Annotated in this window: 52 protein-coding genes (1 of these 52 only partly in view); 29 read left to right on the top strand and 23 right to left on the bottom strand. The window is 62.9% G+C overall.

From position 1 onward, the window contains the following. Positions 1–60: 60 nt before the first annotated feature. The 5 genes from ACO6VD_RS20130 to ACO6VD_RS20150 are packed head-to-tail and all read right to left on the bottom strand — an operon-like array spanning position 61 to position 4,653. Positions 61–1,173 (bottom strand): AI-2E family transporter, encoded by a 1,113-nt coding sequence (locus tag ACO6VD_RS20130; RefSeq protein ID WP_422421562.1) that lies wholly within the window; start codon positions 1,171–1,173, stop codon positions 61–63. A gap of 25 nt (positions 1,174–1,198) precedes the next feature. Beyond that, the gene (locus ACO6VD_RS20135; RefSeq protein WP_422421564.1) at positions 1,199–1,759 is read right to left on the bottom strand and encodes a PqiC family protein; all 561 of its coding nucleotides are present in this window, start codon (positions 1,757–1,759) and stop codon (positions 1,199–1,201) included. A 17-nt stretch (positions 1,760–1,776) separates the two neighbouring features. Continuing rightward, positions 1,777–3,432 (bottom strand): intermembrane transport protein PqiB, encoded by a 1,656-nt coding sequence (locus ACO6VD_RS20140; protein WP_422421565.1) that lies wholly within the window; start codon positions 3,430–3,432, stop codon positions 1,777–1,779. After that, a complete protein-coding gene (locus tag ACO6VD_RS20145; protein ID WP_422421566.1) occupies positions 3,413–4,057 on the bottom strand; it encodes a paraquat-inducible protein A in 645 nt (214 codons plus the stop codon). Before ACO6VD_RS20145 ends, ACO6VD_RS20140 begins: the two co-directional genes overlap by 20 nt. Beyond that, positions 4,054–4,653 (bottom strand): paraquat-inducible protein A, encoded by a 600-nt coding sequence (locus tag ACO6VD_RS20150; RefSeq protein ID WP_422421568.1) that lies wholly within the window; start codon positions 4,651–4,653, stop codon positions 4,054–4,056. The genes ACO6VD_RS20145 and ACO6VD_RS20150 overlap by 4 nt, the downstream gene beginning before the upstream one ends. Positions 4,654–4,881: 228 nt before the next feature. Between ACO6VD_RS20150 and ACO6VD_RS20155 the strand changes: the two genes are divergently transcribed. Then, positions 4,882–5,802 (top strand): aldo/keto reductase, encoded by a 921-nt coding sequence (locus ACO6VD_RS20155; protein WP_422421570.1) that lies wholly within the window; start codon positions 4,882–4,884, stop codon positions 5,800–5,802. A 6-nt stretch (positions 5,803–5,808) separates the two neighbouring features. Beyond that, positions 5,809–7,074: an NTP/NDP exchange transporter gene (locus tag ACO6VD_RS20160; protein ID WP_422421571.1), complete on the top strand. Its 1,266-nt coding sequence runs from the start codon at positions 5,809–5,811 to the stop codon at positions 7,072–7,074. A 3-nt stretch (positions 7,075–7,077) separates the two neighbouring features. Here the strand turns inward: ACO6VD_RS20160 and ACO6VD_RS20165 are convergent, their stop codons facing one another. From ACO6VD_RS20165 to ACO6VD_RS20175, 3 genes are all read right to left on the bottom strand, one after another. Beyond that, positions 7,078–7,971: an amino acid ABC transporter substrate-binding protein gene (locus tag ACO6VD_RS20165; RefSeq protein ID WP_422421572.1), complete on the bottom strand. Its 894-nt coding sequence runs from the start codon at positions 7,969–7,971 to the stop codon at positions 7,078–7,080. Further along, complete coding sequence (gene potE, locus ACO6VD_RS20170) at positions 7,961–9,301, bottom strand: putrescine-ornithine antiporter (protein ID WP_422421574.1); 1,341 nt, start codon at positions 9,299–9,301, stop codon at positions 7,961–7,963. The genes ACO6VD_RS20165 and potE overlap by 11 nt, the downstream gene beginning before the upstream one ends. Positions 9,302–9,404: 103 nt before the next feature. Continuing rightward, on the bottom strand, positions 9,405–10,739 hold the full coding sequence (locus ACO6VD_RS20175) for a cation:proton antiporter (RefSeq protein WP_422421575.1): 1,335 nt from the start codon (positions 10,737–10,739) through the stop codon (positions 9,405–9,407). A gap of 254 nt (positions 10,740–10,993) precedes the next feature. Here ACO6VD_RS20175 and ACO6VD_RS20180 point away from each other — a divergent pair, with 254 nt between their 5' ends. The 3 genes from ACO6VD_RS20180 (at position 10,994) to ACO6VD_RS20190 (ending at position 12,586) form a co-directional block, all read left to right on the top strand. Then, entirely contained in the window at positions 10,994–11,692 is a 699-nt protein-coding gene (locus tag ACO6VD_RS20180) for a hypothetical protein (protein WP_422421577.1), read from the top strand. 66 nt (positions 11,693–11,758) lie between these two features. After that, the gene (locus ACO6VD_RS20185; RefSeq protein WP_422421579.1) at positions 11,759–12,076 is read left to right on the top strand and encodes a DUF2388 domain-containing protein; all 318 of its coding nucleotides are present in this window, start codon (positions 11,759–11,761) and stop codon (positions 12,074–12,076) included. A 60-nt stretch (positions 12,077–12,136) separates the two neighbouring features. Beyond that, a complete protein-coding gene (locus tag ACO6VD_RS20190; RefSeq protein WP_422421581.1) occupies positions 12,137–12,586 on the top strand; it encodes a hypothetical protein in 450 nt (149 codons plus the stop codon). A gap of 6 nt (positions 12,587–12,592) precedes the next feature. Here ACO6VD_RS20190 and ACO6VD_RS20195 read toward each other — a convergent pair whose 3' ends face one another. The 8 genes from ACO6VD_RS20195 to ACO6VD_RS20230 all read right to left on the bottom strand — a co-directional run bounded on the left by ACO6VD_RS20195 (position 12,593) and on the right by ACO6VD_RS20230 (position 22,489). Then, positions 12,593–13,189, bottom strand: a complete 597-nt coding sequence (locus ACO6VD_RS20195) for a cytochrome c3 family protein (RefSeq protein ID WP_045186022.1) — start codon at positions 13,187–13,189, stop codon at positions 12,593–12,595. Between the two features lie 9 nt (positions 13,190–13,198). After that, positions 13,199–13,684 carry a nitrate reductase cytochrome c-type subunit gene (locus tag ACO6VD_RS20200; protein ID WP_422421583.1) on the bottom strand — a complete coding sequence of 162 codons (486 nt, stop codon included), beginning with the start codon at positions 13,682–13,684 and terminating at the stop codon, positions 13,199–13,201. 11 nt (positions 13,685–13,695) lie between these two features. Continuing rightward, positions 13,696–16,200 carry a nitrate reductase catalytic subunit NapA gene (gene napA / locus ACO6VD_RS20205; protein WP_422421585.1) on the bottom strand — a complete coding sequence of 835 codons (2,505 nt, stop codon included), beginning with the start codon at positions 16,198–16,200 and terminating at the stop codon, positions 13,696–13,698. Further along, positions 16,197–16,457 carry a chaperone NapD gene (locus ACO6VD_RS20210; protein WP_422421587.1) on the bottom strand — a complete coding sequence of 87 codons (261 nt, stop codon included), beginning with the start codon at positions 16,455–16,457 and terminating at the stop codon, positions 16,197–16,199. Before ACO6VD_RS20210 ends, napA begins: the two co-directional genes overlap by 4 nt. Before the next feature lie 33 nt (positions 16,458–16,490). Beyond that, positions 16,491–16,658 (bottom strand): periplasmic nitrate reductase, NapE protein, encoded by a 168-nt coding sequence (gene napE, locus ACO6VD_RS20215; RefSeq protein WP_422421589.1) that lies wholly within the window; start codon positions 16,656–16,658, stop codon positions 16,491–16,493. 123 nt (positions 16,659–16,781) lie between these two features. Then, positions 16,782–17,975, bottom strand: a complete 1,194-nt coding sequence (locus ACO6VD_RS20220; protein WP_422421591.1) for a glycosyltransferase family 4 protein — start codon at positions 17,973–17,975, stop codon at positions 16,782–16,784. Positions 17,976–18,358: 383 nt separating this feature from the next. Further along, entirely contained in the window at positions 18,359–20,194 is a 1,836-nt protein-coding gene (locus tag ACO6VD_RS20225) for an autotransporter outer membrane beta-barrel domain-containing protein (protein WP_422421593.1), read from the bottom strand. A 42-nt stretch (positions 20,195–20,236) separates the two neighbouring features. Further along, complete coding sequence (locus ACO6VD_RS20230) at positions 20,237–22,489, bottom strand: beta strand repeat-containing protein (RefSeq protein ID WP_422421595.1); 2,253 nt, start codon at positions 22,487–22,489, stop codon at positions 20,237–20,239. A 151-nt stretch (positions 22,490–22,640) separates the two neighbouring features. On the opposite strand from ACO6VD_RS20230, the gene ACO6VD_RS20235 reads away from it, so the two are divergent. Beyond that, positions 22,641–24,323 (top strand): LuxR C-terminal-related transcriptional regulator, encoded by a 1,683-nt coding sequence (locus ACO6VD_RS20235; RefSeq protein WP_422421597.1) that lies wholly within the window; start codon positions 22,641–22,643, stop codon positions 24,321–24,323. 55 nt (positions 24,324–24,378) lie between these two features. Here the strand turns inward: ACO6VD_RS20235 and dmpG are convergent, their stop codons facing one another. The 4 genes from dmpG to ACO6VD_RS20255 form a co-directional block, all read right to left on the bottom strand. Then, on the bottom strand, positions 24,379–25,401 hold the full coding sequence (dmpG, locus tag ACO6VD_RS20240) for a 4-hydroxy-2-oxovalerate aldolase (protein ID WP_422421598.1): 1,023 nt from the start codon (positions 25,399–25,401) through the stop codon (positions 24,379–24,381). Between the two features lie 10 nt (positions 25,402–25,411). Further along, positions 25,412–26,338 carry an acetaldehyde dehydrogenase (acetylating) gene (locus ACO6VD_RS20245; protein ID WP_422421600.1) on the bottom strand — a complete coding sequence of 309 codons (927 nt, stop codon included), beginning with the start codon at positions 26,336–26,338 and terminating at the stop codon, positions 25,412–25,414. 37 nt (positions 26,339–26,375) lie between these two features. Beyond that, positions 26,376–27,167, bottom strand: coding sequence for a fumarylacetoacetate hydrolase family protein (locus ACO6VD_RS20250; protein WP_422421602.1), 792 nt, complete (start codon positions 27,165–27,167; stop codon positions 26,376–26,378). Between the two features lie 71 nt (positions 27,168–27,238). Next, entirely contained in the window at positions 27,239–28,012 is a 774-nt protein-coding gene (locus ACO6VD_RS20255; RefSeq protein ID WP_422421603.1) for a glucose 1-dehydrogenase, read from the bottom strand. 281 nt (positions 28,013–28,293) lie between these two features. Between ACO6VD_RS20255 and ACO6VD_RS20260 the strand changes: the two genes are divergently transcribed. From ACO6VD_RS20260 to ACO6VD_RS20280, 5 genes are all read left to right on the top strand, one after another. Continuing rightward, the gene (locus ACO6VD_RS20260) at positions 28,294–29,481 is read left to right on the top strand and encodes an acyl-CoA dehydrogenase family protein (protein WP_422421605.1); all 1,188 of its coding nucleotides are present in this window, start codon (positions 28,294–28,296) and stop codon (positions 29,479–29,481) included. Positions 29,482–29,537: 56 nt separating this feature from the next. Beyond that, complete coding sequence (locus tag ACO6VD_RS20265; protein ID WP_422421606.1) at positions 29,538–30,560, top strand: 2Fe-2S iron-sulfur cluster-binding protein; 1,023 nt, start codon at positions 29,538–29,540, stop codon at positions 30,558–30,560. A gap of 5 nt (positions 30,561–30,565) precedes the next feature. Beyond that, a complete protein-coding gene (locus ACO6VD_RS20270; protein ID WP_422421607.1) occupies positions 30,566–32,146 on the top strand; it encodes a FadD3 family acyl-CoA ligase in 1,581 nt (526 codons plus the stop codon). A 190-nt stretch (positions 32,147–32,336) separates the two neighbouring features. Next, entirely contained in the window at positions 32,337–33,968 is a 1,632-nt protein-coding gene (locus ACO6VD_RS20275; RefSeq protein WP_422421609.1) for a DUF1302 domain-containing protein, read from the top strand. A 15-nt stretch (positions 33,969–33,983) separates the two neighbouring features. Then, positions 33,984–35,204 carry an NADH:flavin oxidoreductase gene (locus tag ACO6VD_RS20280; protein ID WP_422421611.1) on the top strand — a complete coding sequence of 407 codons (1,221 nt, stop codon included), beginning with the start codon at positions 33,984–33,986 and terminating at the stop codon, positions 35,202–35,204. 76 nt (positions 35,205–35,280) lie between these two features. Here ACO6VD_RS20280 and ACO6VD_RS20285 read toward each other — a convergent pair whose 3' ends face one another. Then, the gene (locus ACO6VD_RS20285; protein ID WP_422421613.1) at positions 35,281–36,114 is read right to left on the bottom strand and encodes an alpha/beta fold hydrolase; all 834 of its coding nucleotides are present in this window, start codon (positions 36,112–36,114) and stop codon (positions 35,281–35,283) included. A gap of 267 nt (positions 36,115–36,381) precedes the next feature. On the opposite strand from ACO6VD_RS20285, the gene ACO6VD_RS20290 reads away from it, so the two are divergent. Genes ACO6VD_RS20290 through ACO6VD_RS20300 form a run of 3 tightly spaced genes read left to right on the top strand, consistent with a single transcriptional unit; the run spans position 36,382 to position 38,544 of the window. After that, positions 36,382–37,125, top strand: a complete 744-nt coding sequence (locus ACO6VD_RS20290; RefSeq protein WP_422421615.1) for an SDR family NAD(P)-dependent oxidoreductase — start codon at positions 36,382–36,384, stop codon at positions 37,123–37,125. A 10-nt stretch (positions 37,126–37,135) separates the two neighbouring features. After that, positions 37,136–37,909, top strand: coding sequence for an SDR family NAD(P)-dependent oxidoreductase (locus ACO6VD_RS20295; protein WP_422421617.1), 774 nt, complete (start codon positions 37,136–37,138; stop codon positions 37,907–37,909). Further along, entirely contained in the window at positions 37,909–38,544 is a 636-nt protein-coding gene (locus ACO6VD_RS20300; protein WP_422421619.1) for a nuclear transport factor 2 family protein, read from the top strand. Before ACO6VD_RS20295 ends, ACO6VD_RS20300 begins: the two co-directional genes overlap by 1 nt. Positions 38,545–38,615: 71 nt before the next feature. Here ACO6VD_RS20300 and ACO6VD_RS20305 read toward each other — a convergent pair whose 3' ends face one another. Together ACO6VD_RS20305 and ACO6VD_RS20310 are read right to left on the bottom strand one after the other, a co-directional pair. After that, positions 38,616–39,803: an acyl-CoA dehydrogenase family protein gene (locus ACO6VD_RS20305; RefSeq protein WP_422421621.1), complete on the bottom strand. Its 1,188-nt coding sequence runs from the start codon at positions 39,801–39,803 to the stop codon at positions 38,616–38,618. Then, positions 39,800–40,969: an acyl-CoA dehydrogenase family protein gene (locus ACO6VD_RS20310; protein WP_422421622.1), complete on the bottom strand. Its 1,170-nt coding sequence runs from the start codon at positions 40,967–40,969 to the stop codon at positions 39,800–39,802. The genes ACO6VD_RS20305 and ACO6VD_RS20310 overlap by 4 nt, the downstream gene beginning before the upstream one ends. Before the next feature lie 192 nt (positions 40,970–41,161). Between ACO6VD_RS20310 and ACO6VD_RS20315 the strand changes: the two genes are divergently transcribed. The 15 genes from ACO6VD_RS20315 to ACO6VD_RS20385 form a co-directional block, all read left to right on the top strand. Beyond that, positions 41,162–42,052 carry a VOC family protein gene (locus tag ACO6VD_RS20315; RefSeq protein ID WP_422421623.1) on the top strand — a complete coding sequence of 297 codons (891 nt, stop codon included), beginning with the start codon at positions 41,162–41,164 and terminating at the stop codon, positions 42,050–42,052. 11 nt (positions 42,053–42,063) lie between these two features. Continuing rightward, positions 42,064–42,939, top strand: a complete 876-nt coding sequence (locus ACO6VD_RS20320) for a CoA transferase subunit A (RefSeq protein ID WP_422421625.1) — start codon at positions 42,064–42,066, stop codon at positions 42,937–42,939. Between the two features lie 12 nt (positions 42,940–42,951). Continuing rightward, a complete protein-coding gene (locus tag ACO6VD_RS20325) occupies positions 42,952–43,749 on the top strand; it encodes a CoA-transferase subunit beta (protein WP_422421627.1) in 798 nt (265 codons plus the stop codon). 16 nt (positions 43,750–43,765) lie between these two features. Beyond that, positions 43,766–44,668 (top strand): enoyl-CoA hydratase, encoded by a 903-nt coding sequence (locus ACO6VD_RS20330; protein WP_400170808.1) that lies wholly within the window; start codon positions 43,766–43,768, stop codon positions 44,666–44,668. Continuing rightward, complete coding sequence (locus tag ACO6VD_RS20335; RefSeq protein WP_422421629.1) at positions 44,665–45,789, top strand: NAD(P)H-dependent flavin oxidoreductase; 1,125 nt, start codon at positions 44,665–44,667, stop codon at positions 45,787–45,789. Before ACO6VD_RS20330 ends, ACO6VD_RS20335 begins: the two co-directional genes overlap by 4 nt. Further along, positions 45,786–46,538 carry an enoyl-CoA hydratase family protein gene (locus tag ACO6VD_RS20340; RefSeq protein WP_400170810.1) on the top strand — a complete coding sequence of 251 codons (753 nt, stop codon included), beginning with the start codon at positions 45,786–45,788 and terminating at the stop codon, positions 46,536–46,538. Before ACO6VD_RS20335 ends, ACO6VD_RS20340 begins: the two co-directional genes overlap by 4 nt. 9 nt (positions 46,539–46,547) lie before the next feature. Further along, a complete protein-coding gene (locus ACO6VD_RS20345; protein WP_422421631.1) occupies positions 46,548–47,711 on the top strand; it encodes an acyl-CoA dehydrogenase family protein in 1,164 nt (387 codons plus the stop codon). A 9-nt stretch (positions 47,712–47,720) separates the two neighbouring features. Continuing rightward, positions 47,721–48,779 (top strand): acyl-CoA dehydrogenase family protein, encoded by a 1,059-nt coding sequence (locus ACO6VD_RS20350; RefSeq protein WP_422421633.1) that lies wholly within the window; start codon positions 47,721–47,723, stop codon positions 48,777–48,779. Positions 48,780–48,782: 3 nt separating this feature from the next. After that, positions 48,783–49,934: an acetyl-CoA C-acetyltransferase gene (locus ACO6VD_RS20355; RefSeq protein ID WP_422421635.1), complete on the top strand. Its 1,152-nt coding sequence runs from the start codon at positions 48,783–48,785 to the stop codon at positions 49,932–49,934. 17 nt (positions 49,935–49,951) lie between these two features. After that, positions 49,952–50,830, top strand: coding sequence for an SDR family oxidoreductase (locus ACO6VD_RS20360; RefSeq protein WP_422421636.1), 879 nt, complete (start codon positions 49,952–49,954; stop codon positions 50,828–50,830). Between the two features lie 156 nt (positions 50,831–50,986). Continuing rightward, the gene (locus ACO6VD_RS20365) at positions 50,987–51,772 is read left to right on the top strand and encodes an SDR family oxidoreductase (protein ID WP_422421638.1); all 786 of its coding nucleotides are present in this window, start codon (positions 50,987–50,989) and stop codon (positions 51,770–51,772) included. Between the two features lie 10 nt (positions 51,773–51,782). Continuing rightward, a complete protein-coding gene (locus ACO6VD_RS20370; protein ID WP_422421640.1) occupies positions 51,783–52,253 on the top strand; it encodes a MaoC family dehydratase in 471 nt (156 codons plus the stop codon). Between the two features lie 8 nt (positions 52,254–52,261). Next, on the top strand, positions 52,262–53,470 hold the full coding sequence (locus ACO6VD_RS20375) for an acetyl-CoA C-acyltransferase (protein ID WP_422421642.1): 1,209 nt from the start codon (positions 52,262–52,264) through the stop codon (positions 53,468–53,470). Between the two features lie 115 nt (positions 53,471–53,585). Then, a complete protein-coding gene (locus ACO6VD_RS20380) occupies positions 53,586–54,560 on the top strand; it encodes a WD40/YVTN/BNR-like repeat-containing protein (protein WP_422421644.1) in 975 nt (324 codons plus the stop codon). 7 nt (positions 54,561–54,567) lie between these two features. Continuing rightward, positions 54,568–56,514, top strand: the 5' portion of a protein-coding gene (locus ACO6VD_RS20385) for an efflux RND transporter permease subunit (protein ID WP_422421646.1). Its footprint extends 420 nt past the window's final position; only the first 1,947 of its 2,367 coding nucleotides appear in the window; its start codon is at positions 54,568–54,570; its stop codon lies beyond the right edge, outside the window.

Consider the following 56,514-nt stretch of genomic DNA (forward strand, 5'->3'; position numbering starts at 1 on the left):
GGTATTTCCGGGGGAAAAGCCCCCCCCCCACCTTGGGGGGGGATGGGTCTCCCCCCGCGATCAGCGATCGTCCTGCGCAGGCGTTGGCTGAGGGTTGTCCTCCACCAGTGGCTGGGCAACCCAGGACATGAACAGCTCATAACCCACCGCCAGCAACACCGGGCCAATGAACAGGCCGATGATGCCGTTGGTCAGCATGCCGCCCAAAGCGCCAATCAGCACCACCGGCATCGGTACGGCAACGCCACGCCCCAGCAACAAGGGTTTGAGGACGTTGTCGGAGAGACCGGCGAGGAGGGTCCAGATCGCGAAGATGACCGTGCTGACGCCGACGCCATCATGGGCAAAGACGTAGATGACCACCGGCAGGGTGATCAGCAGGGTCGGCAACTGGGTAATGCCCAGCAACAGTACCAGCAGGGCCAGTACACCTGCAGCAGGTACGCCCATGACCACCAGACCGATACCCACCAGCAGCATCTGGATGAAGGCGATACCGACCACGCCCTGGGCCACGGCGCGGATGGTCGCGGTGCACAGGGCGGCCAGTTGCGGGCCGCGCTGCGGGCCGGAGATGCGGGTGGCGATGGCGACGCCGGTGCGATGGCCGTTCTCACCTTTGGCCATGATCACGCCGCCGACAATCAGGGCCAGAACGAACACCAGGATGCCCGATCCGATACCGGCCAGTTGGGTCAACAAGGTCTTGCTCACGCCTTTGAGGTGCGGGGCGACCTGTGACAGTGCCCAGCTCAGGTCCTCGCTGGCATGCGACCAGATCCCGTACAGCGGGGCGCCAATCAGCGGCCAGTCGCGAACGCCCAAGGGCGGCGCGGGGATTTCGATGACTTGATCTTCAAAGCCATGGATCCCCATCCTGACCGACTCGGCCACCGAGGTGCCCAGCAGGCTCAACGGACCGATCAGGCAGGCCAGGCCGATGATCACCAGGATCACCGCCGCCAAGCCGGGGCGGTCACCGAGCAAACCTGCCAGGCGCTGGTTCAAGGGATACAGGGTGATCGCCAGGATCATTGCCCACAGCATCAGGCTCAGGAAGGGCTTGAAAATGTCGAAGCAGAAAATCACCAGCGTGGCGATCAATCCCGCGCGGATCAGCACATCCAGCAGTTCTCTGCCGTTTCCAAACTGTATCGGTCGAGGGTCGGCCATGACAGATTCCTTGTTCGTGGATGAGTTAGCGCACTGCCGGACAGCGACTGGCGCCGCTGCGGGCCGTCTGGCTGACCAGTTCGGTGAAACGCTTGAGGTTCTGTTGATGGGCCAGCACCAACTCATCGATGCTGCCCCCGGCCGCGGTCTGGATCACGCTGCGGCAAGTGAGTGCGGCAGCCTCTTTCCCGCCATTTCCATTGGCCGGACGCAGGCGCCAACTGGCATCGAACAAGGCGTACTGGCCCGGTACCGAGTCAAAGCGTTGCACATCCACGCGCAAGCTCAGGTGCGAGGGGGTAGTGCCGGTGGCGAACTGGTTGACCAGGGCATTCTGCAACTCGTCCGCGAGGCTAGCACCCCACCATTCGGTTTCCAGGATCGCCAGGCCGCTGTTGCTCTCGCGGATCACCACCTGCGGTCGGTCGACCTGAGGCGGCACGGTGATGCGCTCCAGTTGCACATCGACGCTGCTGGCCGCTGCCGGTTGCTGCGGGGTCAGGGTGTGATAGTGGATCGGGTCGCTGCGACAGGCTGCCAGCAGCAGCGCCAGGCCCAGCAGTGCGAGTTTTGCGGCGTGCGCCATGGTCGATGCTCCTGCGGTCAATTGCGCGACGAGGGTTTGAGGTTGTCCGCCGGGGCGTCCTTGGGTCTGCCACGCAGCAAGGATTCGGGGTTGCGGCCCAGGTAATCGGCCAGCTCACGCAGTGAGCGCGACATGCGCCCCAGCTCGTCCAGGGTCTGGGTCAGCTGTTCACGCTGCGGCGAGTCGTCGGCCAGGGTCGAGTTGGCCGACTGCAGGGTCTTGCTGACCTCTTGCAAGGTGCCCTGGACGCCCGGCAAGGTGCGGCTGTTGAACTGCGCAAGGCCTTTGCGCAACTCCACCAGATTGGCGTCCAGATTGTTGGCGATGCGTTCGATCGGCAGGCGGTTGATGCGCTCGACCATGGCCTGGAACTGTTCCTGCAACTGTTCCAGGCTGCCTGGAACGGTCGGGATGGTGATCGGCCGCGCCGTCGGATCGAACACCACTTTCGGCGCTTTCGGGTCGAAATCCAGCGCAATGTACAGTTGTCCGGTCAGCAGGTTGCCGCTGCGGGCCTGGGCGCGCAGGCCGTTATCGATGAAAATTCCGAGTACCTGGGCTGCGGCCAATTCATCGTCGGGATTGTGCCTGAGCGCCTTGACCAGTTTGGTGTGCGCCCGGCCCAAACGCTGCGGATAAATAACGATACCAACGTTGACCGGGAAGGACCGCGACTCGACGTCGAAATCCAGGTTCACCGAGACCACCCGGCCGATTTCCACGCCGAGGAACTCCACCGGCGCGCCGACTTTCAGGCCACGCAGGGACTGGTCAAAACGCAGCGCGAGGTATTGGGGCTTGCCATTGGGCGGAGCGAGGGCTGTCTTCTCGTCTTCGAACAGTTCGAACACCTTGTCTTCGGCCGCCACCTGGTCATCGGGGTTGTACTGCGGCGCACGAAAGGCGATGCCGCCGACCAGCAGGGACGACAGCGACTCGGTGCGCACAGCAAAGCCGTTGGCACCGGCTTCGACATCGATGCCGCTGGCGTTCCAGAACCGGGTGTTATCGCTGATATACGTGTCGTTGGGCGAGTGCACGAAGATTTCAATGTCGACGCCTTTGCCGTCCTTGGACAGCTCATAGGCCACCACCTGTCCCACCGGTATCTTGCGGTAGTACACCGGTGAGCCGACGCCCAGCGAGCCGAGGTCGTCGGTGTGCAGGGTATAGCGCTTGCCGGGCTCGCCGTAGGTGATCGGCGGTGGCATCTCCAGGCCTTTGAAGACCTTGGCGCGATTGTTCGACTGCCCGGAGTCGGCACCGATGAAGTCGCCGGACAGCAGCGTGTCGATACCGGAAATACCGCCGGCACCAATGCGTGGGCGCACCACCCAGAAGGTCGAGTCTTCGCGGGTGAAGTTATCGGCCTGTTTGACCAGGTTCACCGTGGCCGTCACGCTTTTCTGGTCATGGCTCAATTCCACCGTGCTCACGTGGCCGATCACCACGTTGCGGTACTTGACCTCGGTTTTGTTGGCGGTCAGGCCTTCGCCGGTCTTGAAGGTGATCTGGATGGTCGGTCCCTGTTGCAACCAGTTGTGTACCACCAGCGAAATACCCACCAGCACCGCGACAATCGGCACGATCCACACCAGCGACACATTGAAGCGTCGGGTCTTGACCGTCGATGGGCCTGGCACTGGCGGCTCTTCAGTGGCTGCTGACTTCATCCGTGTGCTCCTCGGGTTGACGGCTTTCCCAGATCATCCGGGGGTCGAAACTCATGGCGGCGAGCATGGTGAACACCACCACCAGGCCGAAAAACAGAATGCCCGGGCGCGGCTCGATGTCGCCCAGGGCCTGGAACTTGACCAGTGCGGCGACCAGCGCCACGACAATCACATCGAGCATTGACCAGTAACCGATCAGCTCGACAAAACGATAGAGTTTCGAGCGCTCCCGCTGCGCCCAGTCGCTGCCGCGCTGCACGGTAATCAGCAGCAGGCCGAGGGCAACGAACTTGGTCGCCGGCACGGCGATACTGGCGATGAAGATGATCAGGGCAATGTCCCAGGCACCGTGCGACCAGAACTCGATGACGCCGCTCATGATCGTGCTGTCGTCGCCGCTGCCGAGCATTTTCGTGTTCATCACCGGTAGCAGGTTAGCGGGCACATAGAACACCAGCGAGGCGATCAGGTAGGCCCAGGTGCGGGTCAGCGAATTGGGCTTGCGTGCATGCAGCGGGGCGCCGCAGCGGTCGCAGTAGTGCCCGGCCACACTGATCTTGCAGGCTTTGCCGCAGGCGTGGCAGAGCATCAGGTTGAGCTCCGAGGCCAGCGGTGGACGGCTCATGGCAGGCTGTCCCAGAGTTCGCGGATGTCTCGGCCGGCCACGCGGATCATCAGCAGACTCAGCGCCGCCAGCGCCAACAGGCCAATGCCCGGCAGCACGTCGAGCAGGCCGGCTAGTTTGAATACCGCGACCATGGCGCCCAGCAGGCAGACCTCGAGCATGCTCCACGGGCGCAGGGTTTCCAGCCAGCGCATGCACAGGCTGAAGGCCGGCGAACGCTGGCCGTTCAAGGCAAAGCACAGCACCCAGATCAGCAACAACAGCTGGAACAGTGGCGCGATGATGATCGAGATCGCCGCCACCAGGGCAATAAAGGTAATCGGCCCGGTGGCCAGGGCGAGCACCGAATCCCACAGCGTGGCGCTGTTGGAGAAACCCTGCAGGCTGATGCTCATCACCGGGTAGAAATTGGCCAATAGCCATAGCACCCCGGCAGTGAGGCTCAAGGCCAGGCGCTGCTGCAAGGTAAGGCCGTTGTAACGTTGCAGCACGGCGCCGCAGCGCAGGCACAAGGCCTTCTGGTGTTTGCCGAGGGGGACCTTGTGGTACACGCAGTCGCAATGTTCGCAAATGATCAACTGATCGGTATCCAGCATGGGGCGCTCTGGCTGCGGGCGGTGACTAGCTCAATATAGTCGGCGTGTGAGCAAGGCCACGGATTTTTCCGTCATCCAGGGGGCTGGTTGATGCGCCTTGAACTGGCGGGAGTACAAATGTACTCCACCCGATTCAACCTACACATACGGTAACGATTGCCGGGGCGGTGTGGTGTCCTCAGGGCTAAGCTTTTCCTTTGCTTCAGACATTCGCCGAGGAGAGCTGCCATGCCCAGCCGTCGCGACTTTCTCGCCGCCAGTGCCTCGCTTGTCGTGGGCTTGGGCTGCCTGGGGCTGTCGAGCCCAGGCTTCGCCCAAAGCAACAGCGCCATGCTCACCCGTAAAGTTCCCTCCAGTGGCGAGGCGCTGGCGGTGATTGGCGCCGGGACCTCGGGCAGCTTCGAGGTTGAAACCGACTCGCCGCAGTTTCAGCAGCTCAAGCAGGTGCTCAAGGTGTTCTTCGATGGCGGCGGCCAGGTTATCGATACCTCACCCAATTACGGCGGTGCCGATGCCGTGCTTGGCCAGTTGCTGGAGGAGGGCGGTTGGCGCAGCAAGACCTTCCTGGCCACCAAGATTGCCGCCGACAGTCGCGCCGCTGCCGAAGCACAATGGGCGGGCACGCTGCGCAGCCTGCGCACCGACAAGGTCGAGCTGCTGCAAATCCACAACCTGCGCGACTGGCAGCGCCAGCTGCCTTACGCCCGCGAACTCAAGGCGCAAGGCCTGACGCGCTACGTTGGTGTAACTCACTATATAGACAGCGGCCTCGACGAACTGGAGCGGATCCTGCGTAAGGAGCCGCTGGACTTCATCCAGATCCACTATTCGGTCAATTCGCCCGACGCGGCCCGCAGCGTCCTGCCACTAGCCGAGGACAAGGGCGTGGCCGTGCTGATCAACCGTGCCTTCGACGATGGCCGGCTGTTTTCCAGGGTCAAGGACCAGGCATTGCCCGCCTGGGCAACGGAGATGGGTATTGGCAGCTGGGCGCAGTTGTTCCTCAAGTTCGCTATCAGCCACCCGGCGGTAACTGCAGTGATCCCGGCCACCAGTCGCCCGGACCGGCAACTCGACCAGCTCAAGGCCGGCAGCGGTCCCTTGCTCACTGACGCTCAGCGCAAACAGCTGATCGAGCAGTTCGCCTGATCGCCCATGGCTATTTCGGCAACAGGTTTGTTCAATGTTCGCCAAGGCGAAATGCCCATTGTTGTGGCGGGGCTGACGCTGTTTTTCCTGTTGTTTACTGGTTACTTCATGCTCCGCCCGGTGCGCGAGACCATGGGCGTGGCGGGTGGCGTCGAGAATCTGCAGTGGTTGTTCACCGGCACCTTCGTACTGACCCTGATCGCCTTTCCGCTGTTCGGCTGGGTGGCCTCGAAAGTACAACGCCGACGCATCCTGCCCTGGACCTACGGTTTTCTGGCCAGCAACCTGCTGGTGTTCGCGGCGCTGTTTGCCGTGGAGCCCGACAACCTGTGGAGCGCCCGGGCGTTCTACATCTGGTTGTCGATGTTCAATCTGTTGAGCATCTCCCTGGCCTGGAGCGTGCTGGCCGACCTGCTGTCCAGCGAACAGGCCAAACGCCTGTTCGGCCTGCTGGCTGGTGGCGCGAGCCTGGGCGGGTTGGTTGGGCCGTTGCTGGGCACCCTGCTGGTCGGAGTGATTGGCCATGCCGGGCTGGTGCTGCTGGCCACCGCCTGCCTGTTGGGCAGCGTGGCTGCCGCGGTGTTCCTGCAGCGCTTCAGGGACCGCCATCCGTTACCGGCAGACACTGAGCGGCCGCGTTCGCGTCCTCTGGGCGGAAATCCGTTCGCCGGTGCCAGCGAGGTGTTTCGCTCGCCCTACCTGCTGGCGATTGCGTTGTTTGTAGTGCTGTTGGCCAGTGTCAGCACCTTCCTGTACTTCGAACAGGCGCGCCTGGTGGCTGAGCACTTCAGCAGCCGTACCGAACAGACACAAGTATTCGGCCTGATCGACAGCGTCGTGCAGTTTTTGTCGATTCTTACCCAGGTGTTCATCACCGGCCATCTGGCGCGCAAGCTGGGAGTCGGTATTTTGCTGGTGGCGGTGCCGTTGGTGATGGTGGCCGGCTTTCTCTGGTTGGCGCTGGCGCCGTTGTTTGCGGTGTTTGTCGTGGTGATGGTGGTGCGTCGGGTCGGGGAGTATGCGCTGGTGCGGCCGGGGCGGGAGATGCTCTATACCGTGGTGGAACCGGAACATAAGTACAAGGCCAAGAACTTTACCGATACGGTGGTATATCGCGGCGGGGATGCGCTCAGTGGCTGGGTCAAGCGCGGACTGGATCTGATGGCGGATCATCCGGCGTTGGCGATGTTTATCGGCGCCGGGATTGCGCTGGCCTGGGCCTTGACGGGGGCGTGGTTGGGACGTGAGCAGCGGCGGCGGGAGGGTGATTGATCCCTACAACGGCAGCGCATACAACTTGAACAAACGCCTGACAGCCTCGGTCGCTCCGCCCAGATACAGCCCATAAGCCTGCTCGATTTCCCCGGACCGATACATCCCGCTGATCACCGTATCCACCAGCAAACGAAAATCCTCATCTTCGCGGGGCAGCACCATCGATACCGGCGCGTACTCGTAGATCCGCTCGACCAGCATCAACGCATCGTCATCTGCATGCCGCGTCAACAGATTCTTCAACAGCATGCGCTCGGAGAAGAAGGCATCGGCACTACCTGTGGCAACCGCTTGCATCCCCGCTTCATTGTTCGGCACTGTGATCACCGTGGCAATCACTCCAAGTGCCTGCAGCTTCCGACGGATCCACCCCTCAGTCACTCCACCGGCGACCACCGCAAAGGTCTGGTTGGCCAGCCCCCGATTCACCGTTGCCCGCCAGGTCGGCCCTTTGTGCGCCTGTTTGCCATTGAGCACATTGAGCAACGCCGGCGAAGCATCTTTGCGCACCAGCGCCGTTACCCCGGCGGTATACACCGGCACGGAAAAACTCACCTGCTTGCGCCGCTCAAGGGTCGCTACCGTGGGCGTGCAGAGCAGATTCACCTGTGCGGAACTGACTGCCGTGATCTCATCAGCCAGCGCTACCGGCTGAAAACGCACGTGAAGGTCGGCCAGCGCCAACGTCAGCTTGACCTGCTCGGCCACCTTCAGGCACAGGTCGATGGCGTAGCCGCTGGCCTTGTCGCCGTCCTGCACACTGAAGGGGGCAAAGTCCGGCAGATAGCCGAGGGTCAGGGTGTTGCTGGCGCGCACCTGCTCCAGAGTTGCCGCCTGAGCAAGGGCCGGCAGCAGGATCAGCAGGCAGGCAAGACGGCGCAGGTCAGCTTTCATAACCGGTCCCTCGTTCGCTCCTGGCCTGTTCGATAATGAAGCGCTTGGCCAGAAAGCCATACAGCAGATAACCGAAGGCCAGTACCAGCGCGCCTCCGAGTACCGCTTCCATGCCGCAGGCATACAGGGCATACAGCGAATAGCCCACCGCCACCAGCAGCACCAGAGTATTGCGGCTGTACACTGCGGGACTCACCCGGGCCTTGTGCATGATCGCCAGGAGCCCGGTCAGGGCCGTCACGTAGGGGATCAGGTTGGTCACCGCAGCAAGACTCACCAGCTTGCTGAACTGCGCGCTGGCATTGGGCGAGATGGTCGACAGCGCCATTGCCGTTTGCAGCACGCCACATACCAGCATGCCGAGAATCGGCGCATTCATGGCGCTGACCCGGGAGAACAATTTGGGAAACATGCCTTGATCAGCGGTCATTTTCGCTGTTTGCGCCAGGGTGAACTGCCAACCCAACAGCGAGCCGACACAGGCCATTACCGCCAGCACCATGATGATGTTGCCCACCACCGGGTTGAACATCTTCGCGTAGACCAGGGCAAACGGCGCCGAGGCATTGGCCAACTCCAGATTGGGCACGATGCCCTGGATAACCGTGGTCGACAGCACATAGACCACGGCTGCGCCCAGGGTGCCGAACAGGCAGGCGAGGGGCACGTTGCGCTTGGGGTTTTCCACCGCATCGAAAGCCTGAGCCGCCGATTCCATGCCCAGAAACGCCCACAGGGTCAGGGGAATGGTCTTGCCGATAGCCTCCCAGATGGGTAGCTGGTTCGGATTCCAGGCCTGGGTGAATACCTCGCGGTCGAACCAGAACCAGCCGATGACACTTAAACCGGCGACCGGAATAATCACGCCCCAGACCGTGATCGCCCCGATCCTGCCGGTAATCGCCGGGCCGCCGAAGTTGGCGACGATGGTCAACCAGATGAGCCCGACAGTGCCAATGCACAGCGCCGTCGCACCGCTGCCCAACCAGGGCAGGAACGCGGTCATATAACCCACGGCGGAAATGGCCACGGCGACATTGGCGATCGCCAGCGACAGAAAGTACAGGTAAGAGCAAAGAAAGAATCCCGACTTGGCATGGGCCTCTTCGGTATAGGCCGACAAGCCGCCGGAGCGCGAACAAAACACCCCGCATTGGGTGAAGCTATAGGCGATGGCCATGGAGCCGATGGCGGTTACCACCCAGGACAGCAGCGATACCGCGCCCAGTTGCGCCATACTGGTGGGCAGCATGATGATCCCCGAGCCCATCATGTTGACGGTCACCAGGGTGGTCAGGCCAATCAGGCCCATTTTCTTCGACTCGGCCATAGACGTCCCAATACGTGCTGTTCGGCCTATTGGGTATAGGTCATTTAGGCGCGCACCGAGACCCGGCAGTAATCTTTCTTGAGTATGAACAGCGCCTGCGCCCTCAGGACTTCTGGTGATAGCGGGCAAGCACTGGCTGAGTACTTAGCCCATGAATGAGGATGCTCAACGCCACCACGGACAGGATCAGATCGATACAGTCGCCAGCAAGGGCGGGGGCCATGCCCTGATTGAGGCTGTAGAACAGGTAGTAGAGGCTGCCAATCCCGCGAATACCGAACCAGCCCACCAATAACCGTTGCTGGTAGTCGAGCAACGTACCCCAAGGGATTATCATCGCCCCCGCAGGCCGCAGCAGCATGAACAGGGCCAGGCCGACCCCCAGCGCACGCCAATCCCAATGACCGACCAGGACAATGCCCAGCAAGGTCACCAGAAACACTTCCATCACCCGTTCTACCAAACTGCCAAATGCCAGCATATCGCCCATCATGACCCCTGCTGCCACCTGCCTGTCTTCCAGTTGGGATATATCACCGTGTAACACCCGTCCGGGTTCCGCTTGCGAGTGACCGACCACAGGCTGCACCAGATGCTCGGCGGGTACCGCAGTATGGGGGGCAGACGTCATCTCGGCACGGCGCAGGCCAAGACCGGCAGCGAACACCGCGAGAAAGCCGTAGGCATGGATCAACTCAGCGCCGACATACGCCAGGGCGATCAACGCCAGTGCCAGGTAGTCGTTAGGTGACAGCGTGCTGTCGGCGTTGCGGCTACGTAACGTGAGGGTCAGGCGGCCAACGCCATGGCCCATTACGTAGCCCACCAGCAGTCCGGCCAGGACTGCCCAGGCCAGGTCTTGCATGCTCCATAGCAGCAGCGCGTGGCTGGAGGGGGAGGGGTCGCTGATCAGCAGCAAACCGAGCAACACGAACGGAAAGGCGACGCCATCGTTCAACCCGGCTTCGCCGGAGAGGCCGAAACGTACGGCATCTTGATCCTGAGCGTCGTTGACCTGTACCAGCGACGCCAACACCGGATCAGTCGGCGCAAGTATCGCCGCCACCAGCAACGACTGCCCCCAGGACCACTGCAGCCACAGATGCAGAACGAGGCACAGGCCGATGATACTGATCAGCATCAGGGGCCCGGCCAACCCCAGCACCACTCGCCACATGCGCCGACTGAACGCCAGGCGGAGTTTGAGACCGCAGACAAACAGCGAGAATAGCAGCGCAATCTCGGTGAGGTGCTCCATCCAGGGCGCTGTTTGCGCCACATTCAGCTGCAACAGGCCAAGCCCCGCAGGGCCGATCGCCATACCCAGGATCAAGCACACCGCAGAGGTGGTAGCGGGCATCCAACCCAACCAGGAGGTGGTCAGTGCCAGCACCAGTAGCACAGCGCCCAGCACCGCAAACCAGAGTATGAAACTCATTGCACCACCCCGCGTGGCCGGGTACAGGTATTTATCCATTCGAGGTGCCTGGCGTGCGCGGGGTTCAACGTACTGCGCACCGGTTGCGAAAAAAGAGCTGAACCTTGGCCACAGTGCAGTAAGGCACTTTTTCGCCAATCACGGTTCTACTCATGGGCAGGCGGCACTGATTCCCGATGCCGCCAGTGAGTCCGAGCCAATTGCCGATGCGTGATAATTGTCCTGTTCGCCCCCCGCCAAGGCGCCGGCAGTCGATGCTGGTCGCTGTGTTGATCTTCTGCGTCAGTGGCTGCAGCCAGCAACAGGGCAGTGATATCGCCACCCAGTTCAGTCAGGGCAAACCGCAGGAACTGTTCCAGACCAGCGTTGATCGCATGGCCACCCTGACCATGCGCGACAACCTGCGCAGCCTGTACCTGCTGATGAACAAGCTGTATCAACGCAACCCCGAGCAATGGCGGCAATCGGGCTTCGTAGACGCCAGCACCGCCGAGCGCCAGATCCGCCAGGCCATCGAGCAACGCCAGGCATTGCCACAATTGGGCGAGCGTCGCGACCTGGCGGCGCTGAGCTATGCCTTGAGCCCGGAGTTTCGCGGCGACCGGGTCGGGGCGTTCATCTATGCCATTGGCAGCATGCTGGTGACCGCCCATGGTGGTCGAACAGAGTTCTTCATGACCGATATCATCGACCCGCAGTTTGTCAGCAACGCGGCGCGCAACATCGAAAAAGCCACCTGGATGCTCAGCCAACGCCAGGATGCCAATGGCGTGCTGTTATTGTTTTCCAACGAAATATCGCAGGAAGGCAGCAACCTGAGTTTCGCCGTCGAATTCGGCAAGATCGTTGCGCGTTTGGATCTGTTGGCGCAGATGCTCGATGAGCGTTACCGGCGCATTGGCCTGAACTACGCGCAAAGCCTGCTGCTGATGAATTTCCTGCCGGTGCAGTAGCAGGGAACTTGGATGCTACTGCGAAGATCTATGTGACGTAGGTACTCTTTTTCCGGAGGCACCACCATGCGTCGTTTACTGATCGCTTCTTCGCTTGTTCTGTGCTTGCCCGTGGGTTCTGTGCTGGCTGATGTGGACGCCGGCGATGTGGCCACCTCGGCGGGGGTTTCCGCTTCGCTGTACTCCACCTTCAAGGACGACAAACGCATCATCCCGGCCCGTGACGATGCCTCTTCGTTCATTGCCAGTGGCGGCGCGATTCGTGGCGTTTACCTGGAGTCGATGATGCAGCGTATTCGTCAGGAGCACCCTGGCCTGCAAGCCAGCGATGAAGACATTGCCCGGGCGATTCTGACTGAAGATGAGCTGGGTATTGATCGCTGAGGTATTTCTGCTGAGCTATTCTTATAGGATTCCGTGCTTCAACAAGCATTGGAGCTCATCATGCGCAGTTTATCGTCACTTGGTTTTTGCTTGGTCCTGTCCTTGTCCGGCGCCACTGCGTGGGCTGAAACCGTGGTGCCCCTCAAGGGTCAGAGCTCACAGCAGGTCCAGCTGGACATCAACGATTGTCACAATGTCGCCAATAGCACCACAACCGCGCCGCCCGTGGCGGGCGGCCGGGTCAGGGGCGCGGCGGTCGGTGCTGCCGCCGGTGCGGTCGGGGCAGAGGTGCGTGGCCGTCAGCACGACGAAGTCTATGACCGCGTCGACGACGATGTGAAGCAGGACTACCGGCAGAATCGGGCCAAGGAAACCGCAGCGGCGGGTGCCGTGGTCGGTGGCGCCCATCAACGCCAGGAGCGACGCCAACAGCGCCGCACTAATGAGACCAACAGCGCCTCCGCGTACACCAGTTGCTTGCAGGGCAAGGGCTATCAGGTAACGCCCTGAAAAGGCTTACCAGCCCTTGACACCGTGCATGTCCGGCAGCCGGTGGGCAATGCCTTTGTGACAGTCGATACAGGTGGCTTCGCCCTTGGCCAATGAGGTGGAGTGCATGGCGGCAGCGCGCTTGCTCTGACGGGTGAAGTCCATGAACTCGAAGTTGTGACAGTTGCGGCACTCGCGCGAGTCGTTGGCCTTGAGCCTGGCCCATTCATGCTCGGCCAGCTCCCGGCGCAGGGCGACGAACTTGTCGCGGGTGTCGATGGTGCCGAAAATCTTGCCCCAGACCTCTTTGGACGCCTGCATCTTGCGTGCGATCTTGTGCGTCCATTCGTGCGGTACATGGCAGTCAGGGCAACTGGCGCGCACCCCTGAGCGGTTGGTGTAGTGGATGGTTTCCTTGAGCTCGACGAACACGTTGTCACGCATTTCATGGCATGACACGCAGAACTTCTCGGTGTTGGTCAGCTCCAGCGCGGTGTTGAATCCACCCCAGAAAATGATCCCGGCAATAAAACCGCCAAGGGTCAGAAAGCCCAGACTGAAATAGACGCTCGGCCGACAGAGGATGCCCCAGTACTCCTTAAGCAGGGCGAACAGTGCTTTCATGGCGCCTCCTCAGGGTTTCTTCGCGGCGTTGGCGTCGTCTTGCAGGATCTTGTCGATGGTTTCGAAGCTGTTGCCCACCAGCGGCTGCACTTCTTTCTGCGGCACATGGCACTGGTTGCAGAAGTAGCGGCGCGGCGATACCGCCGCCAGGGCCTGACCATCGCGGTCCATGTAGTGGGTGATGCTGATCATGGTCGCCTGGCTGCGGGCACTGTTGGCGCGGCTGTGGCACGACAGGCACTTGTTGCCGTTCTTGTCGATCTGATAGCCGCGAATGCTGTGGGGAATGGTCGGCGGCTGGTCCGGGTAATTGCGCTCGCGCTTGAGGTCCTTGTTTTCATCGTTGGCAATCGGCGGCGCCGGCATGTTCTGGGTCAGGGTGCCGCCCGGTCGCCGGCCATCCGGCCCCGGGGCATCGAGCGGATAGTTGACTTCAGCTGCAATCACTACGCCAATCGCAGCGAAGAGAAACAACGGCAGGATTCTTGACGTCATGACGGTGCTCCTCAGGCCACGCTGATCAACTCGATTCGTATGGCGCATTTCTTGTAGTCGGTCTGCTTGGAGATCGGGTCAGTGGCATCGAGCGTGACCTTGTTGATCAGCTTGTTGGCATCGAAGAACGGCACGAACACCAAGCCTTGCGGTGGCTTGTTGCGCCCTCGGGTCTCGATACGTGCGCGGATTTCGCCGCGGCGGCTTATCAGTTTCACTTCACTGCCGCGCCGTGCATTCAAAGCCTTGGCATCGTCGGGGTGCATATAGACCAAGGCATCGGGCACTGCTTTGTACAGCTCCTCGACCCGTTGCGTCATGCTGCCGGTGTGCCAGTGCTCAAGCACCCGGCCGGTGCTCAGCCAGAACGGGTAGTCGGCATCCGGGGCTTCTGCAGGCGGCTCGTAGGGCAGGGCGAAGATGATCGCCTTCTTGTCCGGATAGCCATAGAACTGCACGCCGCTGCCGGCCTCGACGTAAGGGTCGAGGCCTTCGCGGTAGCGCCAGCGCGTTTCCTTGCCATCGACCACCGGCCAGCGCAGTCCGCGCTCGTTGTGGTACTGATCGAACGGAGCCAGGTCATGGCCATGGCCACGGCCGAACTGGGCATATTCCTCAAACAGGCCTTTTTGCAGATAGAAACCGAATGCCTTGGCCTCATCGTTCTTGTAACCGGCCTGCAGTTGCTCGACCGGGAACTGGTCGACCTGACCGTTCTTGAACAGCACCTCGAAGAGGGTCTTGCCCTTGTGTTCCGGCGACTTGGCCAACAGTTCGGCAGGCCAGGTTTCATCAGTGGTAAAGCGTTTGGAAAACTCCACCAGCTGCCACAGGTCCGATTTGGCATCACCGGGTGCGCTGACCAACTGGTGCCAGAACTGGGTACGGCGCTCGGCGTTGCCAAAGGCACCTTCCTTTTCCACCCACATGGCGCTGGGCAGGATCAGGTCGGCGGCCTGGGCCGAGACGGTAGGGTAGACATCGGAGACGATCACGAAATTCTCCGGTTTACGCCAGCCGGGCAGCACCTCCTGCATGATGTTGGGCCCTGCATGCATGTTGTTGCTGGCCTGGGTCCAATAGACGTTGAGCACGCCATCCTTGAGCATGCGACTCTGTTGCACAGCATGAAAACCGACCTTTTCCTCGATGGTGCCGGCCGGCAGCTTCCAGATCTTTTCCGCCGTGGCGCGGTGCTTGGGATTGGTCACCACCAGGTCGGCGGGCAAACGGTGCGAGAAGGTCCCGACTTCGCGGGCAGTGCCGCAGGCAGAGGGTTGGCCGGTGAGCGAGAAGGGGCTGTTGCCCGGTTCGCTGATCTTGCCGGTGAGCAAGTGGATGTTGTAGATCAGGTTGTTGGCCCAGACCCCACGGGTGTGCTGGTTGAAGCCCATGGTCCAGAACGACACGACCTTGCGTTTCGGGTCGGCATAAAGTTCGGCCAAGGCCTTGAGGCGTTCCGCGGGCACGCCGGATTCCTTGGCGGTGCGCTCCAGGGTGTAGGGGCGGACAAAGGCGGCGAACTGCTCGAAATCGATGTCGCTCCAGGTGTTGGCCTTGTCGGCGTTCTTGGCCTTGGTCTCCAGTGGGTTGTCCGGGCGCAGGCCGTAGCCGATGTCGTCGGCGCCCTGGGCGAAGCGCGTGTGCTTGCTGATGAAGTCTTTGTTGACCGCGCCGCTTTCAATGATGTGATTGGCGATGTAATTGAGGATCAACAGGTCGGTCTGTGGCTTGAACACCATGGGAATGTCGGCCAGTTCGAAGCTGCGGTGCTCAAAGGTAGACAGCACCGCGACCTTGACCTGCGGCTGGCTCAGGCGCCGGTCGGTGACCCGGCTCCAGAGAATCGGGTGCATCTCGGCCATGTTCGAGCCCCAGAGCACGAACGCGTCAGTGGCTTCGATGTCGTCGTAGCAGCCCATCGGCTCGTCCATGCCGAAGGTGCGCATAAAGCCCATGACCGCCGAAGCCATGCAATGGCGGGCGTTGGGATCGATGTTGTTGCTGCGAAAACCGGCCTTCATCAGCTTGTTGGCGGCATAACCTTCCCACACCGTCCATTGCCCGGAGCCAAACATGCCAACCGATCCTGGCCCCTTGTTCTTCAAGGCTTCCTTGAACTTGGTCTCCATGATGTCGAAGGCTTTTTCCCAACTGATCGGCTGGAACTCGCCCTGTTTGTCGTACTGACCGTTTTTCATGCGCAGCAGCGGCTGGGTCAGGCGGTCGTTGCCATACATGATTTTCGACAGGAAGTAGCCTTTGACACAGTTCAGGCCCCGATTGACTTCGGCTTTGACGTCTCCGTGGGTAGCCACCACTCGATTGTCCCGTGTGGCGACCATCACGCTGCAACCGGTGCCACAGAAACGGCAGGGCGCCTTGTTCCAGTCCAGAGTGACCATGTCCGCCTCAGTAATCAGGTTACTGGCGGTGGTATAGATCGGCAGCCCGGCCGCAGCAGCGGCTATGGCGGCAGCCTGGGCTTTGGCGAATTCACGGCGGGTCATGCTCATTCGGTCTCTCCTGCGCGGTCGAGGAGTTCGTGGTAGATCAACGCCGCGTTGAGTACACCCGGCAGATTGTTGATCTGGTCGATGCGTTGCAGTATCTGGTTTTCATCCTCGGCCTCAAGCACCACCACCAACTTTCCGGCGCTACTTTCTTGATGCAGCTCGAGGCTATCGAGCAGGCGCAAGTTGGCTTTTACTGCTTCAAGCAGTTCTGGGCGGGCAAGTACTACAAGGCTGGCAATATGCAGAGTTTGGTCCATGCGCTGGCTCCACTAGACACAAGGGAATGTCTGTCAGCTCGGCGGCCCGGGCGGGCCGTAGAGCATTTGCAAAAACCAGATGATGAAACCGTAGCCACCGACGATTGCCACCGATAGCAGGGGGAACAGGCAGGCGACGAGGAAGATGAACAGCAGGGCTTCCTTGCGCCGCACAGGTTTTTGTTCTTCAACCGATGGCATTGGAGGCGCTCCAAGCAGACTTGGATTGAGCGTAGATCACCGCTTTGAAGTAGTTAAATCATTGCACCTCAATTAGACCGGTGGCAGTACTGCACTGTTAATGCTATTGAGAACAATAATTGATTATCGATTCAGGCTGCTTTTCAGAAATGTTGCTCTGTCTTGATGCATCTGCAAGTGCGTCTTGCCAGCCGCATAGTGCAAACCGGCGAGCCCCATTGTCAGCGCAAGATCAGGATGCCGCGCTACATGAAGAATGGTTTCTGCCAGGCTGGATGATTTTCCTGTTTCGAAGGTAAAGGCGGTGTCCTTGTTGGTAATGTCGAGGATGCCATGAGTGTCTGAAGCGATGACAGGCGTGCCTTGGCTAAACGCGTCAAAGATGATCCTGGGTTGTTCCTGCTTGAGGGTGGGAACCAGGACCCAGTCATGTTCGGCGATGATTCTGAAGAAATCTTCTCCGTAATTGATATTCTCCTGGAACCGGACGCTAACACCGCCATGTTGCCCATTGGTAAAGCGCAGGCAGTTTTCTTTCAGGTCGCCTGAGCCCATGATGGTTATATTTACGTTCACGTCATGGAGCTTTAATTGCTCTATGGCGTCGAGCACAACAAGGACACCCTTGTCTATCACCAAACGTGAAGGGAATAAAATATTCAGTTTGTCATCGCGCTTGTCTTTGAAGCGGCGCTCAACCGCTTCCGGGGTTGAGAAATTACTTTGGTCTACCCAGGTTGCTGGGTTGATAAGTGTTCGTCTCTTTTCGTTGCCGAGAAAGTATTCGCGGTAGAATGATTGAGTGAATATTCTTGCATTGGCGGCTTTCAAACAGCACTTCAATAGCCTTTTATGCGCGTAGTGTTCAATTACTTTACGGGTGGTTTTAGCCTCGCGTTCACCTAGCATCCAGAAGGAAGACTCTATGACGACAATCCATTTAAAGGGCATGAATGGCTTGAGCAGCAACAAATAAAAAGACAAGGGGAATGCCCAGCCTGCGCCATCAGAATGAACAATCCTGGCTTGTTTACAGGCCTTGATCACGGTCATGAAATTCGGTAGCAGGTTTTTTAAAACGGACAGGACGCCACGGTCGTTTTTCAGCTCAAACAGCCACTTTATATCCAGATTGGAAATGTCCTGCAGCCCTGCCACGTTTTTGCTTTTTTCAACCGGGCAGCAGATTCCGAAGTTTTCGATATAGTCCAGGTGCAGCTTGAGGTCTTTTGCCCACAAGGGATCGGTAAACAGGTGCCCTTGGTTGTCTTTTTTTATCACTATCCTGGTAAACAGGATGTAGGGCTCTTTGATCATATGTTCCTCACATGGAGCTGTTGGCTGCTACGAGTGATACGTTCTGCGGTATCAACCACTTCATGTGATGAGCAGGCTGTCGATAAGTACAGCGCTGGCGTCGTAAAAACCGAGTTACTTGAATTTCGCGTTTGCCGGTTAATTGTGTGTTTGCCCATAAACCTGAAAACCTTGCCACCTGTTTGGCCAAATGAGTTCATCCCGGCAGTGGGCGGCTGGAGCCGCGATCCAGTGTCGTGTGCGGGCCCGCACAATGATGTCCAATTGTCATCGTGACACAGGGAAGGATAGCCATGCCCTACAGAATAGGGAGGGATCGTCAGGTTTTTTTTAAACAGCCCAGCGGGAGCGGCGGTGCGCCGCTCCCGCTGGGGGCCAGGAGGCTAGAACTTGACCTTGACGCCGAGAATCCCTTCGTAGCCGTGGCTGTCGTTATCCAGGCCTTTCTCATACCCGGCAGATACATGGATCGTGGTTTTCTCGCTGACCTGATAGTCCACGCCCAGGTTTACTTCAGTCCAGGTGCCGCCCATGTCAGTAGTGAAGGGGATGTAGCCGTCGCTGGAGGAGAACTCGGTTTTCGGTTGGCTCTTGAACTCATGCCAGATGCTTGGGCGAATCCACAGGTTAGTGCGGTGCAGCTTGCCCTTGTCGTCCTCGCGGAACATGTCTTTGTCGATGCGTACCCCCAGGCGGCCGGTCAGCGAGTCGACATCCTCGAAGCGCACGTCGGCGGCAGCGTCGTGGCTGTCATTGATCTTGATCTTGGTGACAATCACCTGGGCTTGCGGCTCGATCTTGAACGATTCGTCCTTGTTCAGCTTGAACGGGTAACCGGCTTCCAGCGACGCGGTGATGCCTTTGCCCTTGGTCTTGAACCGCGGCAGATCTTCAGGGTGCGCCTGGATATCGAAGTGGTTGAATTGCAGTACACCATCCAGGTACCAGCCTTCTGGGCCGAAGTGAGTCCAGTAGCCGCCCAGGCCAACGGCACGCACCTTGGCGTCGCCGGCGGCGCTGCCATCGGTGTGTTCAACGTCGCCGGCAATTTTACCGGCAGACAGCGAGATCCCGGCCTGATCGGTACTGCCGTCGGTATCTTCGCCGTGGTACAGGTCGATACCAACCTGAAACGCTTGCTGGCTGTAGTCGTAGCTGCTGCCGTTACCCAGGTCCTGATCGCCCTGGCCATAGATCAAGCGGCCCCAACCCAGGGACGGACCATAGTCGCTTTGCGCTTCACCAGGGAGCGGATCGACCGCGCTACGGACTTCTTCGCCCATCCGCTCATGCAGGGTATCGACCAGCATGCGGCTGTAGCGCAGGGTCATGTCGGGAATGGCGCTGTACAACGAAGTTTCCGGACGGTAGTTGGGCACCTGAGGTGAAGGTTGAGGGGTGTTGTCAACGGGGCTCGGCGCTGGGTCGACAGGGATTGGATCAACGGGAGCCGGGTCGACCGGGGCAGGGTCAACAGGCGTTGGGTCGACGGGAGTCGGATCGACTGGGGTTGGGTCAACCGGAGTCGGGTCAACTGGGGTTGGATCAACTGGGGTTGGATCAACCGGAGTGGCATCCTTGGTCGAGCGCAGGTACCAGGCCTGGGCGTTGCTGTTGTCCAGGCTGGCGCGGTGCAAGGTGTACTCGTAAGGGCCGGCCTTGACCTGGCTGAGCAAGCGGAAGGCCTGCGCCTCTGTGGTGCCGCCGTTGATCGCATCGACCACCTGGATGCCGTTGCCTTTGGTCAAGGCGCCGGGGCCGCCGGCATTCTTGATCTGCAGGTTGCTGCTGCCGCTGGCCTGGCCACCATCGATTACCAGTTTGTCGGAGGGCGACTGATCGTCGTACAGGTAAGTGTTCAGCGCGATGGTGCCGTTGTTGCCCTGATACTGGTTGACCGTAAGCGTCTTGAAACTACCGCCGGAAGGCGCGCTGAAGTCGATCAGGCTGCTGTCGTTGCTCAGGCTGCTGAGGTTCGAGTTGCCGGTGAGTTTCCACAAACTGGTGTCATTCATGCTCAGGTTCGAGGTGCTGCCCGATGCAGTGGTGGCAGCGCCATTGACCTGCGAGCTCGCCAGGTTGATGGTCGCCAGGCCTGCCACGCTGGCGTTGGCATCGACATGCAGCCATTGACCGCTGCCGCCAGCGATTACATCGTCGAAATCAACGTTGCCAACGCCGTCTACTGCAACGGTCGCGCCGTGCAGGTTGTGCAGCACGGTGCTGCTCAGGTCGGCCTGGCTTACGCCAAGGCTGGTGCCTTACACGTACAGGGCTGCGGCATTGTCGCCAGCGGCACTGACAGTCGACTGTGCGGCGCTGAGCTGGCCGCCGTCCTTGACCAGCATGCCATGGGCATCGGCGCCCTGGGTGATGACGCTGGCCTGTTTGAGGGTCGCCGAGCTTGGGATGCTGCTGACCAGCACGCCATGGGCGCCAATGCCGCTGGTGCTGGCAACACTGTTGTCGGCCTGCAACTGGCCGCCGCGTTCAGCCTGCAGGGCGGCGGAGTTATCGCCGTGGGTGCGGATGCTGGAATCCTTGAGGATAAGCGTGGCGGTCTGGGCGTCTTTGAAGTTGCGGCTGACCCGTGCACCGGCGGCGTTGGCACCGAGTGTTTCGACAGTCACGCTGTTGGCCTCAAGCACGACACTACCGGGTTTGGGGCCGCCGATGCCGGCGTACAGGCCAATCGAGCGGTCTCCTTCGGTTTTTACCGACACACCATTGAGCTGCATGCTGCCGCCGTCATCCACGGCGGCACCGTAAGCCTGCTGGCCTGTGGTCAGAAGATGCGTGCCGTTGGCGATCAGCAGGGCGCCTTCGTTGCGCGAGGCCAGGGCATGCGGGAAGGTCAGGTTGGATTGCACAGGAGAGCCGTCGCCGCTGGTGGTCACGGTGCCGCCATTAAGGATCACAGTGGCGTTCAGGTTGGCGACCACGCCCATGGCATTGTCGTTGCCGGAGGTATAGACGTTGACATTATCGGCGGTGATCGTGGCGTTACCGGCACTGATCCCGGCCGAGTAGTTGCCTGCAGTGCTGACACTGCCGTTGCTGATCTTGATGTCGGCGCCGTCGCCAGCGCTGATGCCGTAACTGGTTTTCTGCGAGGTGCGAACCTGGCTGTCGCTAAGCACCAGACTCGAGCCCGCGCCGTCGACCAGCACACCAGGGGACCATGGGCCGGTGCCGTTGAGAGCGTCGACGGCGATCTGGCTTTTGCTCACCTGGGCCTGGGCGCCGCCGGTAATATTGAGGCCGATCGAGCGGGCACCGAGCACCGAGATTTCGCTGTTGGAGACCTGGGCCTGGCTGCCTGCGCCTTCCACCGAGATGCCGTGGCCGTAGGTGCCCTGGGCCGCCAGAATGCTCTTGTCGATGACCAGGCTGCCGCCGGCCATGGCCCGGGCGGCTGCGGCAGGGTTGCTGACAACACCGCTGCCAGTGACATTGATGTGACTGTCTTTGAGTGAAATGCTGCTCGCTTCGGCACGGGCACCGCCGACATAGTTGCCGCTGGCATTCACACTCAGGCCGCTACCGCTGATCTGTGAACCACCCAGGGCGTGCAGCACGGCGGTGGTTGTGGTGGTGGTTGCGGCATTGGTGGAGTTGAAGGTGCTATCGGTCAGGGTGATTTCACTAGCGCCTTCGGCACGGGCACCGCTGGCCGCCGCGCCGCTGGTGTTGACGGTGATGTCGCTGGCGCTGATGCGGCTGGCGCCTTCGGCTTTCAAACCATGGCTGATGGTGCTGCCACTGACCGTGCCGCTGGTGGAGACCGTGGTGCCTTTGCTCAGGGCGATGCTGCCGCCGTCTTTGGCGAGGACGCCAACGGAGCCTTTGGCCAGGGTGCTGACGGCACCACCGCTGAAGTTGATGAGGCTGTCTGCGCCGCTTGCCAGCAGCCCGACGTTGTTGCTGCCGGCGGGGCTACCCATGCTGACCTGGCTGTTGTCGAGGTTGACCACAGCACCGTTCTGGGCGGTGACACCGGTCATGTTGTTGGCGGTGATGTTCACCCCGGCGGCGGTTTGCGGGAGCATCTCGACGCGCACGCCACTGCCGCTGATCTTGCCGCCGTCCTCGGCCAGCAGGGCTTTCTGGCCATTGGCGGTGGCGGGGGTCACGGCGCCGTTGACCACCGAGCCTTGTTCAAAGCTGATCTGAGCTGCAGTACCGCTCGCCTTGACCCCGGTTGCATTGGCCGCACGCAGGATGACGCTGGAGCTGTCCAGCGCGCCGCTGGTGATGCCCACACCATTGGTCACGGTGACGTAGATGGGGGCAGGGGCGCCGAGCATGCTCATCAGCGAGAAAGCGCCGATGTTGAAGCTGGCGGCCGAAGGGCGTGGCTCTTCCTGGCGTTCGGCGACTACCACCGAGTCTTCTGCTTCGACGTCCTTGATGGTCAGGTAGCAGACGCTGCCCAGTATCAGGCTGATCGCCAGGGCGAGACGGTTATGCGCCAAGTGGTCCAGAGGCAGTGCGCTTTCGCTGAAGTGTTTCATGGCAACCTCCAAAAATGTATGCCTGGAGTGTCTGCTTAGGCAGCGAAGTGTTCTGTAGGAGTCGCCTTAGCCGCGTGTAGGAGCTTCACTGAAGGCCACGCTGGTCTAGGCTTGTCTTTCCGGGCCATGAAGGCCTTGAGGGAGTTGTCTGATGAGTCGCGTAATGATCGTCGAGCCGCTACCGCTGCTGCGTCTGGCCATGGCGCAGGTGATCGAGCGCCTGGGGCACCAGGTGGTGGCGCAGGTGGACAATGGCCAGGACGCGCTGGTGCATGCCCGCAGTGACTCGCCGCAGTTGGTCGTGCTTGAACTGGCGATTGCCAGATTCGGCGGCCTCGACCTGATTCGGCGCCTGAAACTGCGCGACCCGGCGCTGCAGCTATTGGTGTACACCGGGCAAGGCAGCAGTCACTTCGCGCGCCTGTGTGTACAAGCCGGGGCCGATGGGTTTGTCAGCAAGCAGGATGAGTTGGGCGAGTTTGAACGGGCACTGAGTGCTGTGGCGCACGGACGGCGCTACTTTCCCCGGGAAGCGGCCAAAGCGCCGGTCCCGGTGGGGGGCAAAGAGCTGGATGCGCTATCGGCACGGGAGCTGACGGTGCTGGAGCTGATCAGCGAAGGACGTTCCAATCAGGCCATCGCCGAGCAGCTGTCGATCAGTTACAAAACCGTCAGTACCTACAAAACCCGGTTACAGGAAAAGCTCCAGGTCGATTCCCGCCTGGCGCTGGCGGCCATCGCTCAACGCAATGGCATCGGCCTGCGGGGCATGACGACAATGCCCGAGCCCGCGCAAGAGGCCGAAACGGTCATTGAACCGGAGCAGCAGGCCTTGTTGCGGGCCATGCTTGATGCTTCTGCAAACCCGATGTTCGTACGTGATCGAGAGGGCCGCTTGCTACTGTGCAACCAGCCCTTTCTGGCACTGCACCATACCTCGCTGGATCGGGTACTGGGTGACCGGCTGGTGGATGCGTTCTGGTTTACCCCCGAGCAAGGGCGCAGGGTTCAGGCCCTTCACGACGACTGTATCGAAAAAGGTGAAGCGTTCAACGCCCAGGGCAATATCGAATTCCTTGGTGAGTCGCACTACCTGCGGTACTGGGCCGAACCCTGGCGGGATGCGAGTGGCAGTGTCCAGGGCCTGGTCGGTAGCTTCGAAGACCTTACCGATCGGCACATTCTGCTTGGCCAGTTGCGCGATGCTCACGAACAAGCCGAGGCCAGGTACCGTGAAGTCACTCGCTTTGCCCGGGTGGTCCACAACGATCTGTTCGAACCACTGCAACGTCTCCAATCCAGCCTCGGCAAACTGAGCTTACCGGTCAGCGGCCAGATCGCCGTGCACAGGTTGGCCCAGCGTTTGGAACAGCTGGAGCGCCTGCTCAACCTGGATCAGTTGCGCCCGCCGCTGGTTGCGCAGCAACTGGGCATCGTGCAATGGGTAGGGGAGCGCGTTGCCGCGTTCACGGCGCAATTAGCTAAAGGCGTCGCCGTACCAACGCTGGACACGCACGAAGTGGCTGCCCCGCAGTTGTGGATCGACGGCGAGCGCCTGGGCGCATTGTTCGACACCCTGTTGCAGTACCTGAGTGAGGAGGCGCCCAAGGCCCCCTTGAACATCAAGCTTGCCACGTGCATGCAACTGAACGGCGTAGCCACCCTGAACCTGGCCATTACCCTCTGCCAGCCCTTTGCCCACCGCCAAGGCATTGCTTTGCAGCTGTGCCGGAACCTGGCCCGGTCGATGGATGGCAGCTTTCGCCAGGTGCATGAGAACGGTGAGACGGCGTTTCTGATCGAGCTTGAGTGCCCTGCAGCGGTTCCCGGCTGAGTCGGACGGGCTTTATCACTGCAGGGCTCAGGCTGGAGACCTCAAGCGTCAAGCGTCAAGCGCGCAACCGTGCCAGGGTCATCGCCGTATCCTCAATCATGTCTTCCTGGCCGCCGACCATCCCACGGCGGCCCATCTCCACCAGGATCTCCCGCGCCGGTACGCCGTATTTCTGCTCGGCACGCTTGGCGAACAGCAGGAAAGAGCCGTAGACCCCGGCGTAGCCCATGGTCAAGGCATCGCGATCGCTGCGAATCGGGAAGTCCATAATCGGCACCACCAGATCTTCTGCCACATCCTGAATGCCGAACACGCTGACACCGGTTTCGATGCCCATGCGCTCACACACCGCCACCAGCACTTCCATCGGCGTGTTGCCAGCACCGGCACCCAGCCCGGCGCAGGCGGCGTCAATGCGCTGGGCACCGGCGGCAATGGCGGCGATGGAGTTGGCCACGCCCATGGACAGGTTATGGTGGCCATGAAAACCGATTTCGGTCTCCGGCTTGAGCGCCGCGCGCATGGCCGCCACTCGTGCGCTGACGTCGTGGGGCAGCAGGTAACCGGCCGAATCAGTCAGGTAGATGCAGTTGGCGCCGTAGCTCTCCATCAAAAGGCCCTGCTTGACCAGGCCTTGCGGGCTGTTCATGTGCGCCATCATCAGAAAACCGACGGTGTCCATACCCAGGCTGCGGGCATGGGCGATGTGCTGTTCGCTGACATCGGCCTCGGTGCAGTGGGTGGCCACACGAATGGTGTTGACCCCAAGCTCATAGGCCATTTTCAGGTGATCGACGGTGCCGATCCCCGGCAACAGCAGGGCCGAGACCTTGGCGTTTTTCATCAGCGGAATCACCGCCGACAGGTATTCCTCATCGCTGTGCGCCGGAAACCCGTAGTTCACCGAACTGCCACCCAGGCCATCGCCATGGGTGACTTCGATCAAGGGTACGCCGGCCTGGTCGAGGCCGCAGGCGATGTCCTTCATCTGCTGCAGGCTGATGCGGTGACGCTTGGGGTGCATGCCGTCGCGCAGGCACATGTCGTGAACGGTGATTTGCTTGCCGCTAAGTTCCATGGGCATTTCCTCAGGCAATGGCAGGTTCGGAGGTGGCGCGCAGCAGCAGTTCGCCCTTGAGGATTTCCTCGGCGAACATCTCTGCGGTGCGTGCGGCGGCGGCGGTCATGATGTCGAGGTTGCCGGCGTACTTGGGCAGGTAGTCACCGAGACCTTCGACTTCCATGAAGATCGACACCCGATTGCCGTCGAACACCGGACCATTGACCAACTTGTAGCCGGGCACGTAGCGCTGCACCTGAAGGATCATGGCGTCGATGGCGGCGCGGATGGCGGTCTCGTCCGGGGTGTCGGCGGTCAGGCAGTGCACGGTGTCACGCATGATCAGCGGCGGCTCGGCGGGATTGACGATGATGATCGCTTTGCCCTGTTTCGCCCCGCCTACCTGTTCGACGGCGCGCGCGGTGGTGCGGGTGAATTCGTCGATGTTCTTGCGGGTGCCCGGACCCACCGATTTCGACGCGGCCGTAGCGATGATTTCGGCGTAGTCCACCGCCTGCACGCTGGACACTGCCGCCACCAGCGGAATGGTCGCCTGGCCACCGCAGGTGACCATGTTGACGTTCATCACGCCGGCGGCGAGGTTGGCCTTGAGATTGACCGGGGGCACGCAATACGGGCCGATGGCGCAGGGGGTGAGGTCGATCATCAGCACGCCCAGGGCATTGAGTTTGCGTGAGTTCTCGGCATGGACGTAGGCGGAGGTGGCATCGAAGACGATTTGCACCTGATCCTCCAGCACATGCGGCAACAGCCCGTCCACGCCCTCGGCGGAGGTTTTCAGGCCCAGCTCGCGGGCACGCTGCAAACCTTCGGAGCCGGCTTCGATGCCGACCATCCACACCGGCTCCAGCACTTCACTGCGCATCAGTTTGTAGAGCAGATCGGTGCCGATGTTGCCCGGCCCGATCAGCGCACATTTGATCTTCTTGCTCATGGTTCTTCGCTCCAGGAGAGGAAAAGAGGGACCGCACTCAGGCGACAAAGCGCAGGCTGGCGTTGCCCAGGCCGCTCATCGACAGGTTGATGCGGTCACCCGGCACCAGCGGTACCAGGGGCGCGAGGGCGCCGGAGAGGATGATTTCGCCCTGGCGAAAGGGAATGCCCAGCTCGCCCAGGGTGTTGGCCAGCCAGGCCACCGCCGCGCACGGGTGGCCCTGGACCGCCGAGCCCAGACCGCTGCCGGCCGGCTGGCCGTTCTTGAGCATGTGCATCTCGACCCAGGCCAGGTCCAGGTCACGTGGGTCGATGCGCTGCTCGCCGAGGGCGAACACTCCGCACGAGGCGTTATCGGCCACGGTGTCCTGAATGCGGATCTGCCAATTGTCGATACGCGAATCAACGATCTCGAAACAAGGTGCCACCGCCTGACTGGCAGCCAGCACGTCTTCGGCGCGGATGCCGGGGCCTTTGAGGTCTTCACCGAGGATAAAGGCGATTTCGCCTTCGGCCCGCGGCTGAATCAGTTGGTAGCGGGCAAAGCTGACTTCACTGCCGTCTTCCACCTGCATGGCATCGGTCAGGAAGCCGAAGTCCGGCTGATGCACATCCAGCATCTGTTGCACGGCGCGGCTGGTCACGCCGATTTTCTTGCCGATGACCCGTTCGCCCAAGGCTTCGCGGCGCTGCAGAAAACGCAGGGAAATCCGGTACGCCTGGTCGAGGCTGATGGCCGGGTGACGCTGAGTCAGCGGGGCGAGGGTAGTGCGCCCACGCAAGGCATTGAACAGTTCATCGCCCAAGGCGGTGATCAGGGTGGCATCCATGGCGGTTCGCTCTGTGGAAGGGATAAAAAAGCCGGTCCCAAGGGTCCAGGGCACCGGCGAAAAGAGTGGCTTCAGGCCGGCCAGACGCTGCTGTCGGCACCGCCATCGACGTCGATGATCTTGCCGGTGACCCAGCCTGACGCCGGGCTGGCCAGGTACAGGGCGGCGGCGGCGATGTCCTCGGGGCTGCCCAGGCATTTGAGCGGGGTGTTGGCTTCCATGGCCTGGCGCATGGCGGTGGGCATCACCTTGTTCAAGGCCTCGGTCAGGGTCGGGCCCGGGGCCACGGCGTTGACCCGTACCAGCGGGGCAAAGTCCTGGGCCAGCAGGCGAGTCAGGTGGCTGAGCGCCGCTTTGGCAGTGCCATAGGCACTGAAATGGCGCTGGGCATAGCGCGCCGCAACCGAGCTGACGTTGATGATGTTGCCGCCACCGGCTTCGCACATCAGCGGCACGCACAGCTGGCACAGGGCGTAGGCGCTGGAGACGTTGAAGCGCAGGATCTCTTCGAACTGCTCGGGGAGCATGCTCAAGGCATCGTTGGGGCCGCCACCGCCGGCGTTATTGACCAGATGGGTGAGGCGCCCGAACTGCTCCTGGCTGCGGCGCACCAGGGCCTGGCGTTGCTCGCTGTCGTTGACGTCGCAGGCAATGGCCAGGGCGCGGCGGCCGAGACGGCGGACCTCCTCGGCCACAGCCTCGATATCCTCCGCGCTGCGGGCGCTGCAGATCACATCGGCGCCGGCTTCGGCATAGGCCAGGGCGATGGCACGGCCGATGCCGCGACCGCTGCCGGTGACAATGGCGACAGTGCCGGGGAGCTGGAAACGTTGCAGGATACTCATTGACTGTCCCTCCTTTAGTCGATGAGGCGAGTATTTCCCGCGCCCTGTGAGGCGGCATCGTCTTAATGGACTAAAGCCTGTAGGAGCGGATTCATCCGCGATGGGCCGCATCGCGGCCCCAAAAGATGGGCCTGCTACGCAGTCCATCGCGGCGGTCCGGCGTCCCGGTGAATCCGCTCCTACAGGCCCTAGTCCGCTTTGACGATGAACTCACCGCTGGGCAATCCGATGATCAATCACGGCTCGCGCATTGGCGCAACGAGATTGGGAGAACAAGAAGGATGCACAGCATGCGAGAAAAGACCGAGGAAGAAATCGAACTGCTGGAGCGCGCACGGCGTTTGCTGCCGGCACTGCGCGAGCGCTCGGCGCAAGGTGACCGCGAGCTCAAGGTCGCGGATGAATCGATTGCCGAGCTGAAGTCGGCGGGGCTGTTGCGCGCCCTGCAGCCACGGGCGTTCGGTGGCTACGAAGTAGACCCGCGGACCTTTTTCGAGATTCAGATGATCCTCGCCGAAGGCTGCATGTCCACGGCCTGGGTCTACGGCGTGATGGGCGTGCACCCGTGGCAGCTGGCACGCTATCCGGTCGAGGCGCAGCGCGAGGTGTGGGGCGAGGATCACGATACCCTGGTGTCGTCGACCTATATGCCCACGGCCAAGGTCACCGTGGTCGAAGGCGGTTACCGCATCAGCGGCCGCTGGGGCTTTTCCAGTGGCAGCGAACACTGCCAGTGGGTGCTGCTGGGCGGCATCCTGCCGGCCGAGGGTGACGTGGCCGCCGAGCATGGCACCTTTCTGTTGCCGCGCGCCGACTACCAGATCCAGCGCAACTGGGAAGTGCTCGGCCTGCGCGGCACCGGCAGTCACGACATTGTCGTCGAAGACGCCTTCGTGCCAGCGCACCGGGTCCAGCGCACCAACAACTGCACCCTGGAGGCTACGCCTGGCCGCCTGGCTAACACCAACCCGATCTATGCCATTCCCTTTGCCCAGGTGTTCTCACGGGCGGTGTCGACCTCTGCCATCGGCGCGCTGCAAGGCGCCATCGACCTGTTTCGGGCCAATGCCGCGCAACACATCGGCAAGCACGGCGCCCGCACCGCAGATGACCCGGCGGCACAAACCGCGGTGGCGGAGGCCACGCTCACCGTCGACAGCCTCAAGCTGGTGCTGGAGCGCAACTACGAGCACCTGATGCAACTGGCCCGCGCCGGCGAATACCCCGATGTGGAAACCCGTCTGCTGTACCGCTACCAGTCGGCCTACGTCACCAACCTGTGCGCCGAGAAGGTCAACGAGTTGTTGCGCTGCATGGCGGCCTCGGGGCTGTACACCAGCAACCCGGTAGCGCGCCTGTTCCGCGACCTGCACCAGGCTCGCGGGCACATCGCCAACAACTACCAGGCCTATGGCCGCACCCTCGGCGCGGTGCAGCTGGGCCTGCCCAACCCGGACCCGTACGTCTGACGCCATCGCCTGTCGACCTGCCCGCCAGCCGGGCAGGGGACTTTGAGAATTGAGCCATGAATGACTTTCTTACCTTGCGCGTGGCGCGGGTGGTCGAGGAAACGGCCGATGCCCGTTCACTGATCTTCGATGTGCCCGAGCACCTCGCCGAACGCTTTTGCTACCAGCCGGGGCAGTTTTTGACCCTGCGTATTCCCTATGGTGATGACTGGCTACCGCGCTGCTATTCGCTGTCGAGCACGCCCTTGCTCGACGAGCCGCTGCGGGTGACGGTCAAGCGCGTGCGCGACGGGCGTGCCTCGAACTGGCTGTGCAGCGAGTTGCAGGAAGGCCAGACCCTGCAAGTGCTGGCACCAGCCGGCGTGTTTGTGCCGCGCAGCCTGGACGGCGATCTGCTGTTGTTCGGCGGCGGCAGCGGGGTGACCCCGGTGTTGTCGATCCTGCGTTCGGCGTTGCTGGCCGGGCAGGGGCGGATTCTGCTGATCTACGCCAACCGTGACGAAAGTTCGGTGATCTTTCGCGATGAATTGCGCTTTCTGGCCAATGCCCACCCCGAGCGTTTGCAAGTCGTGCACTGGCTGGATTCGGTCCAGGGCATACCCGCTGCAGCGCAATTGGCGGCCCTGGCACAACCCTTTATCGATGCCCATGCGTTCATCTGCGGCCCCGGGCCGTTCATGAACACCGCCGTCAGCGCCCTAAAAAGCCTTGGGGTACCGAATGACCGCGTTCACGTCGAACGTTTTGTCTCCCTGCCCGGTGAACGCGAAGTGGCGCAGGTAGTCGCCAGCGACGCAGCGGTCGCCGCGCAACTGGCGGTACGCCTGGATGGCGAGGAACACCAGGTCGCCTGCGACAGCGGCGAAACCCTACTGGCCGCCATGGAGCGTGCCGGCCTCAAACCACCCAGCGCCTGCCGGGTAGGGGGCTGTGCCTCGTGCATGTGCACCCTGGAAAGTGGCGACATCGAACTGCTGCTCAACGATGCCCTGGATGCCGACGAACTGGCCGAAGGCTGGATTCTCGCCTGTCAGGCTGTCCCCACCAGTGCGCAGCTGCGCATCCGTTTTCCCGAGTGATGGCCATGAACGAACCTGTAACGACGATTCCCCGCCTGCTGTTCGACAGCGCCGAACGCTTTGCCGGGCGTACGGCGATAGAGGATGCAGGCCAGTGTACCGATTACGCCGAGCTGCCCGAGCTGGCCCTGACCGTCACCCGTGGCCTGATGGCGCTGGGCATCCAGCCCGGCGAGCGGGTGGCAGTGTGGGCGCCGAATGGCCGCGCGTGGATTGTCGCCGCCCTGGGCATTCAGTGCGCCGGTGCCGTGCTGGTGCCGATCAACACGCGCATGAAGGGTGCCGAGGCGGCCGATATCCTGGCGCGCAGCGGTTGCCGGGTGTTGTTCGTGCAGCAACGTTTTCTCGAGGTCGACTACCCGTTGATGCTCCAGGACCATCGACCTGCAAGCCTTGAGCACCTGGTGGTGTTTGACAGTGATTCAGCGCGCCAGCTCTGTGATCTGAGCTTTGAGCAGTTCGTGGCCGGGGCGGCGACGGTCGAAACCCTCAAGGCCCGGCGCCGGGCCCTGGCGGTGCAGCCGGAAGCGGTGTGCGATCTGTTGTTCACCTCCGGCACCACCGGCAAGCCCAAGGGCGTGATGAGTGGCCACGGCCAGTGCCTGCGGGCCTTCGGTGAATACGTGCGGGTAATCGGCCTGGTGCCGGAGGATCGCTACCTGATCGTTAACCCGTTCTTCCATGCCTTCGGCTACAAGGCCGGCTGGCTGACGTGCCTGATTGCCGGGGCGACCATCCTGCCGCATGCGGTGTTCGATGCCGAAGCGGTGTTCCAGCGTATTGCCCGCGAGCGCATCAGCGTACTGCCCGGAGCGCCAACCCTGTACCTGTCGCTACTGGCTCATCCGCGCCTGGGTGAAACCGACCTGTCGAGCCTGCGCATTGCCGTCACCGGTTCGGCGAGCATTCCCCCAAGCCTGATCGAACGCATGCGCAACGAACTGGGTTTCAGCTGTGTCACCACCGCCTATGGCCTGACCGAGTGTGGGGGACTGGCCACCCTGTGCGACCCGCAGGACTCGGCCGAAGTCATCGCCGGCACCAGTGGCCGACCGTTGGCCGGCACCGAAGTGAGCATCCGCGACCCGAACAACCGGGCCGTCGCCAGCGGCGAAACAGGAGAGATCTGTTTGCGCGGCTTCCACGTGATGCAGGGGTACTTTCAGAACCCCGAAGCCACGGCCGAAGCCATCGACCCGGACGGCTGGCTGCACACCGGTGATGTCGGCCGCCTGGATGCGGCGGGCAACCTGATCATCACCGATCGGCTCAAGGACCTGTTCATTGTCGGTGGTTTCAACTGCTACCCGGCGGAAATCGAAGCAACGCTTATCGCCCACCCGGCCATCGCCCAGGTGGCGGTGGTCGGTGTGGCCGACGAGCGCATGGGTGAGGTGGGTTGTGCCTGTGTGGTGCTGCGGGAGGGACAGCAGCTGCAGGCGCAGGAGTTGATCGCCTGGAGCCGTGAGCGCATGGCCAATTACAAGGTGCCGCGTTGGGTGCGGTTCATGCCGTCGCTGCCATTGAACCCCTCGGCGAAGGTGGCCAAGAACGAGTTACGGGCGTTGGTGAGCAGCGGCGTTTGATGGGCGAGCGCTATGCGCTCGATCGCCGGCTTCGCCAGCTCCCCCCCAAAATACCCTCCCCTCCCCCCATGGGGGCTGGGGAAGCCGGCGATAAGGGCCAATTGGCCTAGGCCAAATGGATGATGCTCGCGTTACCACAGCGTTTCACTCTGCGCAGGTCACCCACAACAACAAGAAAAAGGATCGCTGCATGTCTAGGTTCAACACCACTCACGGCGGGCTGCTGCTGACATTGACCGTAGCCTGTGCCCAGGCCAGTGCCGGCCCACGCCTGGAACTGGGCGAAAACACTACCCTGGATACCTCGCTGACGGTCAACTACACCGCCTCGATGCGTACCGCCAAGCCCGCGCACGAGTACCTCAACGACCTCAACAACGACGACGGCACGCGCAACTTCAAGCGCGGCGCCTTGATCAACAACCGCGTCAGCCTGTTCGGCGAGATGCTGCTCAAACACGACAACCTCGGCGCGGTGCTGCGCGGCAGCCATTTCTACGACGATGTTTACCACGAGCGTAACGACAACAACTCGCCAGAGACGGTGAACAAGATTGGCCGCGCCAACGGTTTCAGCGAAGACACCCGCCGCCTCAGTGGCAGCAAGGCACGCCTGCTCGATGCCTATGTCTACGGCAACTTTGATGTCGCTGAAAGCCAGTACCTGTCGATCAAGGCCGGCCGCCACCTGGTGGCCTGGGGCGAAAGCCTGTTCTGGGCCAACATCAGCCAGGGCCAGGCGCCGGTGGATGCGACCAAGTTCAACGTCCCCGGCACCGAAGCCAAGGACGCCTACTTGCCGGTCGGGCAGGTGTCGGCGTCCTGGTCGCTGAACGAAGACCTGGCGCTGGTGGGCTTTTACCAGTACGAGTGGGAGAAGACCCAGCTCAACCCGGTGGGCGACTATTTCGGTAGTGATACCTTCGGACCGGGGGCCGAGTTCTACCGGCTCGGCGCCGGGGTGCTCAACAGTCTGCCGGACACCAGCTTCACCGCCGTCACCTATGCGGGCGATGTCGAACCGCGCGACAGCGGCCAATGGGGGCTGGGCGTGCGCTACCGGCTGACCGAAAACACCGAAGTCGGCCTGTTCCATTACCGTTACCACGAGCGGGTCGGCGCGCTGTTCTTCGACTTCAGCGGCCAGACCCAGTACTCCTCGCTCAGTGGCGTCGGCCGCTATGCCAGCGCTGGCAGCGGTCCGGTGTATCGCTTGGGTTACTTCGACGATGTCGAGCTGACGGGCGTGAGTTTCAGCTCCAAGGTTGGTGACTCGGTGCAGTTTGCCGGTGACCTCAGCTATCGCGACGGCGCTGCCGTATACCTGGACAACGGCGCCCCGGCCCGTGGCCAGCTATGGCAGGGTAACCTGAACGGTAGCTACATCCTTGGCCCGAGCTTCCTCGCCCAGCAAACCACGGTGATGGCCGAGGTGGTGCATCAGCACATCGAGGGTGTCGACACCCTGCACATTACCGGCGGCGGGCCGGGCGTCGACGGCAGCTTCAACAATTTCGAGTCCGAGACCCAGACCCGCGGCCAGACCCTGCTCGGCATCGGCACCTACATGGATTACCTGGGCATCGCCGACGGCCTCGACCTGACCACCCGCCTGGTGTGGACCCAGAACGTCGACGGCAGCGCCTACCAGGGCCTGGGCCGGGACGAAAAGCGCCTGACCGTCGGTGGCGACTTCAAGTACCTGGGCAACTTCCAGGTCGGCCTGACCTACGTTGCCTACCTCAGCTCACCGGACATCGCCCAGGGCCGTTTGCTGGCTGACCGCGATTACCTGTCGTTCAACGCTAAATACACCTTCTGACAAAAAGGGCCTGCCATGCATACGTCTCCCTTCAGCCCGATCGACATCGGCCCGCTGACCCTGAAGAACCGCTTTATCAAGGCGGCCACCAACGAAGGCATGAGCACCCAGGGCCTGCCTTCAAAACAATTGGTCAAGCTCCACGCCGGGCTTGCCCGCGGCGCCGTGGCCTTGACCACCGTGGCTTACTGCGCGGTCAGCAAGGATGGCCGCACCTTGCCCAACCAGTTGATCCTGAGCCGCGAGAGCCTGCCGCACTTCAAGGCGCTGACCACTGCCGTGCATCAGGAGGGCGGGCTGGTCAGTGCGCAGATCACCCATGGCGGCTGCTTCACCTTCATTCGTGAGCGCGCTACGCGCTATCCGCTGTCGGCCAGCGGCGGCTTCAACAAGATCGGCATGATGAGCGGCATGTTCTTCAAACAGGCCATGAGCGAAAGCGACATGCGCCAGGTGGTCGAGGATTTCGCCCAGGGCGCGCGGCTGGCCCGTGAGGCCGGTTTTGATGCGGTGGAAATCCACATGGGCCATGGCTACCTGCTCAGCCAGTTCATCTCGCCGATGTACAACAAGCGCCGGGATCATTACGGCGGCAGCCTGGAAAATCGCCTGCGCTTCCCCCGACGGGTGCTGCGCGCCGTGCTAGAGGCGGTAGGTCGCGATCTGGCGGTAATCTGCAAGTACAGCGTCACCGAGGGCGCGCGTGCCGGCAACAGTGCTGAAGACGGGGCAAAGATTGCGCGCATGCTGGAGCAGGAGGGTGCGCACCTGTTGGTGCTCAGCGCGGGGATGAACGTCGAGTCGATCACCACCATGTTCGGTTCTTCCTTTCCCAAGGAAAACCGCGTGCAGCAGAAGAACCCGCTGATTGCCCTGGCGATGAAAATCCAGCGCCTGCGTGATCCGGTGGTGGAGTTTCGCGAGCTGTACCTGCTCGAACATGCGCGCAAGGTCCGCGCTGCGGTGAAGATGCCGCTGGCCTACCTGGGTGGCGCCAAGAGTCTTGAGAGTATCGAGCAGGTCATGGCCGAAGGATTTGATCTGGTGGCGATGGGGCGCGTGCTGCTGGCCGAATCGGATTACGTCGAGAAACTTGCCACCGGTGCCAGCAAGGACTCGATCTGCACCGCCTGCAACCGTTGCGTGGCAATGATGTACACCCCGGGCGGTACCTCCTGCGTGCTCGGCCGGCCTGGCGATGCCGAGCTGAACCGGCAACCGGCGGCCGCGTCTTAAGCACTATCGCCGGCAAGGCCGGCTCCTACCTTCGTGGGAGCTGACATTGCCGGCGATGAGGCCCTCCAGGTCAACCTCAACCGTGCTGCAGGAACTCCAGGCAGCTACGGTTGAACAGATCCCGATGCTCAACCTGCACCCAGTGCCCGCAACGGTTGAGCACGATAAAGCGCGCATTGCCTGCACCGTCGATGATGCGCTGGGCACCACTGACCGGGTTGAAGTTGTCGTTGCTGCCCCAGAACCCGAGGACCGGGCATTGCAGCTCTCCCAGACGTGATTCCATGTTTGGCACCTGCATGGTGCTGAACAGGTTCTTCGGTTGCGTGACTGCCACGGCGACCCGTTCCAGCAGCAGGCTCTCGGGCAGGATCGAGTCATCGAACAGTTGCAGGCGCATCATGCTGCGCATTTCCTCAAGGCCAATGGGGCCGGCATTGAACAGGGTGACCATGCGCACGATGCCTTCCATTCGGAAGTAGGCCTCGCGCTCTTCGACACCGCCGGGGGCCAGCAGAATCAGGCGCTCCACCCGTGACGGCAGGCGCAGCGCCAGGCCCAGGGCAATGGCGCCGCCCAAGGAGTTGCCGAGCAGGGTGCAGCGGTCGATGTCCAGGGCGTCGAGCACGGCAGCGACGTTATCGATGAAAAAATCCAGGTGGTACTGCACGTCTTCCGGCTTGTCCGAGCGGCCGAAGCCGGGGAGATCGAGGACGATGTTGCGGTAGCCGGCTTCGACGAACTGCGGGTAGTTGCCCTTGAAGTTGCTGAAACCGCTGGCACCCGGCCCGCTGCCATGCAGCCAGACCACCACCGGGCCGCTGCCTTCATCCAGGTAATGCAGGCGCAGGCCGGCGGGGGTGGTCAGGTAGTGGCCGTTGGGTAACGGCAGGTCGGTGGATGAGGTCATGACGAATCTCCAGAGTCGGCGATGGGGTGAGGCGCGAGCAGCCAGACTGCGGCCAGCCTGAAGGGGCAAAGGGGCCGGGCCGGGTTCGCGCAGGGTCGATCCTCCATCGCCGAGGCCGGCCGGTCATCGTCCATTCAGACCACGTGCAGACCGCGGCCGGTAGTCCTATCGGACGATGCCTGTAGCGGTGGCACAGCCTAATCATGCAGGTAACCGGCCTGCTGTTCTGTCAGTGGGCTTCGATGCACTGCACTGCAGGAGAACGCTATGAAGTTGCTGAACAAAGTCGCCTTTGTCACAGGCGCGGGACAAGGAATGGGCCAGGCCATGGTGCGCCGTTTTGTTGCCGAAGGCGCCAAGGTGGTGGCGGTAGACCTGAACCAGGCGGCGTTGGCCGAGAGTCTGGCGGATCTGGGCGATCTCGAAGACCGCGTCCTGGCCCTGGCCTGCAACGTTGCCGATGCGGCCTCGGTGGCCGATGCCATGGGCCAGGTCGAAGCGCATTTTGGCGGCCTCGATATCCTCGTCAACAACGCCGGCGTCGGCGCCTTCGACAGCTTCCTCGACACCCCGGACGAGAGCTGGGCGCGGGTGATTGGCGTCAACCTCGGCGGTACCTTTCTGTGCTGTCGCGAAGGCGCTCGCTTGATGGTCAAAGGCGCGCGTAAAGGCGTGATCATCAACCTCTCCAGCACCGCGGCACTGACCGGTGAAGGCCCAAGCCATTACTGCGCCTCCAAGGCCGGGGTCATGGGCTTGACCCGCTCCATCGCCCGCGAGCTGGCGCCCAGTGGCATTCGCGTCAACAGCCTGGTTCCGGGCCCGACCAACACCCCGATGATGGCCGGCGTTGCCGAGGAACACATGCAGGCAATGCTCAAGAATGTGCCCCTGGGACGTTTGTGCGAGACCGATGAAATCGCCGGGGTAGCGGTATTCCTGGCCGGTGACGACGCCAGTTTCATTACCGGCCAGAACATTGCGGTCAACGGCGGCATGGCCTTTATCTGAGGGGATAGCGATGAGTAAACGACTAGCAGGCAAGATCGCCTTCATCACCGGCGCCGGTTCCGGCATTGGCCAGGCCACCGCCATGCGCTTCGCCGAGGAGGGCGCCACCGTGGTGCTTTGCGGGCGCCGCGAACAACCGCTGCAGCAGGTGTTGGAACAGATTCAGGCGGCGGGCGGGCAGGGCGATATCGCCGTCGCCGATGTCAGTGACGAACAGGCTTATGTGGGTGCCCTGGAATTCGCTGCCCAGCGCCATGGACGCCTGGATATTCTGGTAAACAACGCCATGGCCTACACCTGGGGCGGCATCGACACGTTGTCGACCGCCGACTGGCACGCCAACTTCAGCACCACGGTCGACGGCACCTTTTGGGGTACCCGTACGGCCATGCGCCTGATGAAAGACCAGGGCGGTGGTGCCATCGTCAATATCGCCTCGATCTGCGGCCTGTTCGGCACGGCATGGATGGCCGGCTACTCGGCGGCCAAGGCGGCGGTGATCAACTTCAGCCGCGCCGCAGCCAGCGAAGGTGCGGCACACAACATCCGCTGCAACGTGGTCATTCCCGGCGTGGTCGACACCCCGGCCACCGCCGGCATGCTCAGCAACGATAAAACCCGGCGCAACACCGAGAAGGTCATCCCGATGCAACGGGTCGGCCTGCCGGTGGAGCTGGCCAACGCGATCCTGTTCCTGGCCAGCGACGAGGCCTCTTACGTGACCGGCGCAAGCCTGGCGGTGGACGGCGGACGCAGTTCTGACCTGTACACGGTGCTGGATTGATGACTATGGACACGACCTCGCTGCACGCGCGCATCGAGCGCCTGGAGTCGCTGGACGCGATTCGCCAGTTGGCGGGCAAATACGCCCTGGCCCTGGACATGCGCGACATGGATGCCATGGCCAACTGCTTTGTTCCGGACGTCAAAGTCGGCCGCGACAAACAGGGCCGGGCGCACTTCAAGGCCTGGCTCGACGAAACCATGCGCCGCCAGTTCCACGGCACCTCGCACCACCTGGGCCAGCACATCATCGAATTCAGCGATAGCGAGCATGCCAGCGGCGTGGTCTATTCAAAGAACGAGCATGAGACCGGGGCGGAATGGGTGATCATGCAGATGCTCTACTGGGACGACTATGAGCGGGTTGACGGGCAGTGGTGCTTCCGTCGACGGCTGCCGTGCTACTGGTACGCCACCGACCTGAACAAACCGCCGATTGGCGGCATGAAAATGCGCTGGCCGGGGCGTGAGCCTTATGCGGGCACCTTTCATGAGCTGTTTCCGTCGTGGGATACATTCTGGGCCCAGCGGCCGGACAAGGACGCCTTGCCGCAGATTGCCGAACCGGCGCCGCTGGAACAGTTTCTGCTGACCATGCGCCGGGGGGCGGGGGAGCCCAGGATTCGCGTTCGATAGGCCATCGCGGGGCAAGCCCGCTCCCACCGGGGACTGCATCGAACCTGTGGGAGCGGGCTTGCCCCGCGGTCTCAGGCCCGCGGTTCCCGCGGCATGCCCAGCGCCCGCTCGGCAATGATGTTGCGCTGGATCTCATTGCTGCCGCCATACAGCGTATCGGCCCGGCTGAACAGGAACAGCGCCTGCAGGCGGCTCAGTTGATACGGCGCACCTTCAAGTACCTCCGCCTCATCCCCGAGCACATCCATCGCCAGCTTGCCCAGCTCGGCATGCCAGGTCGACCAGGCCAGCTTGTAGATCATCGCTTCACGCCGCAGGCTGCCGTCCTGGGCGCCGGAGAGCATGCGCAGCGAGTTGTAGCGCAGCACCTTCAAACCTGCCCAGGCCTGGGCAATGCGCTGGCGCAGCAGGGGATCACGGGCGGCGCCGTTACGCCTGGCCACGGCGATAATTTCTTCGAGTTCATTGTGAAACTGCATCTGCTGGCCAAGGGTCGAGGCGCCGCGCTCGAAACCCAGCAGGGCCATGGCAATCTTCCAGCCTTCGCCAGGCTGGCCGATCATGTTGTCCACCGCGGTGCGGGCCTGGTCGAAGAACACCTCGTTGAACTCGCTGGTACCGGTCAGTTGCTGGATCGGTTGTACGCGAATCTGCGCCTGATCCATCGGCACCAGCAGGAACGACAGGCCATGATGACCACGGCTGCCAGCTTCGGTACGCGCCAGCACAAAGCACCAGTCGGCTTCGTGGGCGAGAGAGGTCCAGACCTTTTGCCCGCTGATCAGCCAGTGCTCGCCACTGTCGTCCAGGCGAGTACGGGTCTGCACGTTGGCCAGGTCCGAGCCGGCGCCGGGTTCCGAGTAGCCCTGGCACCAGAACTGCGTGCCATTGAGGATCCCGGGCAGGAAGCGCTGCTTCTGCGCTGCACTGCCAAACGCGGCCAGGGTCGGGCCGACCAGGCCTTCGCCGATATGGCCCATGCGTCCGGGGCCACCGGCGCGGGCGTATTCCTCATGGAAGATGACCTGACGGGTCAGGCTTAGTCCACGACCGCCATCGGCTTCGGCCCAGCCGACGCCGATCCATCTGTCTGCGGCCAGTTCGCGCTCCCAGGCTTTGCGTAGTTCGGGGAAGCTGTGTTCATCCCCCGGTCCGCCGCGAAAGCGCAGCGCAGCAAACTCGCCTTGCAAGTGCTCGGCCAGCCAGGCGGCGACCTCGGCGCGGAAGGCTTCATCCTCGACGCTGAATCCGATCTTCATAGCGATGCTCCAAAAAGCTGCGCGGCCAGGCGTTCACGGTGCAGGGCAGGGCTGCCCAGCAACTGCTCGCTGGCGCGGGCGCGTTTGAAATACAGGTGCGGGTCGTATTCCCAGGTAAAGCCGACACCGCCGTGCAGCTGGATCGACTCGGCGGCGCAATTGAAGAATGCCTCGCTGGCATGGATCTGCGCGGTGGCGGCAGCTTCCAGCAGTTCGCTGGCAACCGCGGTGTTGCCGCTCGGGTCGAGCCGCTCCTGGGCCACACAGGCGGCATACCAGGCCGCCGAACGTGCGCATTCGAGTTGCAGCATGAGGTCGGCGCAACGGTGCTTGATCGCCTGGAAGCTGGCGATGGCGCGGCCAAACTGATGACGCTCGGCGGTATAGGCCAGAGTCAGGTCCAGGGCTTGTTGCGCGCCACCGGTCTGCTCGGCGGCAAGGCCGATGGCCGCGATCAGCAGCACTTCGCGCAGCAGCGGCCAGCCTTTACCGGCCTCGGTGAGCAGTGCTGCCGGGCTGACGATTGCCTCCTCAAGGTCAATGCGTGCCAGACGGCGGGTCTGGTCGAGGGAGGGCAGGGGCTGACGTTGGATGCCGGGGCTGTCGGCAGGTAGCGCAAACAGACTGATGCCGTCATCGCCGACGCTGCCCGGTGCCCGCGCGGCAACGATCAGCAACTGGGCCTGGGCCCCATCGAGTACCTGCAGGTAACTGCCACTCAAGCGGTAACCGGCGTCGCAGGGTTCGGCCAGCACCTGCACGCTATCAGCATCCAGCCCCGGGGCGCTGGCAAAGGCCAGGGTGGCGCTGGCCCCGCTGGCAATCGCCCCCAGCCATTGGTCTTGCACGGCCGGGTTGCTGGCCAGCAGCAACGCCGGGGTGGCCAGGCAGGTGGTGGCCAGCAAGGGTGAGCACAACAGGTGACGACCGCTCTGTTCGAGCAGGATCGCCAGTTCCACAAAGCCCAGCCCCAGCCCGCCGAAACGCTCGGGAATCATCAGCGCCGGCCAGTACAGCTCTTCGCCGATGCGCTGCCACACGGCCGGATCGTAACCCTCGGGCCGGGCCATGGCCGCGCGCACGGCAGCCGAATCGCTGACCTGGGCGAGAAAGCGCGCGGCGCTGTCCTGGATCATCAGTTGTTCTTGGTTAAAGGCGAACTCCATAAGCGTCGACTCGGTTACGGCGGATAGAGCCCCGAGTCTAGGAGCGGCGCTTTTGCCGCCGAATCATTGAAACGGACTAGTCCGCCAGCGGCCCGCAGCGCCAGGGCGCGTAGTCTCAACGGACGATGATGGCGATCAGCGCGCTTCGCACAATGGCTGCAACTACCGGATTTGCCATTCAGGAGCAGCGGCATGATCGAGATTCGCGGTTTGAGCTATTTCGTCGCCATGAGCGAGAACCTCAGCCAGTGGCAACGCTACGCCGAGGACGTGCTCGGCATGCAGGTGCTGCCAGCGCCCTCGGGCGGGCTGTACGTGAAAATGGACGAGCGTCCGTTTCGCATGCTGATTGTCGAAGGCAGCGAACCGCGCTACCTCGCCTCGGGCTGGGAGCTGGCCTCGGAATCGGCCTTTACCGCGGCGCTGGAGCACCTGGACGGGCTCGGTATCGAGTGGCAACGCGCTAGCGCCGAAGAGGTAGAACAACGTGGCGTGCAGGCGCTGGTGAGTCTCAAGGACCCCTCGGGCAACTGCCACGAGTTGAGCTGGGGCCATCGCTCCGACTGCCAACCGTTTGTTTCGCCGCAAGGGGTACCGCGCTTTATCACCGGCGACATGGGCCTGGGCCATACCGTGCTGCCGGCGCCGAATTTCGATGCCACCCTGGCATTCGCCAAGGACGTGCTCGGCTTCGAACTGTCGGACATCTTCAATTTCCGTCCCGATCCTTCGGCGCCTCCGATCCGCATTCACTTCCTGCATTGCCGCAACGCCCGTCACCACAGCCTGGCCCTGGCCGAGTACCCGGTGCCTTCGGGCTGCGTGCACGTGATGGTCGAGGTCGATTCGATGACCGAAGTCGGCCGCGCCCACGACCGCCTGCTGGCTCACGACGTGCGCCTTTCGGCGACCCTCGGCCAGCACCTGAACGACCGTATGACCAGCTTCTACATGAAGACGCCGTCGGCCTTTGACCTCGAATACGGCTTTGGTGGCCTGCAGGTCGACTGGGCCGAGCATTCGGCGTTCGAATTTACCCGCGTGAGCATCTGGGGACACGACTTCTCGGTCGGTCAACAGTAAGGAGCCAGCACATGAACAAACAACTGACAGCGGCCGATGCCGTCGCACAACTGCGCGATGGCATGACCATCGGCTTCGGCGGCTGGGGGCCACGGCGCAAACCGATGGCGATGGTGCGCGAGATCCTCCGTTCGCCGGTCAAGGACCTGACCGTGGTTGCCTATGGCGGCCCGGAAGTGGGCATGCTGTGTGCCGCCGGCAAGGTGCGCAAGCTGATCTTCGGCTTTGTCACCCTCGATGCGATTGCGCTGGAACCCTACTACCGCAAGGCACGCGAAGCGGGCGAGCTGGAGCTGCTGGAACTCGACGAAGGCATGTTCCAGTGGGGGCTGCGCGCCGCCGGCATGCGTCTGCCGTTTCTGCCGACCCGCTGCGGCCTGGCCACCGATGTCACGCGCCTGAATCCGGCACTCAAGACCGTGGCTTCGCCCTACGCCGATGGCGAGGTGTTGCTGGCCATGCCGGCGCTGGAGCTGGATGTGGCCTTCCTCCATGTCAACGTCGCTGACCGCTTGGGCAATTGCCTGGTGACTGGACCGGACCCGTATTTCGATCACCTGTTCGCCCGCGCCGCCCAGCAGTGTTTTGTGTCCTGCGAGCGCCTGGAAGAGCGCCTGTCGCTGGATGCCGAACAGGCCCGTTTCAATACCTTCGAACGTTATCTGGTCACCGGCGTGGTGCATGCGCCGCTGGGGGCTCACCCAACCTCTTGCCCGTCGAGCTACGGCTGGGACCTGCAGCACCTGAAGGCCTATGTCGCCAGCAGCCAGCAGGAGCAGGGCTGGGATGAGTACGTCAGCACTTACGTGGCTGGCGGTGAGCAGGCCTATCAAGACGCCAACGGCGGCGCCGCACGCATGGGCACCTTGCCCCTGCCTGTGTTTTGAGGAGGATGAAAAATGTCTGCAACCTGTGAGTTCACCCTCGCCGAATTGATGATCGTCGCCGCCTCCGAAGCCTGGCGCGGCGACGCTGAAGTGATCGCCTCGGGCCTGGGCGTGATTCCGCGCCTGGGCGCGAGCCTGGCCAAACTGACCCATAGCCCGCACCTGCTGATGACCGACAGCGAGGCGTTTCTGGTCGAAGAACCGATCCCGCTGGGGCCGAGGGAAGGTTTCCAGCCGCGCTACTCGGGCTACATGTCGTTCGAACGGGTATTCGAATGCGTCTGGGGCGGTCGCCGCCACGCGATGATCGGCCCGACCCAGATCGACCGCTGGGGGCAGACCAACCTGTCGTGCATTGGCGACTACCACAAACCGAAAAGCGCGATCCTCGGTGTGCGCGGCCTGCCGGGCAACAGCATCAACCACCTCAACTCGTTCTTCGTGCCCAACCACAACACCCGGGTGTTCGTCAGCGGTGAGGTGGACATGGTCTCGGGAGTCGGCTTCAAGGCCGAGCGCTGGCCTGAAGGTGTACGCCGTGACCTGATGGATATCCGCCGGGTGGTCACCGACCTCTGCACCCTCGACTTCGATGGCCCGCAACGCGCCGCCCAGGTGCGCAGCCTGCACCCGGGTGTGAGCTTCGACGAGGTCCAGGACAAAACCGGCTTCCCCTTGCTCCAGTCGCCGTTGCTGCAGGAAACCGCACACCCGAGCGCCGAACAACTGGCCCTGATCCGCCGCCTCGATCCCCACGATTACCGCGCCGCGGCGATCAAGGGTAATCCGCCCGGCATCCGTACCGCCTGAACCGAGGAGTGCCAACATGCACAGCAGCGACAGCCAGTTCGTGGTCCGTGACGACCACGCGGTCTATGAGACCGAGGCGCCCGTGCTCTACAGCGTGGCCGAGCACATTGCCACGCTGACGCTGAACCGCCCGGCCTACAACAACGCGCAGAACTCGCAGATGACCTATGCGCTGGATGCCGCGCTGCGCCAGGCGGTGGACGATGACCAGGTCAAGGTCATCGTGCTGCGCGGTGCCGGCAAGCATTTCTCCGCCGGCCACGACATCGGCACCCCGGGGCGCGATATCAACAAGCCGTTCGAGCGCGCGCACCTGTGGTGGGACCACACCAACAAGCCCGGTGGCGAGCAACTTTATGCCCGCGAGCAGGAGGTGTACCTGGGCATGTGCCGGCGCTGGCGCGAGCTGCCCAAGCCGACTATCGCCATGGTCCACGGCGCCTGCATCGCCGGGGGCCTGATGCTGGCCTGGGTCTGTGACCTGATCGTGGCCAGTGACGATGCCTTTTTCCAGGATCCGGTGGTGCGCATGGGCATACCGGGGGTGGAGTATTTTGCTCATCCTTATGAGCTCAATCCGCGTATCGCCAAGGAGTTCCTGTTTACCGGCGAACGCATGACCGCGCAGCGTGCCTACGAGATGGGCATGGTCAATCGGGTGCTGGCGGCCGCCGAGCTGGAACAGGCGACCTACGCCCTGGCCGCCAACATCGCCCGCCAGCCGCGCATGGGCCTGGCGCTGACCAAGCAGGCGATCAACCATGTCGAAGACCTGCAAGGCAAGCGTACCGCCATGGACGCAGCCTTTGCCTGGCACCACTTTGCCCATGCCCACAACGAACTGTTGTCGGGCGACAAGCTCGGTGGTTTCGATGCCAAGGGCATGGCCCAGGCCAACCGCCAGGAGCACTCGTCATGAGCGCCTGGATGAACACCGCGCTGACCGAGGCTTTGGGCTGTCGCTATCCGATCGTGCAAACGGCCATGGGCTGGGTCGCCGATGCCAACCTGGTGATCGCCACCACCCAGGCTGGCGGTTTCGGCTTTCTGGCCGGGGCGACCATTGCCGGCAAGGACCTGGAAGGCGAGATTCGCAAGGTCATCGATGCCACCGGTGGCAGCAACTTCGGCCTGAACTTTCACATGTTCCAGGACAACGCCGCACAGTGCGTGGACCTCGCCATCCGCTATCGCCTGCGCGCCGTCAGCTACGGGCGCGGGCCGGATGCGCAGACCATCGCGCGCTTCAAGGCTGCCAAGGTGCTGTGTATTCCCACGGTGGGCGCGGTCAAGCATGCGCTCAAGGCACAGCAACTGGGCGCCGACCTGATCACCATCCAGGGCGGCGAGGGCGGTGGCCATACCGGCGGCGTACCGAGTTCGATCCTGCTGCCGCAAGTGCTGGACGCGGTCAGCGTACCGGTGATTGCCGCCGGTGGTTTTGCCACCGGACGCGGCTTGGCATCGGCCCTGGCCGCCGGTGCCAGTGGTATCGCCATGGGCACGCGTTTCTTGATGACCCGTGAATCACCGACCCCGGCACCGACCCTGGCGCATTACCTCAAGGTCAGCGATCCGCAGCAGGTACGGGTAACCACCGCCGTCGACGGCATGCGTCACCGCATGATCGAGAACCCCTTTATCAACCGCCTGGAGCAGGCCGGGCCGTTTGGCCGCCTGCGCATCGCCCTGGGCAGCGCCTGGCAGTGGAAGCAGCACACCGGCATGAGCCTCGGGCACATGCTCGGGGTGTTCCTGCGCGGCTTGCGCGAAGACCCGGCAGCGTTGTCGCAGGTAGTCATGGCCGCCAACCAGCCGGTGCTGCTGCAACGCTCGATGGTCGACGGCCTGCCGGACGAAGGCATCCTGCCCAGCGGCCAGGTGGCGGCGGCGATCAACGAACTGCTCAGTTGCCGCGAAGTGATCGAAGGCATCGCCCTGGAAGCCGAACGCTGCCTCGACGCCTTGCAGGCCGGGCGTGTGCCGGGCACTAAACCATCCCCCTCAGTTCGCCTGGCGAACACTGGAGAAGCCTTGTGAGCTCAGCCTTTACCTCTCAACTCAATGCCGGGATCGCTGAACTGGTGATCGCCAAACCACCGGTCAACGCCCTCGACAGCCAGCAATGGCAGGCCCTGGCCGAGCATATCGACGCCCTGGGGGCTGATCCCGAGGTGCGCGTCATCGTCATTCGCGCCGAGGGCCGCGGCTTCTGCGCCGGTGTCGATATCAAGGAACTGGACGCCCACCCTGAGCGCATTATCGCGGTCAACGCCGGCAACTACGCCACCTTCAAGGCCGTGCACCGCAGCCCGGTGCCGGTGATCGTCGCGGTGCACGGTTTTGTCCTTGGTGGCGGCATCGGTATCACCGGCGCGGCGGATATTGTCGTCGCGTCCGAGTGCGCCACTTTTGCTCTGCCGGAAGTCGACCGTGGGGCTATGGGCGGCGGTGCTCATCTGCAACGCCTGTTCGGGGTGCAGAAGGTGCGCTACCTGTTCTTCACCGGCGACAGCATCGGCGCCCGCGAGGCCAGCCAGTACGGTTTCATTGAACGCGTGGTGGCGCGTGAGCAACTGCGCGAAACCGCGCTGGAGATTGCCGCACGCATCGCCAGCAAGAGCCCGCAGATGATCCGTATCGCCAAGGAGGCACTCAACGGCATCGAAGACGGCAACCTCGAAGACAAATACCGCTGGGAGCAGGGCTTCACCCTGCAGGCCTACAGCAGCCCGGACTCGGCGGAAACGCGCCGGGCCTTCGTCGAAAAACGCGACGCCAAGTTCTGAGGGAACGCCATGGAACTTACCTATACGCCTGAGCAAAACGCCTTTCGCGCCGAAGTGCGCGCCTGGCTCAAGGACAACCTGCCGCGTCAGCCGCTGGCCAGTTACGACACCCGCGAAGGCTTCGAGCAGCACCGCGCCTGGGAGGCCAAGCTGTTCGACAGCCGCCTGTCGATGGTGATGTGGCCCGCCGAGTTGGGCGGGCGCGGCTGTGGCCTGATCGAATGGCTGATCTTTGAAGAAGAGTACTACGGCGCCGGTGCACCGATGCGCGTCAACCAGAACGGTCAGCTGCTGCTCGGCCCGACCCTGATGGAGTTCGGTACTGAGCAGCAGAAAAAACACTTTCTGCCGCGCATGGCGGCCAGCATCGACATGTGGGCCCAGGGCTGGTCGGAGCCCAACGCCGGTTCCGACATGGCGGCGATCTCCAGCAAAGCGCTGCTCGACGGCGATCACTACGTACTCAATGGCCAGAAAACCTGGTCGACGCGGGCGATCTATGCCGACTGGCTGTTCGGTCTGTTTCGCAGTGAGCCCGGTTCTACTCGTCACCACGGCCTGTCGTTCCTGATGGTGCCGCTGAACGCGCCGGGGGTGAGCATTCGTCCGATCAAGGCGCTCAACGGCAAGGACGCCTTCGCCGAAGTGTTTTTCGACGATGTGCGTGTGCCGGTCGACAACCGCATCGGCGCCCAGGGCGAGGGCTGGCATGTGGCGATGGCCACGGCCGGTTTCGAGCGCGGCTTGCTGCTGCGTTCGCCTGCGCGCTTCCAGCACACCGCGCGCAAGCTGGTGGAGCTGTACCTGGCCCACCAGAGCAGTGCCGACCGTGACCCCGGCCTGCGCGATGCGGTGCAGGACTGCTGGATGGGCGCCGAGGCCTATGCCTTGTCGGCCTATCACACGGTCGGGCGCCTGAGTCAGGGGGCGCAGATCGGCGCCGAGTCGAGCATCAACAAGATCATCTGGTCGGAGCTGGACCTGAAAATGTACGACACCGCCATGCGTCTGCTCGGTGCCCGCGCTGAATTGCTGGCCAGTGCTCCGGTCGCCGGTGATGCCAGTGGTTGGCTGGAGGGCTTTCTGTTCGCCCAGTCCGGGCCGATCTACGCCGGTACCAACGAAATCCAGCGCAACATCATTGCCGAGCGCATGCTCGGTTTGCCGAAGTAGGAGCAGGCCATGGACTTCACCTTTAGCGATGACCAGCTGACGTTCCGCGAGGCCATCAGCCGTTTTCTGATGACCGAAGCGGCGCCGGAGATGCTCCGGGAAATCTGGGACACCGATGCCGGGCGCTCCCCGGACCTGCGTAACAAGATTGCCTCACAGGGTTTGACGGCGCTGTCAGTGCCTGAAGCCGAGGGCGGACTGGGCATGGACGATGTGGCCTGGGCATTGATGACCCAGGAACTCGGTTACTACGCCATTCCCGACTCATTGGCCGACACCGCGTATGTCGCTGCCGGGCTGCTTGCCGGGTTGCCGAACGAGCATCCAGCCCGCGCCCGGCTATTGCCACGCATCGCCGACGGCAGCCTGCGCCTGGCCATCGGTCACCCGGTCAACCTGTTGGTCAGCGATGCACAGTTGGCCGAAGTGCTGATCCTCTGCGACGGCGATGCCGTGCACGCCGTGCCGCGCGCCGAGGTGGACGTGGAAGCCAATCCCAGCATCGATGCGTCACGGCGCCTGGGCCGGGTCAGCTGGCGCGCCAGTCCGGCGACCCTGCTGATCGATGGCGAGCGGGGCCGCGTGCTGCAGGCGCAGTTGCTCGACCGCGGGGCATTGTCGGTGGCCGGGCAACTGCTCGGTCTGGCCCAGCGCATGCTCGACCTGTCGGTGGACTACGTGGCTCAGCGCAAGCAGTTCGGTAAGCCGATTGGCAGCTTCCAGGCGGTCAAGCATCACCTGGCCGATGTCGCCCGCCAGATCGAGCAGGCCAAACCGGTGCTGTACCGCGCCGCCCATGGTCTGGCGCGTGGTGATGCCAGTGCCGGACGCTGGGTGTCGCAGGCCCGCCTGGCCTGCTGCGAAGCCAGCTGGCTGGCGGCGCGCAAGGGTATCCAGGTGCATGGCGCCATGGGTTACACCTGGGAAGTCGACCTGCAGATGTTCATGAAGCGGGCCTGGTCGCTGGATGCGGCCTGGGGAGACCGCGGCTTCCACAAATCCCGTGTCGGTGACTACCTGTTCGGCGCTGCCGCCCGGTTGGGTCCGGGCTTTACCTTCGAGGACTGATCCATGCCCCAGGCTTATATTATCGACGCCCTGCGCAGCCCCACCGGCAAGCGCAAGGGCGCGCTGTCCGAGGTGCACGCCATCGACCTTGGCGCCCATGTGCTCAAGGCGCTGGTCGAGCGCAACAACATTCCCGCCGAAGACTATGACGATGTGATTTTCGGCTGCGTTGACACCATTGGTGCGCAGGCCGGGGATATCGCCCGTACCAGCTGGCTGGCCGCCGGCTTGCCATTGACGGTGCCGGGTACCACGGTGGACCGCCAGTGCGGCTCGTCGCAGCAGGCGCTGCACTTTGCCGCTCAGGCGGTGATGAGCGGCACCCAGGACGTGGTTGCCGTCGGCGGCGTACAGACCATGACGCGGATCCCGATCAGCTCGGCAATGCTTGCCGGGCAACCGCTGGGTTATCCCGATCCGTTCAGCGGCAGTGTCGGCTGGCGCCAGCGCTTTGGCGACCAGCCGGTGAACCAGTTCTATGCCGCCCAGCGCATTGCCGAGCACTGGCAATTGAGCCGCGAGCAGATGGAACTGTTTGCCTTGCATAGCCATCAGCGGGCGCTGGCGGCAGTGGAGAGTGGGCGCTTCGACCGTGAAATCGTGCCTTACCTAACCTTGCGCCGCGATGAAACCCCGCGCCTGACCAGTCTGGAGAAAATGGCCAGTCTGGAACCGGTGGACCCGCAGTACCCTCTGATCACTGCTGCAGTATCGAGCCAGACCTGCGACGCCTCGGCGGCGCTACTGGTGGTCTCGGAAGCGGCGCTCAAGCGCTATGACCTGACCCCGCGGGCGCGCATTCATCACCTGACGGTGATGGGCGACGACCCGATCTGGCACCTTACCGCGCCCATCGCCGCGACCCGCAAAGCCCTGCAAAAGGCCGGCTTGCGCATGGCCGATATCGATCGGGTGGAAATCAACGAAGCCTTTGCCTCGGTGGTCATGGCCTGGGCGCGCGAGCTGGATTACGACCCGGCGCTGACCAACGCCAACGGCGGCGCCATCGCCCTCGGCCATCCGTTGGGCGCCACCGGCGCACGCTTGATGACCACGCTGCTCAACGAACTGGAATGCAGCGGTGGCCGCTATGGCCTGCAGACCATGTGCGAAGGCGGCGGCCAGGCCAACGTGACGATTATCGAACGTCTTTGAATCCCGAGGAGTAGCGCATGACAATCTGTAGCGGTCGTACCGTCATTATTACTGGCGCCGGTGGTGGCTTGGGCCGTGCCTATGCCCTGGCGTTCGCGGCCGAAGGCGCCAATATCGTGGTCAATGACATCCGTGATGAGGCTGCCCGCGATGTGGTCGGGCAGATCCACGCCAGTGGTGGTCAGGCCATCGCCAACAGCGACGACATCACCCGCCTGGACAGCGCCCAGCGTATCGTCGATAGCGCCCTGGCGGCGTTCGGCGAGGTGCATGTGCTGGTCAACAACGCCGGGGTGCTACGCGACCGCCTGTTTCTCAGCCTGTCGGAAGACGACTGGGACACGGTGATGCGCGTGCACCTCAAGGGCCATTACTGCCTGGCCAACATCCTCGCACGGCGCTGGCGCGACTTGGCCAAGGCTGGCACACCGGTGGCCGGGCGGATCATCAACACCAGCTCCGGCGCCGGGTTGCAGGGTTCGATCGGCCAATCCAACTACGCGGCGGCGAAGGGTGGCATTGCCTCGTTGACCCTGGTACAGGCTGCGGAGCTGGCGCGTTACGGCATCACCGCCAATGCCCTGGCGCCGGCGGCGCGTACCGCGATGACTGAAAGTGCCATGCCTGAGATGGTGAAAAAGCCGGAGGACGGCAGTTTCGATGCCTGGGCCCCGGAAAACGTCGCGCCGCTGGTGGTGTGGTTGGGGAGCGAACAGTCCGGGCATGTCACTGGGCAGGTGTTCGAAAGTCAGGGCGGGCGGATTTCGCTGGCCGATGGCTGGCGTACCGGGGTGACCCGCGACAAGGGCGCAGCGTGGCAGGTGGAGGAGGTGGGCGCTGCCGTAGACGCGATCCTCGCCGAGGCCCCCAGAGCGCAGAAGGTGTGGGGTAGCTGAGGCCCAATCGCGGGGCAAGCCTGCTCCCACCGATTTCTCCTGTGGGAGCGGGCTTGCCCCGCGAAAGGCTCTCGGATCACCCCCCACTTTCGCGATGTACCGACCAAGGCAAGACTTTATACCTGACAGCGTATTGATCCCCTGGAGATAAACGCTGTGAAACAAGCTCCCCCTTATGTGCCCGGCCACCAGTTGCTGGCCGGCAAGTCTGTGCTGATCACCGCCGCCGCTGGCGCCGGTATCGGTTACGCCGCCGCCCGGCGCAGTGCCGAAGAGGGCTGCCGGGCGCTGATGATCTCCGATGTCCACCCGCGCCGGCTGGAAGAAGCAGTGGAACGCCTGAAGGCTGAAAGCGGCTTGCAGGCGGTCTACGGCCAGCTCTGCGATGTCACCAGCGAGGAGCAGGTCCAGGCCCTGGTGGCCGGTGCCGAAAGCGCCTTGGGCGGCGTCGATGTGCTGATCAACAACGCCGGGCTTGGCGGTCAGAAAAGCCTGGTGGAAATGACCGACCAGGAGTGGCAGAAAGTCCTCGATGTCACCCTCACCGGAACCTTCCGCATGACCCGCGCCATGCTCCCGGCCATGCAGGCACGGGGCGCGGGGGTGATCGTCAACAACGCCTCGGTGCTCGGCTGGCGGGCCCAGAAGGAGCAGGCGCACTACGCCGCGGCCAAGGCCGGGGTCATGGCCTTGACCCGTTGCAGCGCCCTGGAAGCGGCCGAGTTCGGCGTGCGCATCAACGCCGTAGCACCCTCGATAGCCCTGCATGACTTCCTCAAGAAAGCCTCCAGCGAAGAATTGCTGGCCAGCCTCGCCGGGCGCGAAGCCTTTGGCCGTGCCGCCGAGGTCTGGGAAGTGGCCAATGTGATGATGTTCCTGGCCAGCGACTACGCCTCCTATATGGTCGGCGAAGTGCTCTCGGTCAGTTCGCAACAAGCCTGAGGACGCCGCGATGAGCCATGTGTTTTCCAGCGCCCAGGCGCTTATCGATGCCCAGGGCATGGACCTGGGCTGCACCGAATGGCTGACCATCAGCCAGCAACGCATCGACCTGTTCGCCGAAGCCACCGGCGATCACCAGTGGATTCACGTCGACCCGCAGCGTTCCGCCGACGGGCCGTTTGGCGTGTGCATCGCCCATGGTTACCTGACCCAGGCCCTGGCCAACCTGTTCATGCCGCAGTTGATGAGCGTCGCCAACCTGGCCATGGGCGTCAACTACGGCTGCGACCGTGTGCGCTTCCCGGCGCCGGTACGGGTCGGTTCGCGGGTACGCGGACGCGGTGAAGTACTGCGCGTCGAAGCCGTCGGCAGCGCCGTGCAGATGGTGGTGCGTATCAGTGTCGAGATCGAGGGCGAAACGCGCCCGGGCTGCGTGGTCGACACCATCAGCCGTTACACCTTCAACCCTCTTGCCGAGTGAGCCTGAGCATGGACCAGAATGAAGTCGTCATTGTCGCCACCGCCCGCACCGCGCTGGCGAAATCCTTTCGGGGCTCGTTCAACGACACCGAGGCGCCGGTACTGGGCGGCCATGTGGTACGTGCCGTGCTGGAACGCGCCGGTATCGAGGCCGACGCCGTTGAAGACGTGATCATGGGCGCCGCCGTGCAGCAGGGCACCCAGGGTTACAACATCGGCCGCTTGTGTGCCTACACCGCAGGCCTGCCGGACAGCGTACCGGGCATGGCCCTCGACCGCATGTGTGCGTCGGGCCTGATGAGTATCGGCGTCGCCGCCAACGGCATCCTCGCCGGAGAGATGAACATCGCCATCGGTGGCGGCGTGGAGTCGCTGTCGCTGACCCAGACCAAACACAAGAACAGCTACCGGGCGCGTTCCGAAGCGGTGCTGGAAGTGATGCCCAGCGCCTATATCCCGATGATTGAAACCGCTGAGATCGTCTCTCGCCGTTACGGCATCAGCCGCGAGGCCCAGGACGAGTACAGCCTGCAGAGCCAGCAGCGTATCGCTGCGGCGCAACGTGCCGGGCTGTTCGAGGAGGAAATCGTTGGCCTCACGGTCAACAAGCTGTTGCTCGACAAGCAAGGTCAGACGACCGGGCACGAGTCGATCTGGGTCGAACGTGACGAGTGCAACCGCCCGGACACGCGCCTCGAGGACCTGGCCGCACTCAAACCGGTGTGGAAGGACGGCCAATGGGTCGAGCAGGGCGCCTTTGTGACCGCCGGCAACGCCTCACAGTTCTCCGATGGCGCGGCAGCCTGCCTGTTGATGAGCCGCGCCGAGGCCCGGCGCCGCGGTCTGAGCCCGCTGGGTATCTACCGCGGCATCGCCGTGGCCGGTTGTGCTCCGGAGGAAATGGGCATTGGCCCGGTGTTGGCGGTGCCCAAGCTGCTCAAGCGCTTTGGCCTGACGGTCGCCGATATCGACCTCTGGGAAATCAACGAAGCCTTCGCCTGCCAGGTGCTGCACTGCCGCGATGCCCTGGGCATTCCCGCCGAGCGCCTGAATGTCAACGGCGGAGCGATTGCCATCGGCCATCCGTTCGGTATGTCCGGTGCGCGCATGACCGGTCACGCCTTGCTTGAAGGGCGCCGGCGCGGTGCACGCTACGTGGTGGTGGCCATGTGCATCGGCGGCGGCATGGGCGCCGCCGGGCTGTTCGAGCTGGCCTGACTAGGCCATTTGGACGATGTAGGGCCGGTGGGGCGGGCTGATGATCCTGGCAACAATAACAACAGGATCAACGCCCCATGTGCCTTCTCCCACGACCTTTTTCCCGGAGCCCGGTATGCGCCAGCTGATCGGATACGCTGTCAGCGGCGTGATCCTCGCTGCCGTGGCTTTTGCTTTCGCTCCGCGTAACCCGGCCGCCCTGGCCGCCACCCAGTTGCAGGTCGACCGAGTGCAGGTCAATGCCTTGCTGGTCAACGGCCAGCAGCTATTGGCCGCAGGTGAGCGCGGAACCTTGCTCAGCAGTCTCGACAGTGGTCGCTCCTGGCAGTCGGCGCAGGTCTCGGCCGAGCGCGAGGCGACGCTTACCGGGCTGATCGCCCTGAACCCACAGACCCTGGTGGCCGTCGGGCACGATGGCTGGATCCTTCGCTCGGAGGACAGCGGTCGCAGCTGGCAGGAAACCCGCTATGACGCCGACCTTGGCGAGCCCTTGCTTGGCGTCTGGAGCGGTGATGGCGAGCAGGTGGTGGCGTACGGCAGTTACGGCAAGTACCTGGAATCCAGCGATGCCGGGCGCCACTGGCAGTCCCGCGAGATGCCCGGCGACGGTGCGCACTTCAACGGCATGGACGGTGACCGCCAGGGCCGGCGCATGCTGGTCGGCGAGCAGGGCCTGGTGTTGCGCTCGGAGGATGGAGGACAGCACTGGCAACAACTGCCGACGTTCTACAACGGTTCGCTGTTTGGCGTCGTCAGTCTTTCCGCCTCGCACTGGGTGGCCTATGGCATGCGCGGCCAGGTGTTTCGCAGCGACGATTTCGGCGACAACTGGCAGCCTGTGGCGCTCGACAGCAGCCAACCGATCTACGGCCATGCGCGCCTGCCGGGCGAGGCCGGGGTGGTGCTGGTGGGGGCTGGCAGTCAGCTGATACACCTGGATGACCAGGGGCAACTGCTCGACAGCAGCCGACGCAATGGCCTGGGCACCCTGACCTCGGCGGTGGCGCTCAACGCCCGGCACCTGCTGGTGGCCGGTGAACGCGGTGTTTCCCAGGGGCCGGACAGCGGCCTTGCCGCCCATGCACAGTGAGCTTCCCATGACCTCGACATCTCCTTGGCTGCAACGCTGCGTGCAAGGTTGCGCGGACCTGTTGCTGAATAATCGCCGGCGCTGGCTGGCCGTGTTTCTGCTGCTCAGCCTGGGCCTGGGCTACAGCGCGACCCAGGTGCGCCTGGATCCGGGCTTCAACAAGCAGATCCCGGTGCGTCACGCCTACATGCTGAACTTCCTCGACTTCAGCCGGGTGTTCACCGGGGCCAACCGCCTGCTGGTGAATGTGCACTGGAAAGGTGAGGGCGACATCTACAACCCACAGTTTCTCGAAGTGCTGCAGAAGGTCACCGATGATGTGTTCTTCATCTCCGGGGTCAGCCGCCCCAGTGTGACCTCGCTGTTCACCCCCAACGTGCGCTATGTTGAGATCACCGAAGAGGGCTACGTCGGCGATCTGGTGGTGCCGCCGCAGTACGCCGGCACTGCCGAGGACCTGGCAAAAGTGCGCAGTAACGCCGCCCGCGCCGGGCAGATCGGTCGCCTGCTGGCCAACGACCAGCGCTCGGCCCTGGTGCGTGCCGACCTGCAGGACAGCGACCCGAAAACCGGCCAGCCGGTGTCGTATGTCGAGATCGCCCAGCGCCTGGAAGACATCCGTGCGCGCTACAGCAGCGACGACATCGAGATCAACGTGGTGGGCTTCGCCAAGCTGGTCGGCGATGTGGTCGAGGGGCTGAATACGGTGTTGATGTTCTTTGCCGTGGCATTTGTGATCACTGCGTTGCTGCTGTGGCTGTACACCCGTTCCTTGACCCTGACCGTGGTCGCGCTGGTCGTCGCCATGCTGCCGGTGGTGTGGTTGCTCGGGCTGCTGCCGTTGCTCGGCCTGGGCATTGATCCGATGTCGGTGTTGGTACCGTTCCTGATCTTCTCCATCGGCGTGTCCCATGCGGTGCAGATGAGCAATGCCTGGCGTCAGGAGGTTCAGGCCGGGAGCAACGCCCGTCAGGCTGCTCGTTCGGCATTCTGTGCGATCTTCATTCCCGGTGCGCTGGCGTTGCTGATGAACGCCCTGGGCTTTGCGGTGATCATGCTGATCGACATTCCCATCGTTCACGAACTGGGGGTAACGGCCTGCATCGGGGTGATGCTGATGATCGTCACTAACAAAATGCTCCTGCCGCTGATCCTCGCCGGGCTGACCGTGCCGCAACGCCGCACCGCGCCGCTGGCCCGTACGTCGCGGCACGCGCTGTGGTGGCGCTTGTCGGCACTGGCCGAACCGCGTCCGGCCCTGGCGGTGTTTGTCGCCAGTCTGTTGCTGTTGGGCGCCGGGGTGTTCAAGGCGCGGCAACTGGAAGTGGGCGATATCGGCGTCGGGGCGCCAGAGCTGCGCGCCGACTCGCGCTATAACCAGGACAACCAGCGCATCATCAGTAGTTACTCCATCGGTCTCGATGTCCTTGCAGTGTTCGTGCAGACCCGCGCCGGTGACGAGGCCTGCCTGAACCCGCAGGTGATGCGTGCGGTCGAGTCCTTTGACTTTCAGATGCGCGCAGTGGCCGGGGTGCAGTCGGTGCAGAGCGTGGCCGGTATGGGCAAGGAGATGATCGCCGGCAACAACGAAGGCAACCCGCGCTGGTCGGCGATTCCCGGTTCGTCGCGGGGGCTGCAGCAAGGTTCGCTGGCTTACTCGGCGGATTCCGGGCTGGTCAGTGAAGGCTGCAAACGCATGCAGATCCTGGTGTTCCTCAACGACCATGAAGGCGCCACGGTGTTTCATGTGGTCAACGAGGCCAAGCGCATCATTGCTGGCATCCACGCGCCGGAGGTGGAGTTCAAGCTCGCTGGTGGCAACGTCGGGGTCATGGCCGCCTCCAACGAAGCGGTCAAGCACGCCGAAGTGATCATGCTCGCGGCGTTGTTCTGCTCGGTGGCGCTGTTCTGTCTGCTGACCTTCCGTTCACTGCGGGCGGTGCTGTGCATCCTC

It is taken from the genome of Pseudomonas sp. GZD-222, assembly GCF_049310525.1.
Classification (GTDB): Bacteria; Pseudomonadota; Gammaproteobacteria; order Pseudomonadales; family Pseudomonadaceae; genus Aquipseudomonas.

Coding starts and splice junctions, on each gene's coding strand:
- potE (WP_422421574.1), bottom strand. CDS start 9,301: ATGGCCGAGTCGAAGAAAATGGGCCTGATTGGCCTGACCACCCTGGTG.
- ACO6VD_RS20175 (WP_422421575.1), bottom strand. CDS start 10,739: ATGAGTTTCATACTCTGGTTTGCGGTGCTGGGCGCTGTGCTACTGGTG.
- ACO6VD_RS20285 (WP_422421613.1), bottom strand. CDS start 36,114: ATGACCTCATCCACCGACCTGCCGTTACCCAACGGCCACTACCTGACC.
- ACO6VD_RS20235 (WP_422421597.1), top strand. CDS start 22,641: ATGAGTCGCGTAATGATCGTCGAGCCGCTACCGCTGCTGCGTCTGGCC.
- ACO6VD_RS20330 (WP_400170808.1), top strand. CDS start 43,766: ATGCACAGCAGCGACAGCCAGTTCGTGGTCCGTGACGACCACGCGGTC.
- ACO6VD_RS20345 (WP_422421631.1), top strand. CDS start 46,548: ATGGAACTTACCTATACGCCTGAGCAAAACGCCTTTCGCGCCGAAGTG.
- ACO6VD_RS20260 (WP_422421605.1), top strand. CDS start 28,294: ATGCACAGCATGCGAGAAAAGACCGAGGAAGAAATCGAACTGCTGGAG.
- ACO6VD_RS20230 (WP_422421595.1), bottom strand. CDS start 22,489: ATGAAACACTTCAGCGAAAGCGCACTGCCTCTGGACCACTTGGCGCAT.
- ACO6VD_RS20155 (WP_422421570.1), top strand. CDS start 4,882: ATGCCCAGCCGTCGCGACTTTCTCGCCGCCAGTGCCTCGCTTGTCGTG.
- ACO6VD_RS20265 (WP_422421606.1), top strand. CDS start 29,538: ATGAATGACTTTCTTACCTTGCGCGTGGCGCGGGTGGTCGAGGAAACG.
- ACO6VD_RS20315 (WP_422421623.1), top strand. CDS start 41,162: ATGATCGAGATTCGCGGTTTGAGCTATTTCGTCGCCATGAGCGAGAAC.
- ACO6VD_RS20290 (WP_422421615.1), top strand. CDS start 36,382: ATGAAGTTGCTGAACAAAGTCGCCTTTGTCACAGGCGCGGGACAAGGA.
- ACO6VD_RS20280 (WP_422421611.1), top strand. CDS start 33,984: ATGCATACGTCTCCCTTCAGCCCGATCGACATCGGCCCGCTGACCCTG.
- ACO6VD_RS20200 (WP_422421583.1), bottom strand. CDS start 13,684: ATGACGTCAAGAATCCTGCCGTTGTTTCTCTTCGCTGCGATTGGCGTA.
- dmpG (WP_422421598.1), bottom strand. CDS start 25,401: ATGGAACTTAGCGGCAAGCAAATCACCGTTCACGACATGTGCCTGCGC.
- ACO6VD_RS20295 (WP_422421617.1), top strand. CDS start 37,136: ATGAGTAAACGACTAGCAGGCAAGATCGCCTTCATCACCGGCGCCGGT.
- ACO6VD_RS20255 (WP_422421603.1), bottom strand. CDS start 28,012: ATGAGTATCCTGCAACGTTTCCAGCTCCCCGGCACTGTCGCCATTGTC.
- ACO6VD_RS20375 (WP_422421642.1), top strand. CDS start 52,262: ATGGACCAGAATGAAGTCGTCATTGTCGCCACCGCCCGCACCGCGCTG.
- ACO6VD_RS20180 (WP_422421577.1), top strand. CDS start 10,994: ATGCTGGTCGCTGTGTTGATCTTCTGCGTCAGTGGCTGCAGCCAGCAA.
- ACO6VD_RS20185 (WP_422421579.1), top strand. CDS start 11,759: ATGCGTCGTTTACTGATCGCTTCTTCGCTTGTTCTGTGCTTGCCCGTG.
- ACO6VD_RS20270 (WP_422421607.1), top strand. CDS start 30,566: ATGAACGAACCTGTAACGACGATTCCCCGCCTGCTGTTCGACAGCGCC.
- ACO6VD_RS20335 (WP_422421629.1), top strand. CDS start 44,665: ATGAGCGCCTGGATGAACACCGCGCTGACCGAGGCTTTGGGCTGTCGC.
- ACO6VD_RS20325 (WP_422421627.1), top strand. CDS start 42,952: ATGTCTGCAACCTGTGAGTTCACCCTCGCCGAATTGATGATCGTCGCC.
- ACO6VD_RS20150 (WP_422421568.1), bottom strand. CDS start 4,653: ATGCTGGATACCGATCAGTTGATCATTTGCGAACATTGCGACTGCGTG.
- ACO6VD_RS20160 (WP_422421571.1), top strand. CDS start 5,809: ATGGCTATTTCGGCAACAGGTTTGTTCAATGTTCGCCAAGGCGAAATG.
- ACO6VD_RS20310 (WP_422421622.1), bottom strand. CDS start 40,969: ATGGAGTTCGCCTTTAACCAAGAACAACTGATGATCCAGGACAGCGCC.
- ACO6VD_RS20140 (WP_422421565.1), bottom strand. CDS start 3,432: ATGAAGTCAGCAGCCACTGAAGAGCCGCCAGTGCCAGGCCCATCGACG.
- ACO6VD_RS20135 (WP_422421564.1), bottom strand. CDS start 1,759: ATGGCGCACGCCGCAAAACTCGCACTGCTGGGCCTGGCGCTGCTGCTG.
- ACO6VD_RS20355 (WP_422421635.1), top strand. CDS start 48,783: ATGCCCCAGGCTTATATTATCGACGCCCTGCGCAGCCCCACCGGCAAG.
- ACO6VD_RS20370 (WP_422421640.1), top strand. CDS start 51,783: ATGAGCCATGTGTTTTCCAGCGCCCAGGCGCTTATCGATGCCCAGGGC.
- ACO6VD_RS20245 (WP_422421600.1), bottom strand. CDS start 26,338: ATGAGCAAGAAGATCAAATGTGCGCTGATCGGGCCGGGCAACATCGGC.
- ACO6VD_RS20145 (WP_422421566.1), bottom strand. CDS start 4,057: ATGAGCCGTCCACCGCTGGCCTCGGAGCTCAACCTGATGCTCTGCCAC.
- ACO6VD_RS20210 (WP_422421587.1), bottom strand. CDS start 16,457: ATGGACCAAACTCTGCATATTGCCAGCCTTGTAGTACTTGCCCGCCCA.
- napA (WP_422421585.1), bottom strand. CDS start 16,200: ATGAGCATGACCCGCCGTGAATTCGCCAAAGCCCAGGCTGCCGCCATA.
- ACO6VD_RS20130 (WP_422421562.1), bottom strand. CDS start 1,173: ATGGCCGACCCTCGACCGATACAGTTTGGAAACGGCAGAGAACTGCTG.
- ACO6VD_RS20190 (WP_422421581.1), top strand. CDS start 12,137: ATGCGCAGTTTATCGTCACTTGGTTTTTGCTTGGTCCTGTCCTTGTCC.
- napE (WP_422421589.1), bottom strand. CDS start 16,658: ATGCCATCGGTTGAAGAACAAAAACCTGTGCGGCGCAAGGAAGCCCTG.
- ACO6VD_RS20350 (WP_422421633.1), top strand. CDS start 47,721: ATGGACTTCACCTTTAGCGATGACCAGCTGACGTTCCGCGAGGCCATC.
- ACO6VD_RS20250 (WP_422421602.1), bottom strand. CDS start 27,167: ATGGATGCCACCCTGATCACCGCCTTGGGCGATGAACTGTTCAATGCC.
- ACO6VD_RS20360 (WP_422421636.1), top strand. CDS start 49,952: ATGACAATCTGTAGCGGTCGTACCGTCATTATTACTGGCGCCGGTGGT.
- ACO6VD_RS20220 (WP_422421591.1), bottom strand. CDS start 17,975: ATGATCAAAGAGCCCTACATCCTGTTTACCAGGATAGTGATAAAAAAA.
- ACO6VD_RS20380 (WP_422421644.1), top strand. CDS start 53,586: ATGCGCCAGCTGATCGGATACGCTGTCAGCGGCGTGATCCTCGCTGCC.
- ACO6VD_RS20165 (WP_422421572.1), bottom strand. CDS start 7,971: ATGAAAGCTGACCTGCGCCGTCTTGCCTGCCTGCTGATCCTGCTGCCG.
- ACO6VD_RS20300 (WP_422421619.1), top strand. CDS start 37,909: ATGACTATGGACACGACCTCGCTGCACGCGCGCATCGAGCGCCTGGAG.
- ACO6VD_RS20320 (WP_422421625.1), top strand. CDS start 42,064: ATGAACAAACAACTGACAGCGGCCGATGCCGTCGCACAACTGCGCGAT.
- ACO6VD_RS20305 (WP_422421621.1), bottom strand. CDS start 39,803: ATGAAGATCGGATTCAGCGTCGAGGATGAAGCCTTCCGCGCCGAGGTC.
- ACO6VD_RS20275 (WP_422421609.1), top strand. CDS start 32,337: ATGTCTAGGTTCAACACCACTCACGGCGGGCTGCTGCTGACATTGACC.
- ACO6VD_RS20195 (WP_045186022.1), bottom strand. CDS start 13,189: ATGAAAGCACTGTTCGCCCTGCTTAAGGAGTACTGGGGCATCCTCTGT.